52 protein-coding genes, 1 tRNA gene and 1 pseudogene (2 of these 54 only partly in view) are annotated in these 56,454 nt (G+C 68.3%); 30 read left to right on the forward strand and 24 right to left on the reverse strand.

Annotated features, from left to right (window positions below):
* A protein-coding gene (locus tag ABS772_RS14365) for a hypothetical protein (protein WP_350395520.1) crosses the window boundary here: on the reverse strand, positions 1–183 show its 5' portion. The gene continues 81 nt to the left of window position 1, outside the view; 183 of the gene's 264 nt are visible here — the first part of the coding sequence; its start codon is at positions 181–183; the stop codon falls past the left edge of the window.
* A 342-nt stretch (positions 184–525) separates the two neighbouring features.
* On the opposite strand from ABS772_RS14365, the gene ABS772_RS14370 reads away from it, so the two are divergent.
* The 12 genes from ABS772_RS14370 to ABS772_RS14425 all read left to right on the forward strand — a co-directional run bounded on the left by ABS772_RS14370 (position 526) and on the right by ABS772_RS14425 (position 14,543).
* Positions 526–1,641: a BMP family ABC transporter substrate-binding protein gene (locus ABS772_RS14370; RefSeq protein WP_350395521.1), complete on the forward strand. Its 1,116-nt coding sequence runs from the start codon at positions 526–528 to the stop codon at positions 1,639–1,641.
* Complete coding sequence (locus ABS772_RS14375; RefSeq protein WP_350395523.1) at positions 1,641–3,230, forward strand: ABC transporter ATP-binding protein; 1,590 nt, start codon at positions 1,641–1,643, stop codon at positions 3,228–3,230. The genes ABS772_RS14370 and ABS772_RS14375 overlap by 1 nt, the downstream gene beginning before the upstream one ends.
* Positions 3,227–4,279 carry an ABC transporter permease gene (locus ABS772_RS14380; protein WP_350395524.1) on the forward strand — a complete coding sequence of 351 codons (1,053 nt, stop codon included), beginning with the start codon at positions 3,227–3,229 and terminating at the stop codon, positions 4,277–4,279. The genes ABS772_RS14375 and ABS772_RS14380 overlap by 4 nt, the downstream gene beginning before the upstream one ends.
* A gap of 14 nt (positions 4,280–4,293) precedes the next feature.
* Positions 4,294–5,229, forward strand: a complete 936-nt coding sequence (locus tag ABS772_RS14385; RefSeq protein ID WP_350395525.1) for an ABC transporter permease — start codon at positions 4,294–4,296, stop codon at positions 5,227–5,229.
* Positions 5,230–5,243: 14 nt separating this feature from the next.
* Positions 5,244–6,638, forward strand: a complete 1,395-nt coding sequence (locus ABS772_RS14390; protein WP_350395526.1) for an 8-oxoguanine deaminase — start codon at positions 5,244–5,246, stop codon at positions 6,636–6,638.
* A gap of 42 nt (positions 6,639–6,680) precedes the next feature.
* Entirely contained in the window at positions 6,681–7,517 is an 837-nt protein-coding gene (locus ABS772_RS14395) for an aromatic ring-hydroxylating dioxygenase subunit alpha (RefSeq protein WP_350395527.1), read from the forward strand.
* Between the two features lie 691 nt (positions 7,518–8,208).
* A complete protein-coding gene (locus ABS772_RS14400; RefSeq protein WP_350395529.1) occupies positions 8,209–9,435 on the forward strand; it encodes a transporter substrate-binding protein in 1,227 nt (408 codons plus the stop codon).
* A gap of 15 nt (positions 9,436–9,450) precedes the next feature.
* Positions 9,451–11,061, forward strand: coding sequence for an urea ABC transporter permease subunit UrtB (gene urtB / locus ABS772_RS14405; protein ID WP_350395530.1), 1,611 nt, complete (start codon positions 9,451–9,453; stop codon positions 11,059–11,061).
* Positions 11,058–12,155, forward strand: coding sequence for an urea ABC transporter permease subunit UrtC (gene urtC / locus ABS772_RS14410; RefSeq protein WP_350395532.1), 1,098 nt, complete (start codon positions 11,058–11,060; stop codon positions 12,153–12,155). Before urtB ends, urtC begins: the two co-directional genes overlap by 4 nt.
* On the forward strand, positions 12,152–12,862 hold the full coding sequence (locus ABS772_RS14415) for an ABC transporter ATP-binding protein (RefSeq protein WP_350395533.1): 711 nt from the start codon (positions 12,152–12,154) through the stop codon (positions 12,860–12,862). Before urtC ends, ABS772_RS14415 begins: the two co-directional genes overlap by 4 nt.
* Positions 12,859–13,572 carry an urea ABC transporter ATP-binding subunit UrtE gene (urtE, locus tag ABS772_RS14420; RefSeq protein ID WP_350395534.1) on the forward strand — a complete coding sequence of 238 codons (714 nt, stop codon included), beginning with the start codon at positions 12,859–12,861 and terminating at the stop codon, positions 13,570–13,572. Before ABS772_RS14415 ends, urtE begins: the two co-directional genes overlap by 4 nt.
* 20 nt (positions 13,573–13,592) lie before the next feature.
* A complete protein-coding gene (locus tag ABS772_RS14425) occupies positions 13,593–14,543 on the forward strand; it encodes an acetamidase/formamidase family protein (protein WP_350395536.1) in 951 nt (316 codons plus the stop codon).
* A gap of 18 nt (positions 14,544–14,561) precedes the next feature.
* Here ABS772_RS14425 and ABS772_RS14430 read toward each other — a convergent pair whose 3' ends face one another.
* Complete coding sequence (locus tag ABS772_RS14430) at positions 14,562–14,909, reverse strand: transposase (protein WP_350395537.1); 348 nt, start codon at positions 14,907–14,909, stop codon at positions 14,562–14,564.
* A 227-nt stretch (positions 14,910–15,136) separates the two neighbouring features.
* Between ABS772_RS14430 and ABS772_RS14435 the strand changes: the two genes are divergently transcribed.
* Genes ABS772_RS14435 through ABS772_RS14450 form a run of 4 tightly spaced genes read left to right on the forward strand, consistent with a single transcriptional unit; the run spans position 15,137 to position 19,185 of the window.
* Positions 15,137–15,982 carry an ABC transporter ATP-binding protein gene (locus ABS772_RS14435; RefSeq protein ID WP_350395538.1) on the forward strand — a complete coding sequence of 282 codons (846 nt, stop codon included), beginning with the start codon at positions 15,137–15,139 and terminating at the stop codon, positions 15,980–15,982.
* Complete coding sequence (locus tag ABS772_RS14440) at positions 15,982–16,854, forward strand: ABC transporter permease (protein WP_350395540.1); 873 nt, start codon at positions 15,982–15,984, stop codon at positions 16,852–16,854. Before ABS772_RS14435 ends, ABS772_RS14440 begins: the two co-directional genes overlap by 1 nt.
* 42 nt (positions 16,855–16,896) lie before the next feature.
* Positions 16,897–17,859, forward strand: a complete 963-nt coding sequence (locus tag ABS772_RS14445; protein ID WP_350395541.1) for an ABC transporter substrate-binding protein — start codon at positions 16,897–16,899, stop codon at positions 17,857–17,859.
* A 21-nt stretch (positions 17,860–17,880) separates the two neighbouring features.
* On the forward strand, positions 17,881–19,185 hold the full coding sequence (locus ABS772_RS14450) for an amidase (RefSeq protein WP_350395639.1): 1,305 nt from the start codon (positions 17,881–17,883) through the stop codon (positions 19,183–19,185).
* Between the two features lie 178 nt (positions 19,186–19,363).
* Here ABS772_RS14450 and paoC read toward each other — a convergent pair whose 3' ends face one another.
* The 3 genes from paoC to paoA are packed head-to-tail and all read right to left on the reverse strand — an operon-like array spanning position 19,364 to position 23,145.
* Complete coding sequence (paoC, locus tag ABS772_RS14455) at positions 19,364–21,583, reverse strand: aldehyde oxidoreductase molybdenum-binding subunit PaoC (protein WP_350395542.1); 2,220 nt, start codon at positions 21,581–21,583, stop codon at positions 19,364–19,366.
* 3 nt (positions 21,584–21,586) lie between these two features.
* Positions 21,587–22,537: an FAD binding domain-containing protein gene (locus tag ABS772_RS14460; protein ID WP_350395543.1), complete on the reverse strand. Its 951-nt coding sequence runs from the start codon at positions 22,535–22,537 to the stop codon at positions 21,587–21,589.
* The gene (gene paoA / locus ABS772_RS14465) at positions 22,534–23,145 is read right to left on the reverse strand and encodes an aldehyde dehydrogenase iron-sulfur subunit PaoA (protein ID WP_407942990.1); all 612 of its coding nucleotides are present in this window, start codon (positions 23,143–23,145) and stop codon (positions 22,534–22,536) included. Before paoA ends, ABS772_RS14460 begins: the two co-directional genes overlap by 4 nt.
* A gap of 286 nt (positions 23,146–23,431) precedes the next feature.
* On the opposite strand from paoA, the gene ABS772_RS14470 reads away from it, so the two are divergent.
* The 3 genes from ABS772_RS14470 (at position 23,432) to ABS772_RS14480 (ending at position 25,102) form a co-directional block, all read left to right on the forward strand.
* The gene (locus ABS772_RS14470) at positions 23,432–24,034 is read left to right on the forward strand and encodes a TetR/AcrR family transcriptional regulator (protein ID WP_407942992.1); all 603 of its coding nucleotides are present in this window, start codon (positions 23,432–23,434) and stop codon (positions 24,032–24,034) included.
* Positions 24,035–24,120: 86 nt separating this feature from the next.
* The gene (locus ABS772_RS14475) at positions 24,121–24,366 is read left to right on the forward strand and encodes a hypothetical protein (protein ID WP_350395546.1); all 246 of its coding nucleotides are present in this window, start codon (positions 24,121–24,123) and stop codon (positions 24,364–24,366) included.
* A 52-nt stretch (positions 24,367–24,418) separates the two neighbouring features.
* Complete coding sequence (locus ABS772_RS14480; protein WP_350395547.1) at positions 24,419–25,102, forward strand: type 1 glutamine amidotransferase domain-containing protein; 684 nt, start codon at positions 24,419–24,421, stop codon at positions 25,100–25,102.
* 549 nt (positions 25,103–25,651) lie between these two features.
* Here the strand turns inward: ABS772_RS14480 and ABS772_RS14485 are convergent.
* Positions 25,652–26,227 (reverse strand): YdeI/OmpD-associated family protein, encoded by a 576-nt coding sequence (locus tag ABS772_RS14485; protein WP_350395548.1) that lies wholly within the window; start codon positions 26,225–26,227, stop codon positions 25,652–25,654.
* Between the two features lie 315 nt (positions 26,228–26,542).
* On the reverse strand, positions 26,543–26,887 hold the full coding sequence (locus ABS772_RS14490; protein ID WP_350395549.1) for a response regulator: 345 nt from the start codon (positions 26,885–26,887) through the stop codon (positions 26,543–26,545).
* A 160-nt stretch (positions 26,888–27,047) separates the two neighbouring features.
* Between ABS772_RS14490 and ABS772_RS14495 the strand changes: the two genes are divergently transcribed.
* Positions 27,048–27,422, forward strand: coding sequence for a VOC family protein (locus ABS772_RS14495; protein ID WP_350395550.1), 375 nt, complete (start codon positions 27,048–27,050; stop codon positions 27,420–27,422).
* Positions 27,423–27,440: 18 nt separating this feature from the next.
* Here the strand turns inward: ABS772_RS14495 and ABS772_RS14500 are convergent, their stop codons facing one another.
* Positions 27,441–31,133, reverse strand: coding sequence for a hypothetical protein (locus ABS772_RS14500; RefSeq protein WP_350395647.1), 3,693 nt, complete (start codon positions 31,131–31,133; stop codon positions 27,441–27,443).
* A gap of 162 nt (positions 31,134–31,295) precedes the next feature.
* Positions 31,296–31,661, reverse strand: a pseudogene (locus ABS772_RS14505) (peptidoglycan-binding domain-containing protein); the annotation flags it as partial.
* Positions 31,662–32,275: 614 nt separating this feature from the next.
* On the opposite strand from ABS772_RS14505, the gene ABS772_RS14510 reads away from it, so the two are divergent.
* Entirely contained in the window at positions 32,276–32,581 is a 306-nt protein-coding gene (locus ABS772_RS14510) for a LysR substrate-binding domain-containing protein (RefSeq protein WP_350395551.1), read from the forward strand.
* A gap of 120 nt (positions 32,582–32,701) precedes the next feature.
* Entirely contained in the window at positions 32,702–32,914 is a 213-nt protein-coding gene (locus ABS772_RS14515) for a DUF2188 domain-containing protein (RefSeq protein ID WP_350395553.1), read from the forward strand.
* 342 nt (positions 32,915–33,256) lie between these two features.
* Here the strand turns inward: ABS772_RS14515 and ABS772_RS14520 are convergent, their stop codons facing one another.
* Positions 33,257–33,937, reverse strand: coding sequence for an ImmA/IrrE family metallo-endopeptidase (locus tag ABS772_RS14520; RefSeq protein WP_350395554.1), 681 nt, complete (start codon positions 33,935–33,937; stop codon positions 33,257–33,259).
* A gap of 12 nt (positions 33,938–33,949) precedes the next feature.
* Positions 33,950–37,675, reverse strand: coding sequence for a vitamin B12-dependent ribonucleotide reductase (locus ABS772_RS14525; RefSeq protein WP_350395555.1), 3,726 nt, complete (start codon positions 37,673–37,675; stop codon positions 33,950–33,952).
* Positions 37,676–38,198: 523 nt separating this feature from the next.
* Between ABS772_RS14525 and ABS772_RS14530 the strand changes: the two genes are divergently transcribed.
* From ABS772_RS14530 to ABS772_RS14540, 3 genes are all read left to right on the forward strand, one after another.
* Positions 38,199–38,615, forward strand: coding sequence for an NADH:ubiquinone oxidoreductase subunit NDUFA12 (locus ABS772_RS14530; RefSeq protein WP_238255687.1), 417 nt, complete (start codon positions 38,199–38,201; stop codon positions 38,613–38,615).
* A gap of 90 nt (positions 38,616–38,705) precedes the next feature.
* Positions 38,706–39,803 carry an SMP-30/gluconolactonase/LRE family protein gene (locus ABS772_RS14535; protein ID WP_350395557.1) on the forward strand — a complete coding sequence of 366 codons (1,098 nt, stop codon included), beginning with the start codon at positions 38,706–38,708 and terminating at the stop codon, positions 39,801–39,803.
* A 117-nt stretch (positions 39,804–39,920) separates the two neighbouring features.
* Positions 39,921–40,580 (forward strand): DUF2155 domain-containing protein, encoded by a 660-nt coding sequence (locus tag ABS772_RS14540; RefSeq protein WP_238255689.1) that lies wholly within the window; start codon positions 39,921–39,923, stop codon positions 40,578–40,580.
* A 10-nt stretch (positions 40,581–40,590) separates the two neighbouring features.
* On the opposite strand, the gene ABS772_RS14545 is transcribed toward ABS772_RS14540, so the two are convergent.
* Positions 40,591–41,070: a monooxygenase family protein gene (locus tag ABS772_RS14545; protein ID WP_350395558.1), complete on the reverse strand. Its 480-nt coding sequence runs from the start codon at positions 41,068–41,070 to the stop codon at positions 40,591–40,593.
* Positions 41,071–41,117: 47 nt separating this feature from the next.
* On the opposite strand from ABS772_RS14545, the gene ABS772_RS14550 reads away from it, so the two are divergent.
* On the forward strand, positions 41,118–41,741 hold the full coding sequence (locus ABS772_RS14550; RefSeq protein WP_350395560.1) for a TetR/AcrR family transcriptional regulator: 624 nt from the start codon (positions 41,118–41,120) through the stop codon (positions 41,739–41,741).
* A 120-nt stretch (positions 41,742–41,861) separates the two neighbouring features.
* Here ABS772_RS14550 and aat read toward each other — a convergent pair whose 3' ends face one another.
* The 10 genes from aat to carB all read right to left on the reverse strand — a co-directional run bounded on the left by aat (position 41,862) and on the right by carB (position 53,167).
* On the reverse strand, positions 41,862–42,536 hold the full coding sequence (aat, locus tag ABS772_RS14555) for a leucyl/phenylalanyl-tRNA--protein transferase (RefSeq protein WP_350395561.1): 675 nt from the start codon (positions 42,534–42,536) through the stop codon (positions 41,862–41,864).
* A gap of 85 nt (positions 42,537–42,621) precedes the next feature.
* The gene (gene accC / locus ABS772_RS14560; RefSeq protein ID WP_350395563.1) at positions 42,622–43,989 is read right to left on the reverse strand and encodes an acetyl-CoA carboxylase biotin carboxylase subunit; all 1,368 of its coding nucleotides are present in this window, start codon (positions 43,987–43,989) and stop codon (positions 42,622–42,624) included.
* A gap of 10 nt (positions 43,990–43,999) precedes the next feature.
* Entirely contained in the window at positions 44,000–44,473 is a 474-nt protein-coding gene (accB, locus tag ABS772_RS14565) for an acetyl-CoA carboxylase biotin carboxyl carrier protein (RefSeq protein WP_350395564.1), read from the reverse strand.
* A 16-nt stretch (positions 44,474–44,489) separates the two neighbouring features.
* Positions 44,490–44,945: a type II 3-dehydroquinate dehydratase gene (gene aroQ, locus ABS772_RS14570; protein ID WP_350395566.1), complete on the reverse strand. Its 456-nt coding sequence runs from the start codon at positions 44,943–44,945 to the stop codon at positions 44,490–44,492.
* Between the two features lie 117 nt (positions 44,946–45,062).
* The gene (locus ABS772_RS14575) at positions 45,063–45,953 is read right to left on the reverse strand and encodes a LysR family transcriptional regulator (RefSeq protein WP_060772152.1); all 891 of its coding nucleotides are present in this window, start codon (positions 45,951–45,953) and stop codon (positions 45,063–45,065) included.
* A gap of 377 nt (positions 45,954–46,330) precedes the next feature.
* The gene (gene trxB, locus ABS772_RS14580) at positions 46,331–47,305 is read right to left on the reverse strand and encodes a thioredoxin-disulfide reductase (RefSeq protein WP_350395567.1); all 975 of its coding nucleotides are present in this window, start codon (positions 47,303–47,305) and stop codon (positions 46,331–46,333) included.
* Between the two features lie 157 nt (positions 47,306–47,462).
* Complete coding sequence (locus ABS772_RS14585; RefSeq protein ID WP_350395568.1) at positions 47,463–48,548, reverse strand: mitochondrial fission ELM1 family protein; 1,086 nt, start codon at positions 48,546–48,548, stop codon at positions 47,463–47,465.
* Between the two features lie 33 nt (positions 48,549–48,581).
* Positions 48,582–49,076 carry a hypothetical protein gene (locus ABS772_RS14590; protein WP_350395570.1) on the reverse strand — a complete coding sequence of 165 codons (495 nt, stop codon included), beginning with the start codon at positions 49,074–49,076 and terminating at the stop codon, positions 48,582–48,584.
* A 5-nt stretch (positions 49,077–49,081) separates the two neighbouring features.
* The gene (gene greA, locus ABS772_RS14595) at positions 49,082–49,558 is read right to left on the reverse strand and encodes a transcription elongation factor GreA (protein ID WP_238257356.1); all 477 of its coding nucleotides are present in this window, start codon (positions 49,556–49,558) and stop codon (positions 49,082–49,084) included.
* 135 nt (positions 49,559–49,693) lie between these two features.
* Positions 49,694–53,167, reverse strand: a complete 3,474-nt coding sequence (gene carB, locus ABS772_RS14600; RefSeq protein ID WP_350395571.1) for a carbamoyl-phosphate synthase large subunit — start codon at positions 53,165–53,167, stop codon at positions 49,694–49,696.
* Positions 53,168–53,463: 296 nt separating this feature from the next.
* Between carB and ABS772_RS14605 the strand changes: the two genes are divergently transcribed.
* Positions 53,464–53,898, forward strand: coding sequence for a pseudoazurin (locus tag ABS772_RS14605; protein ID WP_350395572.1), 435 nt, complete (start codon positions 53,464–53,466; stop codon positions 53,896–53,898).
* 54 nt (positions 53,899–53,952) lie between these two features.
* On the opposite strand, the gene ABS772_RS14610 is transcribed toward ABS772_RS14605, so the two are convergent.
* Both ABS772_RS14610 and ABS772_RS14615 read right to left on the reverse strand, forming a co-directional pair.
* A complete protein-coding gene (locus ABS772_RS14610) occupies positions 53,953–54,441 on the reverse strand; it encodes a CAP domain-containing protein (RefSeq protein WP_350395645.1) in 489 nt (162 codons plus the stop codon).
* 201 nt (positions 54,442–54,642) lie between these two features.
* Positions 54,643–54,719, reverse strand: a tRNA-Asp gene (locus ABS772_RS14615).
* Between the two features lie 530 nt (positions 54,720–55,249).
* On the opposite strand from ABS772_RS14615, the gene ABS772_RS14620 reads away from it, so the two are divergent.
* The 3 genes in view from ABS772_RS14620 to ABS772_RS14630 are tightly spaced (at most 52 nt apart) and all read left to right on the forward strand, a layout consistent with a single transcriptional unit that may run on beyond the window.
* On the forward strand, positions 55,250–55,615 hold the full coding sequence (locus ABS772_RS14620; RefSeq protein WP_096484189.1) for an NADH-quinone oxidoreductase subunit A: 366 nt from the start codon (positions 55,250–55,252) through the stop codon (positions 55,613–55,615).
* A gap of 52 nt (positions 55,616–55,667) precedes the next feature.
* Positions 55,668–56,255: a NuoB/complex I 20 kDa subunit family protein gene (locus ABS772_RS14625; RefSeq protein WP_096484188.1), complete on the forward strand. Its 588-nt coding sequence runs from the start codon at positions 55,668–55,670 to the stop codon at positions 56,253–56,255.
* Between the two features lie 11 nt (positions 56,256–56,266).
* Positions 56,267–56,454, forward strand: the start of a protein-coding gene (locus tag ABS772_RS14630; protein ID WP_238257328.1) for an NADH-quinone oxidoreductase subunit C. 472 nt of this gene lie beyond the right edge of the window; 188 of the gene's 660 nt are visible here — the first part of the coding sequence; its start codon is at positions 56,267–56,269; its stop codon lies beyond the right edge, outside the window.

Genomic DNA, 56,454 nt, shown 5'->3' on the forward strand with positions numbered 1-56,454 from the left:
ATCCATGGGTCCGAGGCTGCAGGCCATCTCGAAGGCATCGATGAAATCGCGCTGGCCCGCGACCGTGACGACCATCCGGTCGGGCGTCGCCGCGCCCCAGGTCGGAGCGAGGTCGAGGAGTCGCGCCCGGTGCTCCGCGAACGCCCGGAAGCTCGCGGGCCGGAACCGGCCGGTAAAGGTCATGACGGTCGCTCTCCGCATGAACGTCCCTTCCGACCCGCGGTCGCCTCATTCCGCGGCACTTCCGCGACCTGCTTAAGGCTTCATCAGTTTGTCGCGCAAGTCCATGTCGATCCACATTTGTCCACTTCGGCGTTGTTGCGTTCAGCGCATCGGGCCGGTCGAAATTTCGCGGCTATGCGGGACAGTTCGAAGTGGACACGCTTGTCGGTGCGGGGATCCGATCGAGGCACGATTCTTGCCGCGCTCCGCTTGCCCACGCGCCGTGCGGAAGTCCCGGCCACGGGATTTCGGTCACCGCCGCCGGCCCGGCCTCGGGCGGCGATCCGACAGGGAGCCAGAGCCATGACCGATGCCGTCCTGCCGAGCCGTCGTCATCTTCTCGGCCTCGGCGCCGCGGCCGGCGCCGGCCTGATCCTGCCGCCCGGCCTGCGCCCGACCCTGGCACAGGCGCCGCTGCCGGCGGTGCCCGAGAAGGATGCGGTGATCGCCTTCGGCCATGTCGGCCCGGTGACCGACGAGGGCTGGACCTGGAGCCACGACCAGGGAATGAAGGCCGTGCAGGCCGCCTTCCCGCGAGCCAAGACCCTCTTCGTCGAGTCGATCCCCTATTCCGCCGACGCCTCGCGCACCTTCCGGCAATTCGTCTCGAACGGCGCGAACCTCGTCTTCGCCACCTCGAACTACGGCGACTTCTTCTACGACGTCGCCAAGCGCGCCAAGAAGGTCGGCTTCCTCGAATGCGACGGCCGCACCACGGCCGACAATCTCGGCTGGTACTACTTCGCCCACTGGTACCCGACCTACGTGCTCGGCGTCGCCGCCGGTCTGATGAGCAAGACGGGCAAGCTCGGCTACGTTGCCTCCTTCCCGGTGCCCTCCTGCTTCTCCTCGACCAACGCCTTCCTGATGGGGGCCCGCACGGTGAAGCCCGAGGCGACCGTGCAGGTCATCTCGATCAATTCCTGGTTCGATCCGCAGGCCGCGACCCAGGCGGGCGTCGCGCTCGCCAACAACGGCTGCGACTTCCTCTTCGGCATCATGGACGAGGCCGGCTACCTCCAGGTGGCGCAGCAGCGCGGCATCAAGGCGGCGATGTGGAACACCGACATGCGCCGCTTCGGGCCCGACGCCTATGTCAGCTCGATCGTCATCGACACGCGCAAGTACTACGTCGATCAGGTGGGCAAGCGGATCGCCGGCACCTGGACACCGGGCACCACGCTTCTGCCGATGGGCGGCGGCGTCGACCGCGACGCCTGGGGCCGGACCGTGCCCGAGGCCGTCGCAAAACAGGCCGACGCCGTGCGTGAAAAGATCCTCGGCGGGTTCTCGCCCTTCGTCGGCGAGATCAAGGACAACAAGGGCAAGGTTCGGGTCGCGGCCGGCAAGACCATGAGCGACCTCGAACTCTACAACTGGGATTGGTCGATCGACGGCGTGGCGGGCCTCGGCGCCTGATGGGGGTGCCGCTCGCGTTTCCCCCCGGCACGGCCGCGCAGGCGCCGCCCTCATCCCCGCCCGGCACCCCCCCGCTCGTCGAGTTGCAGGGCATCACCAAGGCGTTTCCGGGCGTGCTCGCCAACGACGCCGTCGATCTGACGGTGATGCCGGGGGAGATCCATGCCCTGCTCGGCGAGAACGGAGCCGGCAAATCGACTCTGATGAACATCCTCACCGGCATCTACCAGCCCGATGCCGGCACGATCATCGTCGACGGCTATGCCCGCAGCCTGCCCACGCCGCAGGCGGCCATCCGTGCCGGGATCGGCATGGTGCACCAGCATTTCAAGCTGGTGCCGGCCTTCACGGTCGCCGAGAACATCCATCTCGGCTGGTCGCGCACGCCCTGGCGCGCCTCGGCGGCGGCGCTGGAAGCGCGCACGCGGGCGCTTGCCGAACGCTTCAATCTTGCGGTGCGGCCGGACGCCGTCGTCGGCGACCTGTCGGCCGGCGAGCAGCAGAGGGTCGAGATCCTCCGGGTGCTGGCCCGCGACGCCCGCCTCCTGATCCTCGACGAGCCGACCGCCGTGCTGACACCGGCGGAGGCGCGGGAGCTGTTTACGGCCCTGCGGGCGTACCGCGCCTCCGGCAATGCCGTGATCTTCATCAGCCACAAGCTCGACGAGGTCATCGCCATCGCCGACCGGATCAGCGTACTGCGCGGGGGTCGGAAGGCCGCGACGCGTCCCGCTGCGGGCGCGGACGAGCGCGGCCTCGCGAGCCTGATGGTCGGCCACGACATCACCCTGCGCAAGCCGCGCCCGCGCGCGGCCGGCACGCCGGTCTCGGCAGCACCCGTGCTCGAACTCGACGGCGTCTGCGCCCTCGACGATCGCGGTCTGCCCGCCCTGCGCGAGGTCACGCTCGCGCTCCACGGTGGCGAGATCCTCGGCATCGCGGGGGTCGCCGGAAACGGGCAGCGGGAGCTGAGCCAGGTCGTCACCGGCATGCGCCGGATCACGCGGGGAACGGTCCGGATCGACGGCCGGCCTGTGGCCCGGACGGATGCCGCGGCCTTCGCGGCCTCCGGCATCGGCCATATCCCGGAAGACCGCCTCCGAAGCGGGTTGGCACCGGATCTCAGCATCACCGACAATGCGGTTCTGCGCGAGTATGCCGGGCCGCGGGTCGGCGGCGGCGGCCTGTTCAGGCCATGGGCGGCGGCACGCTTCGCCCGGACGCTCGCCGCCGACGCCTCCGTCGCGGTGCCGGATTTCGCCATGCCCGTCCGCAACCTCTCGGGCGGCAACCAGCAGCGCCTCGTCGCCCGCCGGGAGATCCGCATCGCCGAGCGGGTCCTGGTCGCCGCCTATCCGAGCCGCGGGCTCGATGTCGGGGCGATCGACACCCTGCTCGCCTATCTCGCGGCGTTGCGCGATCAGGGCCGGGCGGTTCTGCTCTTCTCCGAGGAACTGGAGGAGATCCTCGAACTCGCCGACCGGGTGGCGGTGCTGTTCGCCGGACGGATCATGGGGGTGATGCCCGCCGCCGAGGCGGAGACCGAGACCCTCGGGCTGATGATGGGCGGGCGGGAGGTGCGCGCGTGACCTGGCGGCTCCAGCGCGTTCCGACGATTCCCGCGGGCGCCGCCCTGATCGGACGAGTCGGAGCGATCGTGCTGGCGCTCGCCTGCGTCGCGGCGGTGCTGGCGCTCGCCGGCCTCGCGCCCGGGCGCCTCGGCGCCGAGGTCGTCGGCTCCGCCTTCGGGTCGGCCGGCGGGCTGGAGGATCTCGGGCTGCTCGTCACGCCGCTGATCCTCACGGGGATCGCCGTGGCGCTGACCCAGCGCATCGGCCTGTGGAATATCGGCGGCGAGGGCCAGTTCAGTGCCGGCGCCCTGGCCGCCACCGCGGTCGGCCTCAATGTCGGCGGCGACGACGCCTGGATCCTGCCGCTGATGGCGCTGGCCGGTGCGGCCGGGGGCGCGGCCTGGATCCTGGTGCCGACGCTCGCCCGGGCCTTCGCGGGGGTCAGCGAACTGATCACGACGCTGCTCCTGAACTTCGTCGCGGCCCTTCTCGTTGCTTGGCTCTGCACCGGCCCTTGGCGCGATCCGTCGGGGCGCGCTCTCGCGACCACGGCCCGCATCCCCGCCGAACTCCCGCCCCTCGGCGACACCCTGCACTGGGGCTTTCCCGTCGCGGTCGCGGTCGCGATCCTCGCGGCGGGTCTGCTCGCCTTCACCCGCTTCGGCTACGAGGTGCGGATCGCCGGCGCCAATCCCGGAGCGGCGCTCTATGCCGGCATCCCGGTCCGGGCGCGCATCGTCGCCGTGATGCTGCTCTCGGGCGCCGTCGCGGGTCTGGCCGGAACCATCGAACTCGCCGGGACGGTCCACCGGCTGCAGGGCGGCATCTCGAACAATTACGGCTATCTCGGCATCATGGTCGCGGTGATCGCCCGCGGCTCCTGCCTCGGTGTGCTGGCCGGCGCGGTGCTGATGGCCGCCCTGCTCAATGCCGGCATCGTGCTGCAGACGCAGGGCGTCAACACGAGCACGGTGCTCGCCATCACGGGCCTGATCCTGCTGTTTACGGCGATCGGCGACGAGATCATGCATTACCGGCCCGTGCGCCGGACCGGCGCCACGGGCTGAGGGGAAACCATCGCGTGGATCTGCTCACCGGCATCTTGTCCACGGCGCTCCTGGCCGGTGGGGTCCTCGCCCTCGCGGCGCTGGGCGAGGTGCTCGCCGAGCGCGTCGGCGTGGTCAATCTCGGGGTCGAGGGACTGATGTCGCTGGGCGCGCTCGCGGGCGTCGCAACCGTGGCCACCGTCCCGAGCCCCACCCTCGGTCTCGTCGCGGCGCTCGCCGTCGGCTTCGCCTTCGGCTGCGTCTTCGCCGCCGCCACCGTGCTGCTGCGGGCCAACCAAGTGCTGTGCGGGCTCGCCCTCACGCTGCTCGGGTCCGGGCTCGCGGCGACCCTCGGCCGCTCCTTTGCCGGGGCGCCGGCCGCCGCGGTCTTCCCGCGGGTCACGGTGCCGGTGCTCAGCGACATTCCGGTGCTCGGGCCGGCGCTGTTCTCGCAGAACGTGCTGCTCTACGCGATCTACATCGTCCTGCCGGTCGGGCTGCACCTCCTGCTGTTCCGGACGCGGCACGGGCTGAACCTGCGGGCGGTGGGCGAGAACCCCGCCGCGGCGGACGCCGCCGGCATCCCGGTCGCGGCGATCCGGTTCTGGTACGTCGCCCTCGGATCGAGCCTCGCCGGGGGCGCGGGGGGCTATCTGACGCTCGCCTTCGTGCCGTCCTGGTCGGAGGGCGTCGTGGCCGGGCGCGGCTGGATCGCCGTGGCCCTCGTCATCTTCGCTGGCTTCCGGCCGCTTACGGCGGTGGCGGCGGCGCTGTTCTTCGGCGTCATCACGGCACTCGGCTTCGTCGGCCAGGCCCGCGGGTGGCCGGTGGCGCCGGCGATCCTCTCGATGCTGCCTTATTTCGGCACCGTGGCCTTCATCATCCTGCCGGTGGTGGCGTGGCGCCGGCTGCGCGGCTGGTTCGCGGCGCCCGCCGCGCTCGGCCTGCCCTATCACCGTGACGTGCGCTGAGGATCGTCAAGACCATGCCGACGCTGCTCCTGCGCCACATCGCCCATCTCGCCACCTTCGACGACCAGGCCCGCGAGATCGCCGACGGCGCCCTCTACCTGCGCGACCACGTCATCGAGGCCGTCGGCACCGATGCCGAACTCGGCGCGACCCCGGCCGACCGAGTGATCGACATGTCAGGCCATCTCGTGATGCCCGGCATGGTCAACACGCATCACCACATGTACCAGAACCTGACCCGGGTGATGGTTCAGGACGAACCGCTCTTCACGTGGCTGAAGACGCTCTATCCGATCTGGGCCCGCCTCGACGACGCGGCGATCGGCGTCTCCGCCCGGGTGGCGATGGCGGAACTGATCGCCTCGGGCTGCACGACGAGTTCCGACCACCTCTACATCCGGCCCAACGACGTCACGCTCGATACGACGATCGCGGCGGCGCGGGAGATCGGCCTGCGCTTTCACGCGGCACGGGGGGCGATGTCGCGCGGGGAGAGCCAGGGCGGCCTGCCCCCCGATTCCTGCGTCGAGCGCGAGGCGGACATCCTCAAGGACGCCGAGCGCCTGATCCACCTCCACCACGACCGGGCCCGTCACGCGATGACCCGGATCGTGCTGGCCCCTTGCTCGCCCTTCTCGGTGACCCCCGGCCTGATGCGCGAGGCGGCGGCGCTCGCCCGCGCCCACGGCGTCCATCTCCACACCCATCTCGCCGAGGATCTCGACGAGGAGGTCTGGTGCCGCGAGGCTTACGGTCTGCGGCCGGCCGCCTTCGCCGAATCGGTGGGCTGGACCGGCCCGGACGTATGGTTCGCCCACGCGATCTTTCTCGATTCCGGCGAGATCCGCCGGTTCGCCGAGACCGGAACCGGCATGACGCATTGCCCCTCGGCCAACATGCGATGCGGCCAGGGCATCGCCAAGATCCGGGAGATGCTCGATGCGGGCATGACCTGCGGGCTCGGCGTCGACGGCTCCGCCTCGAACGACACCTCGAACCTCTTCCTGGAAGCGCGGCTCGCGCAGCTCCTCCAGCGCGTCGCGCCGGCGCGCTACGGCTCGGAGGCGCCGGGCGGTCGCGGCGGCTTCGGCGGCACGCCGGGCGCCCTGTCGGCGCGGGAGGCGCTCGGCATGGCCACCCGCGGCGGCGCGAAGCTGCTGGGCCGGGACGATATCGGCCATATCGCCCCCGGCATGAGCGCGGATGTCATCGCGGTGAAGCTCGACCAGCTCGGCCTCTCCGGCACCCAGCGCGACCCGCTTGCCGCGATGGTGATGTGCGGGCCGTTCCGGGTCTCACACAGCTTCATCCACGGACGCCCGATCATCGCGGACGGCGCCTTCTGCGATCTCGACATCGATGTGCTCCTCGCCGAGCACGCCGCCACGATGGCGCGGATCTGGCAATGAGCCGGCTGCGCGCACTTGCTCGGCCCTGAGAGGAGCCTTGCGATGGATCTCGAACCTGCGATCAGGGACGCATGGTACGTCGTCGGGGCGACCGGGGCCTGCCGCGAGACTCCCTTGCGGACACGCCTCCTCGGCACCGACATCGTCGTCTCCGAGAGCGATCCGGTCTCCGCGCGGACCGCGTCCGGGCGGGAATTGCCGGTGCGCACGCGCTATGGCTGCATCTGGGTCAGCCTCGGCGCCCCGGAGGCCGAGCCGCCCTCGATCCCGGAGGCCGAAGAGGACGACCGGCGCCACGTGCTCTGCGGCGCCGTCGGCGTGCGCGCTTCCGGGCTGCGGATCATCGAGAATTTCCTCGACATGGCCCACTTCCCCTTCGTGCACACGGACATCCTCGGCGCCGAGCCGCACACCGAGGTGCTGCACTACACCACCGAGATCCGCCGCGACGTGGACGAGGTCTGGGCCACCAATTGCCGCTTCTTCCAGCCGCAGGCGGCGCTCTCGGCCAGGGGCGGGATCGAGACGCAGTACCAGTACCGCGTCGCCACGCCCCACGTGACCATGCTGTACAAGACCTGTCCCAGTGCGGCGAACCGGTGGGACGTGATCTGCCTGTTCGTTCAGCCCCTCGATCCCGACCGCTGCCGGGCCCATCCGGTGATGTTCCTGATCGACGACGCCTCCCGTCTCACCGATCTCGTGGCGTTTCAGCAAGTGATCTTCCTGCAGGACCGCATCATCCTGGAGAACCAGCGACCAACTCTGTTGCCGCTCGAACCCCGCGCCGAGATCCCGACCCGCGCCGACTCGTCGTCGGTGGCCTACCGGCGCTGGCTCAAGGAGAAGGGTGTCCGCTACGGCACAACGATCGGCTGATGAGGCCCTGAAGCCCGAAGGAAACGGGCGTCCGCGCAAAGTCAGCCGAGGGGCCGGACGTGGGTGGAACGGGGCTCCGGACGCCCGACGACCTGACAGATCATCGCTGCGACCGATGACCTGACCGGCTGGCTTTGGACCAGGCCGAATGAGAGGATCAGCCAGTACCGGATGCCGCATTGAGGTGACCGAGCGGTCCCCTCGCCGACGAAGGCCGGCCGATTCAGGGCGGATGATTGAGTTGGGATTGCCGTAAGGGCTGTATGGCTTGAAGTTGCGTCGGTCCTACGTGAAGTCGGGAACGCACGAGGCCGAAGACAGGATTCGCCGGAATCACCGTTCGAATTTGCGATCCGCCTTCTCCGCTCGAAATAAAACCGCCGGAGGGACGATCTCCGCCTCACGCAGCTCCAAGGCAATCGCCGGCCCGAGCTTTCGTCGCTGACGAACTGCAGCCTCACCCGGACCCGGCTGGGTCGCATCGATCGCGGCGCCGCATAACTGAAAGCAAGAGCGTCGAGATCGCATTGATCCCCGCAAATTTTGACGTCTTCGATCGATTTGCGCCCATAGCGCGGACAATTGCCGATAATATGCGCAATCGGATCGCCACTCTGCAGCGCCTTTCGTCTTTGCGTCTGCATGCCGCCGCTCGACAATTGCCCCGTCTTTCCGTGGGAGTTCGAGAACGATGGCGCATCTTACGCGGCGCGGCTTCGTCGGATCTGCGGCGCTGTTGGCAGCCCCCGCGATCGTGCGGCCCGCCTTGGCGACCGACACCGTGAAGCTCGGCTGCCTGTTCTCGTCATCGGGCACGATGGCGAACATCGAGGGCCGGCTGAACCACGTCGTCCGCATGGCCGCCGACGAGATCAACGGTCGCGGCGGCGTCAACGGACGCCGCATCGAGGTGCTGACCTCGGATCCCGCCTCCGACTGGCCGCTCTATGCGCAGATCGGCCGGCAGATGCTGCAGCAGGAGAAAGTGGCGGCCTTGTTCGGCTGCTGGACCTCCGTGTCGCGCAAGTCGGTCCTGCCCGTGGTCGAGCAGAACGAAGGACTGTTGTTCTATCCCCTGCATTTCGAGGGCGACGAGAATTCGAAGAACGTCGTCTACGTGAACTCGCCACCGGCCAGCTCGGTGCTGCCGGCGGTCGACTACCTGATGGGCCCGGACGGCGTCGGCGCCAAGCGCTTCTTCATGATCGGTTCGGACTATGTCTGGCCGCGCACGATCAACAAGCAGCTCAAGGGCTACTGGAAGAGCAAGGGGATCCCCGAGACCGCGTGGCGCGAGGAATACGTGCCCTTCGGCTTCTCGAACTTCCAGACGCTCGTGAACCAGGTGCGCAGCTTCGCCAGCCAGCCCGGCGGTCAGCCGATCGTCGTGCTGACCGTCGTCGGCTCGTCCATCCCGGACTTTCTGCGCGAATTCGCCAACCAGGGCATCGCGGCCACCGACGTGCCGATCCTCGGCCTCGACATGGTGGAGGCCGACCTCGAAGGACTCGATACGGCCAAGCTCGTCGGCCACCTCAATTGCTGGGCCTATCTTCAGGCCGCCAAGGGCGAGCGGAACCAGAAATTCCTCGCCGACTGGGCCGCCTACGTGAAGGCGAAAAACGTCCCGTTCAGCGCCGACACCGTGATCGACCCGATGGTGTCGGCCTATGACAGCGTCCATCTCTGGGCGCTGGCGGCCGCCAAGGCCGGCTCCTTCGCGGTGCCGGAGGTGCGCAAGGCCTTCGCGGGGCTCAGCTTCGCGGATCCCTCCGGCTATACGCTGACCATGACGGAGGAGAACAATTACGTCTCCCGGGGCGTCTTCATCGGTTCGGTCAACGAGAAACGCGGCTTCGACGTGCTCTGGCAATCGTCCGACGCCCCGAAACCGGTCCCGTTCAGTCCCTATGGTTGAGTTCGGGGCCTCGAGATGAACCGGCTCTGCGCCGTCCTGGCGGTGCTCGCGTCGCTGGCTGTGCCGGCTTCCGCCGCTCCTCTTGAGCGGGCGGCGCTGGCGGCCGATCTTTGCGGCGACGGGGCTGCGCAGGCGCGCGCCGCGGAGCGCGTCGTGCGCGCGGCCGCCGAAGCCGCGATCGACGAACTGACCGAAGCCGGCCGCCTCCTGACGGCGCTCGCCGAGCGGCGTCTCGCCTGCGGCAGCGAGGGGGTCCTGATCCTCGACCGTGCCGGCGCCACCGAGGGGCACGATGCGCTGACCGGCGCGACGAGGCCGATCCGGGAAGCGCGTGCGCCGGTGCTCGGCCTGCGCCAGCGCGCGCTCGTGGAGACCGCGCGCGCCGCGATCGCACTCCTGACGGCCGGGAGCGTCGCCGCACGTGCCGCCGGCCTTGCCACCCTGGAGCGGCGCGTCGGCGCGGTCCCGGACGCGGTCCTGGAGCGGGCACGGGACGCCGAGAGCGATCCCGGTCTGAGGGAATCGATCGCGGGCGCGGCCCAAGCCGCCGCCCTGTCCTCGACCGATCCCGAAAAGCGCCGCGCTGCGGTCGCGGCGGTGGCGGCCGCGCCCTCGGGCGCCGCCCTCGCACGGCTCCGGGCCTTGCGGAGCGAGCCCGCCGTCGCCGCGGATTCGGCTCTCGCCCAGGCGCTCGATGCCGGTATCGCCTCGGTGGAGCGGGCGGTGCGGATCGGGGACGGCCTCGCGATCCTCTACAACGGATTGAGCTTCGCCAGCATCCTGTTCATGGCGGCGGCCGGCCTCGCGATCATCTTCGGCCTGATGGGGGTGATCAACCTCGCGCAGGGCGAGTTCATCATGTTGGGCGCCTACGCCACCTTCGGCGTGCAGGAGGCTTTCCGGCGCTTCGCACCGGGCCTGCTCGACCTCTACCTGATCGCCGCGATCCCCGTGGCCTTCGCGGCGGCGGCGCTCGTCGGCATGGCGCTCGAGGCCCTCGTCCTGCGTCACCTCTACCGGCGTCCCCTGATGAGCCTGCTCGCCACCTGGGCGGTCAGCCTGTTCCTGGTCAACCTCGTGCGCGTCGCGGTCGGCAGCCAGAACCTGCAATTCGCGATGCCGCCCTACGTCAGCGGCGGCGTTCCGCTCTACGCCGACTTCGTCGTCACCTGGAATCGGCTCTTCGCCATCCTGTTCGCGGCGGCGACCCTCGTCCTGACCCTGATCGTCCTGCGCCGGACGCCGCTGGGCCTCGACATCCGCGCCGTGACGCAGAACCGCGACATGGCGGCCTGCCTGGGACTCCCGACCCGGCGGATCGACCGTCTCGCCTTCGGTCTCGGCTCGGGGCTCGCCGGCCTCGCGGGCGTGGCGCTCTGCCCGATCTACAGCGTGAATCCCGGCATGGGCTCCGGCTTCGTCATCGACGCCTTCATGGTGGTGGTCCTCGGCGGCGTCGGCAGCCTCGCGGGCACGCTGGTGGCCGCCCTTGGGGTCGGCGGCGCCAACGTGCTGATCGAGCCACTTTCGGGCGCGGTCGCCGCGAAGGTCATCGTTCTCGTCGGCATCATCCTGTTCCTGCAGCGCCGGCCGGAAGGCCTGTTCGCGGCGCGGCGGCGGCGATGAGCGGCGCGGTGCACACAGGTCTCGCCGCCCCTCCGCGCGCGCGGCGCGCGGTGCGGGATCCCCTGGTCCTGGTCCTCGTGGGACTTTGCCTCGCCGCCGCCCTCGGCCTCGTGCTGGGCCGGCCCGCCCCCTACCTCGTCAACGCGGTGGGCCAGCTCGCCGCCTTCGCGATCCTGGCGGTCTCCCTCGATCTGGTCTGGGGTTATCTCGGCATCCTCAGTCTCGGGCACGGGCTGTTCTTCGCGATCGGCGGCTACGTCTGCGCCATGCATCTCCTGGCGCACGGGACCAGCGTGACGGGCACCCTGCCGGATTTCGTACAGTTCATGGGCTGGAAGGGCCTGCCGTCCTACTGGGCCGGCCTGGAGCACGCACCCTACGCCCTCTTCCTCGCGCTCGGACTCGCCGGTCTCGTCGCCTTCCTGTTCGGGCTCGTCGCGTTCCGCTCTCGCGTCAACGGCGTCTATTTCTCGATCATCAGCCAAGCGCTCGTCTACGTCGCGATGCTGCTGATGTACCGCAACGACACCGGGCTCGGCGGCAACAACGGCATGACGGGTTTCCCGCTGCTGTTCGGCTGGCCGATGGGCGCGCCCGTTGTCGTCACCGGCCTCGCCGTCGCCGCGCTCCTCGCCCTCGCGGCGGTGCTGGCGGGCGCCCGATGGCTCGTCGGCAGCGCGGTCGGGCGGCGGATGCTCGCCTGCCGCGACGACGAAACCCGCCTGCGCACGCTCGGCTACTCGACGACGCGACTGAAGCTCCAGGTCTGGTGCTTCTCGGCGATGATCGCGGCGCTCGCCGGAATCCTCTACGTGCCGCAGGTCGGCATCATCAACCCGCGGGTACTCGCGCCCGATCTCTCGATTGAGATCGCGGTCTGGGTCGCCATCGGCGGCCTGGGCCGGCTCGGCGGCGCCGTGATCGGCGCCATCCTCGTCAACGCCCTGAAATTCTGGCTCAGCGCCGCGATGCCGGAGGCTTGGCCCTTCATTCTCTCGGGGCTCGTCCTCCTCGTCGTGCTGGTCCTGCCGAACGGGCTCCTCGACCTCGCGGGCCTCCGCGTCCGGCCGACTTGGGCACGGGGGACCCGATGAGTGCGCTCGTCGTCGATGCGCTCACCGTCGCCTTCGGCCGCTTCCGGGCGCTCGACGCGCTCTCTCTCGCCGTCGATCCCGGCGAGGTCCGCGCCGTGATCGGCCCGAACGGGGCCGGCAAGACCACGCTGCTCGACGTGATCTCCGGCATCACCAAGCCGGCTTCCGGCCGTGTGATGCTCGGCGACCGCCTCGATCTGACGAGATGCTCCGAGGCCGAGATCGCCCGGGCCGGGGTGCGGCGCAAGTTTCAGAAGCCCAGCGTCTTCCCCGTGCTGACGGTGCGCGAGAACCTCGCGATCGGCTGCGGGCCGGACATGGTGCCGGCGGCCCGGGAGGAGCGGGTCACGGCCGTGCTCGGCGAGGTCGGCCTCGCCTTCCGCGCCGCGGTGCCGGCGGGCGCGCTCTCGCACGGCGAGAAGCAGTGGCTGGAGATCGGCATGGTGCTGGCCGCGGAGCCCAGGCTCCTGCTCCTCGACGAGCCGGTGGCCGGGCTCTCCGATGCCGAGACCACGCGCACCGCCGAGCTGATCGGGAACCTGCGCCGGCCCGACCGGGCGATTCTGGTGATCGAGCACGACATGGGCTTCGTGGAAGCCATCGCCGACAAGGTGACGGTGCTGCACGAGGGGCGGACCCTCTACGAGGGCGGGATGCAGGGCGCCCGCAAGGATGCTCGCGTGATCGAGGTCTTCCTCGGCCGATGACGCGCGCGACCGCACCCGCCTCCGTCACCGTCGAGGGGCTCGACCAGCATTACGGGAGCGCGCAGGTGCTGCGCGGTGTCGATTTCGCGATCGAGCCCGGGGCTTGCCTCGCCGTGCTCGGCCGCAACGGCGCCGGCAAGACCACGCTGATGCGCTGCCTCACCGGCCTGATCCCGTCGAGCCGCGGCTCGGTCCGCCTCGAGGGGATCGACCTCACGCGCCTGCCCGCCGACCGGCGGGCGCGAGCGGGGCTCGCCTACGTCCCGCAGGGGCGCGAGATCTTCCCCGACCTCACGGTCGCCGAGAACCTGCGGGTGGCCGCCCGCGCGCACGGGCTGGACCGGACCGACGCGGTGGACGAGGCCGTTGCCCTCTTCCCGGCACTCCGCGGCCTCTGGGGACGGCCGGGCGGCAACCTCTCGGGCGGGCAGCAGCAGCAGCTCGCCATCGCCCGCGCTCTCGCGACTCGCCCACGGGCGCTCCTCCTCGACGAGCCGACCGAGGGCATCCAGCCCTCGATCGTCGCGGCGATCGAAGAGGTGATCGCCGGGCTGAAGGGCCGGATCACCGTCCTGCTGGTCGAGCAGTATCTCGATTTCGCGCTGTCGGTCGCCGATGCCGTGATCGTCCTGTCCCGCGGCAGCGTCGTCGAGCGCGGCGAGCGCGGAGCGGTGAGCCACGCGGATCTCTCGCGCCACATCGCCGTCTAGCTTCCCCTCAGGAGACCCACGTGTCCACGCATCACGAGATCCCCGCCACGCCCGAGACGATGGTGCTCGGCTATTTCGACGCCGCGCTCCCACCCGTCCTCACCGTCGAGTCCGGCGACACCGTCACCCTGCACTCGCACCCGGCGGGGGGCCGCGAGTCGCTTCACCCGGATCCGTCCCGCGTGCCGGCCGACCTCACGGCGGCGCTCGACACGCTGAAGCCCGGTCCCGGCCCGCATTTCGTGACCGGGCCGATCCACGTGCGCGGCGCCGAGCCGGGCGACGTGCTGCAGGTCGACATCCTCGACCTCAAGTTCCGTCTCGACTGGGGCTTCGTAGCAATCCTGCCTCTGCTCGGCACCCTGCCGGACGAGTTCACCGACTACGAGACCGTCCACGCCGACATCGACGTGGCGCGCGGCATCTGCCGTCTGCCCTGGGGCACGGAGCTGCCCCTCGACCCGTTCTTCGGCATCCTCGGCACCGCTCCGCCCGCCATCTGGGGCCGCGTCGGCAGCCCCGTCCCGCGCGCCTTCGGCGGCAACATGGACAACAAGGAGATGCGGGTCGGCACCAGCCTCTATCTCCCTGTGTTCAATCCGGGCGCCGGTTTCTACGCGGGCGACGGGCACGGGGTGCAGGGCGACGGCGAGGTCTGCATCACCGCGCTGGAGACCGGCCTGACCGGCACCTTCCGGCTCACCGTGCGCAAGGATCTGCCGGGCGCCTGGCCCTTCGCCGAAACCCCGACCGACCTGATGTCGATCGGCCTGCACGAGAGCCTCGACGAGGCGATGCGCCAAGCCGTGCGCGAGATGGTGCGTCTCGTCTGCGCGCGCACGAACCTCACCCGCAACCAGGCCTACATGCTCTGCTCGCTCGCGGGGAACCTGCGCATCACCCAGACGGTGGACGGCAACAAGGGCGTGCATATGCTCATGCCCAAGGCGGCGCTTGCCGCGAAGGGGTGAGGCAGCGGGCGGCGGCCCTCAGTTCGCCGTGCGCACGAAGGCGAAGCGCCCGACGCAAGCCTCCGCGCCCCGGTGGCGCGGAGCCGGACGCGCCGTCGCTGGGCGCGTCTTGTCGGCGGCGACCGGCCGCGCCAGCAGCGCCGCGCGCAGGCGCTCCACCTCGGCGCGCAAGGCCGCGTTCTCGCGCTCCGCACGGTCGAGACGGGCCACGCCCGCGGGCTTGAGCCCGCCGAGCCGCCGCCGCCAGCGATAGAAGGTGCCGAGCGAGACGTGGGCGCTCGCGCAGATCTCCGCGATCGGCACGCCGCCCTCGGCCTCGCACAGCAGGAAGGCGATCTCCTCGTCCGTGTGCAGGGATCGACGCATACAGGATCTCCCGGTTCGGCCGTCGCGAGAGCCGCGCAATCGAAGGCGAGCAAGAACCGGACCGGCCAATCCGGCAATTTTGACGTTTCGCGGCCGAAGCGCCCGCCGGGCGGGCCGATGGGCGCAGATTTGCGCAGGGTCCGGCCGGCCTGCAGCCCATTTCGCCTTGGAATTCCACACCGCGGGCCGGACAATACCGGACGAGCGATGCTGCCTGAGGAGTTCCGATGGACCACGCGCCGATCCCCGACAGCCCTGCCGGCTGGCCGGACGGCCCGGTGCAGCTCGCACTGCGCGGCATCCGCAAGAGCTTCCAGGCCAAGGCCGGCCCGGTCCCGGTTCTCGACGGCCTCAGCTTCGACATCCACGAGCGCGACTTCGTCAGCATCATCGGCCCGTCGGGCTGCGGCAAGACGACCGTCTTCAACGTGATCGCCGGGCTGCTCGAACCGGATGCCGGCACGATGCTGTTCCGCGGCCAGCCCGTGTCGGGCCTGCGCGGCCGGGTCGGCTACATGATGCAGAAGGACCTGCTCTTCCCCTGGCGCACGGTGCTGCAGAACGTCATGCTGGGCCTTGAGATGAAGGGCACGGACCCGCGCGAGGCCACCGACACCGCCCGGCGCTATCTCGCCCAGTTCGGCCTCGGCGGCTTCGAGAACGCCTATCCGAAGACCCTCTCGGGCGGCATGCGCCAGCGGGCGGCGCTGATCCGGACGCTCATCATGGATCCGGACATCCTGCTCCTCGACGAGCCGTTCTCGGCGCTTGACTACCAGACCCGCCTCTACCTCGAAGGCGTGCTGCTCGATGCGGTGGAGCGCTTCGGCAAGACGGTGGTGCTCGTCACCCACGACATCGACGAGGCGGTGGCGCTGTCGAAGCGCGTCGTCGTGCTCGGCGGGCGGCCCTCGCAGGTGAAGAACGTGCATGCGATCGCGCTCGGCGATCGCTCGCCGATCGGCGCACGCAGCGACCCGCGCTTCTCCGACTACTTCCATACCCTGTGTGGCGAGCTGGACATCCAGACGCGCCCGGGGGCTGCCTCCACCGCCCGCGCCGAGGCCGCCTGATGACGACGCACGCCCTGAAATCCGCCGCGCCCGCAGAGGCCGGGCGCCCCGCCGCGACACGCCGCGGACCCGGCCGCCTCGCCCGCGCGGTCGACACCACCCTCGGCCGCGGCCTGATCCAGGCCGCCGCGGTAGCCCTGTTCTTCACCGCGTGGGAGATCGCAGTCGATGCCGGCTGGCTCACCGAGTTCCTGGTCGGCGCGCCGTCGGGCATCTGGCGCGTCTTCCGGGCGAGCCTGATGGACGGCAGCCTCGCGGTTGACACTTGGTACACGCTGATCGAGGCCATCCTCGGCTTCGTCATCGGCACCGCTCTCGGCTCGCTCGCCGGCCTCGGGCTCTGGTACTCGATCCTGGTCGCCCGGGTGGTCGAGCCCTTCATCGTGGCGATCAACTCGGTGCCCAAGATCGCCCTCGCGCCGATCGTGATCCTGTGGTTCGGCACCGGTTTCGTGTCGAAGGTGGCGCTCGCGGTCTCGCTCACCGCTCTGGTGGCGCTGATCGCCGCCTACCAGGCCGCGCGCGATGCCGACCCGGACCTCCAGGCTCTGATGGCCTCGATGGGAGCCTCCAAGAACCGGATCTTCCGCTCGGTCATCGTGCCGTCCACGCTGCCGGCGATCATCGGGATGTTCCGGATCAATATCGGCTTCGCGCTGGTGGGCGCGGTGGTGGGCGAGTTCATCTCGTCCCAGCGCGGCCTGGGGCACCTGATCTACAACGCCTCGTCCCTCTACGACCTGAACACGGTCTGGGTCGGGCTGTTCGTGCTGATGTTCGTCGGCTTCGTCCTCTACCACGTCATCGACGTCGTCGAGCGCCGCATCCTGCCCTGGCGCCAGGTCTCGACGGCCGGCGGCATCCAGGTCTGACGCTCTCCTTTCCCTCGTCCCGCCCGCCCAGGACTTGCCCCGATGAAGCCGCTGCGTCCCGCACTGCTCGCCGCCCTCCTCGCCTGCGCGACCCCACTTCCGGCGCTTGCCGCCGAACTGAAGGCCACGGTCTCCCAGGCCTTCCAATCGATGCTGTACCTGCCGCTCTACGTCGCCATCGACGAGGGCCTGTTCGAGAAGGCCGGCATCGACGTCACGAAGGAGACGGCGGGTGCGCCGAGCGTCGCGCTCTCCGCCGTGATCTCGAAGAGCGCGCAGTTCTCGATCCACGGGCCGGAATGGACCGCGGTGGCGGCGTCGAAGGGCGCGCCCGTCAACGTGGTGGCCAACGTCGTCAACGGCGCCGCGGTCTGGATCGCGGCGGCGCCGGACTTCCCCTGGACCGACGTGAAGAGCCTGAAGGGCCAGACCATCGTCACCGGTCTGATGCCGACCACCAGTACCTCGCTGTTCCTGAAGCTTCTGAAGGAGAACGGGATGAGCAAGGACGACGTGACGCTCACGCAGGTCGCGCTCGGCACCGAGCCGGGACCGTTCCTGGCTGGGCAGGCCAAGGTCGCGGTGATGTACGAGCCTGGCCTCGATCAGGTCGTCGCCAAGGGCATGAAAGTGGTGCTCGGCTTTCCCGAGAAGTACGGTCCCTACGCCTTCTCGGCGGTGAGCGCCCGCAAGGACGTCGACCCGGCGGTCGCCCAGGCCTTCGTCAACGGCATGCAGGCAGCGATCCGGCTGATGCATGCCGAGCCCGCACGGGCCGTGGCGGTCGCCAAGAGGGAGTTTCCGAACCTCGACCCCGCCGTGGTCGAGGCGGCGGTGAAGCGCATGATGAGCGAGAAGGTCTATCCCGAGAGCGTGGACATCACCAAGGCGGCGATGACGTTGGGCCTAGATACGCAGATTGCGCTCGGCAACCTCGCGGCCCAGCCCGATTACGCCACCTTCGTGCGGCGCGACTTCATCACCAAGGCGGTCGCGGGCAATTGAGGAGCTGACGCCAGCGTGGCGATGCACGAACTCGGCCTATGCGAAGCGGTCCTGGCGATCCGCGCGGGCCGCCTCGACCCAGAGGCCTACGCCGCCGCCCTCCACGCACGGGCGCGGCAGCTCGATCCCGTCCTGCGCGCCTTCACGGTCCTGGCCGAGCCCGGCGCTCCGGCGGACGGGCCGCTCGGAGGCATCCCGGTCGCCGTCAAGGACATCGTGGCGACCCGCGACCTCCCGACCGCGAACGGCTCGCCGATCGACGCGCATCACGTGCCGGACGCCGATGCCTGGGTCGTGGCGCGCCTGCGCGACCTTGGCGCCTCGGTCCTGGGCAAGACCGTCACGACGGAATTTGCCTGGCGCCATCCCGGCCCGACCCATAATCCCTGGAGGCTCGGGCACACGCCCGGCGGCTCGTCGAGCGGCTCGGCCGCAGCGGTCGCGGCGGGGCTCGCGCCTTTGGCGCTCGGCAGCCAGACCTTCGGCTCGGTGATCCGCCCGGCCGCCTTCTGCGGCGTGGTCGGGCTCAAACCCAGCTACGGCGCGATCCCACGAACCGGCGTCCACCCGCTGGCCGGCTCCCTGGACCATGTCGGTCTGTTCACCCGCTCGGTCGCGGACGCGACCTTCGCCCTGTCGCTGCTCGCGGGCGCGAGCGACGCGGATCCGCATGGATTTCCCCTGCCGCCGTTCCGGATCGACCCGGAGCAGGGCGTGGAACCACTCGACGCCCCGCGCCTCGCCCTGGTCCGGATCGGCCCCTGGGATCAGGCCGAACCGGAGGCGCTCGCCTGCCTGGAGGCCGCCGCGGAACGCTTCCGGGCTGCCGGCGCCCGCGTCGAGGATCTGAGCCTGCCCACCCCCTTCGGGCGGGCGGCGGAAGCGGCACGCACGATCCTGGCCTGCGAGGCTTCCGACATCTACGCGCCGCTCGTTGCGAGTCAGCCGGACAAGCTCAGCGCGCCGCTGCGGGATCTCGTGCAGGAGGGCGCGGGCATCCCGGCCGTCCGCTACATCGCGGCCTGGAAGCTCCAGGCGACGTTGCGTGCCGGCTTCGGCGCGGCGCTCGCCGGCTTCGACGCGCTGCTCACGCTCCCGGCGCTCGGTGCCGCCCCGAAGGGTCTCGCCGATACGGGCGACCCGTCCTTCTGCGTGCCCTTCACCTATCTCGGCGTGCCCTGCATCACCCTGCCGGCGGGCGATGTCGAAGGCCTGCCGCTCGGCATCCAGCTCGTCGCGCCCTACCGCAACGACGTGCGGCTGCTCCGGATTGGGCGCTGGTGCGAGACGGCTCTCGACCATCCACGGCGCTTCCCCTCTCTTTGACCACCCCTCGGTTCGACATCGTGCCCGCGAAGTCGAGGCGCCATCGGTTTCTGCAGGCCCCATGCCGGAGCATCTTCGCGCGAGGTGGGCGCCGGCTTGGGCGAAGGAATTGCAGAAAATCAGAAGCTTGGAGCGTTTCCCATGACCCGGAGATCATGGAAAACGCTCAAGGGATTGCTCAGGCCGCGTCCGGCATTCGGTCCAGCAGCTTGTCCAGCGTGATCGGGTAGTCGCGCACGCGGATGCCGGTGGCGTTGTAGATCGCGTTGGCGACCGCCGCGCCGACGCCGCAGATGCCGAGTTCGCCCACGCCCTTGGCCTTCATCGGCGAGGATTGCGGATCGACCTCGTCGAGGAAGATCACCTCCTGGTGCGGGATGTCGGCGTGGACCGGCACCTCGTAACCGGCGAGGTCGTGGTTGGCGAAAAAGCCGCGCTTGGTATCGACCGCGAGATCCTCCATCAGCGCCGCGCCGACGCCCATGGTCATCCCGCCGATGACCTGGCTGCGGGCGGATTTCGGGTTGAGGATGCGCCCAGCCGCGCAGACCGCCAGCATGCGGCGCACCCGCACCTCGGCGGTATCGACGTCGACCCCGACCTCGACGAAGTGGCCGGCGAAGGTCGATTGCTGCTGCTTCTTGGAGAGGTCGCCGTACTCGATGAGGTCCTCGCCGGTGAGTTCGCCGCCGACCATGGCATCGGCGAGCGGCACCGCCCGGTTGCCGGCGCGCACCTGCCCGTCCTCGAACACCGCGTCCGCCGAATTGACCCCGAGCCTCTGCGCGACTGCCTCGCGCAGCTTCACGCAGGCCGCATAGACGCCGGCCGTGGCGTTGTTGGCACCCCACTGGCCACCCGAGCCGGCGGAGGCCGGGAAGTCGGAGTCTCCGAGTTTCACCACGACGCGGTCGAGGGGCACGCCCATCATCTCCGCGGCGGTTTGGGCGATGATGGTGTAACTGCCCGTGCCGATGTCGGTCATGTCGGTCTCGACCGTCACGAGCCCATCCCGGCCGAGCCGCACGCGCGCGCCGGACTTGGTCAGGAGGTTGTTGCGGAAGCCCGCCGCCATCCCCATCCCGACGAGCCATTGGCCGTCGCGCACCTGCCCGGGCTTCGGGTTGCGCTGGGCCCAGCCGAACCGCTCCGCGCCGAGCCTCATACAGCCGACGAGGTCGCGCTGCGAGAACGGGCGCTCGGGTTTGCCGGGATCGACCTGAGTGTCATTGCGGATGCGGAACTCGACCGGGTCCAGACCCAGCCGCTCGGCCATCTCGTCCATCGCCATCTCCAGCGCCATCAGGCCCGGCGCCTCGCCCGGGGCCCGCATCGCGTTGCCCTCGGGCAGGTCGAGATGGGCGAGCCGCATGGCGGTGAGCCGGTTCGCGCCCGCGTAGAGCAGCTTGGTCTGGTCGACCGCCGTCTCCGGCTTGCCGTCCTGCAGGTTGCCCGACGTGCTCTCGTGGGCGATGGCCGTGATGTGCCCGTCCTTCGTCGCGCCGATACGCACCCGCTGGATGGTGGCGGGTCGGTGCGTGGTGTTGTTGATGATGATCGGGCGGGTCAGCGCCACCTTCACCGGGCGCTTGGCGGCCTTGGAGCCGAGCGCGGCCAGCACCGCGTCGGCGCGGATGAACAGCTTACCCCCGAAGCCGCCGCCGATGTAGGGCGAGTCGATGCGCACGTTCTCCGGTTTCAGACCGAGGATCTTCGCGACGCTGTTCTTACCCCAGGCGATCATCTGGTTCGAAGTCCAGAGCGTGAGCTTCTCGCCCTCCCAGGCCGCCACCGTCGCATGCGGCTCCATCATGGCATGGCTCTCGTCGGGCGTGGTGTAGGTCTCGTCGAGCCGGGCCGGGGCCTGGGCGAAGGCGCCCTCGAAGTCGCCGTGCCGGTCCTCGGCGCCGCCGCCGCTGCCCTCGCCGCTGCCGCCCTCCACGGGCTTGGCGGTCTTGGCCTCCGCCGTCAGGTCGAACTTGCCAGCCACAGGCGCATAGTCGACCTTCACCAGGAAGGCCGCGGCCCGGGCCTTCTCGAAGGTCTCGGCCACCACGACGGCGATGGCTTGGTGGTAGTGCTGGATCTCGTCGCCGCCGAACAGGTTCGCCACGTTCATCATGCCCAGCCCGAGCTTCGGCATGTCGAGGGTGGTAACGATGGCGATGACGCCGGGAACCCGCCTGGCCGCCGCGGTGTCGATGCGGCGCACGCGGCCCTTGGCGATGGTGGCGCCGAGCACGTAGCCGTAGGCCTGGTTCGGCGCCACGTCGTGACGCTCGTAGGCGTAGGGCGCCGTGCCGGTGGTCTTGTACTTGCCGTCGATGCGGTCGGTGGGCTTGCCCACGACCGCGAGCCGGTCGATGGGGTTCTGGCCCGCGGGGGTGTCGAACTTCATGGCTCAGGCCCTCGCTTCGTTGAGCGCCGCGGTCAGGGTCCGCTCGGCGAGCTTCAGCTTGTAGGCGTTGTCGTGGGTCGGCTTGGCGCCGGCGAAGACCTTATCGGTCACGGCTCTAGCGCCCCGGGGCATTTCCGCCTCGGCGGCCTCGACCCGCCAAGGCTTGTGGGCCACCCCGCCGAAGGCGACGCGTCCCTGGCCGTCCTTGCCGATCACGGCCGCCACGGAGACCAGGGCGTAGGCGTAGGAGGCCCGGTCACGGACCTTGCGGTAGATGTGCGTGCCGGCCACGGGCTTGGGCAGCGTCACCGCCGTGATGAGCTCGCCGGGCCTGAGGTTCGTGTCGATGTCCGGCCTGTCGCCGGGCAGGCGGTGGAAATCGGCGATGGCGATCTTCCGCTCGGTGCCCTTGGCGTCGACCGTCTCGACGGTGGCATCGAGCACGCGCATGGCCACCGCCATGTCGCCCGGATGTGTCGCGATGCAGGCTTCACTCGACCCGACGACCGCCAGCTGCCGGCTGACGCCGTCGAGCGCCGCGCAGCCGCTGCCGGGCTGGCGCTTGTTGCAGGGCTGGGCGGTGTCGTAGAAATACGGGCAACGCGTCCGCTGCAGCAGGTTGCCGGCGGTGGTGGCCTTGTTGCGCAGCTGGCCCGAGGCGCCGGCCAGTAGGGCCCGGCTCAGCACGCCGTAATCCTTCCGGACCCGAGGATCGGCCGCGAGGTCGGTGTTGCGCACCAGCGCGCCGATGCGCAGACCGCCCTCCGGCGTCGGCTCGACAGCGTCGAGCTTGAGCCCATTCACGTCGACGAGGTGGGCCGGCGTCTCGATCTGCAGCTTCATGAGGTCGAGCAGGTTGGTGCCGCCGGCGATGAACTTGGCGTTGGGCGTGCGGGCGACGGCGGCAGCGGCCTCTGCGGGGGAGCTCGGACGCTCGTAGGTGAACGACTTCATGCCTTCCTCCCGGCGACTTCGGTCATCGCCTCGACGATGTTGGAGTAGGCGCCGCAGCGGCAGATGTTGCCGCTCATGCGCTCGCGGATCTCCGCCTCGGTCACGTGCATGGGCGCGTTCAGGTCGGCGGTGACGTGGCTGGGGATGCCGGCCTTGATCTCGGCGAGCACCGCGACGCCCGAGCAGATCTGACCCGGCGTGCAGTAGCCGCACTGGTAGCCGTCATGCTTGATGAAGGCGGCCTGCATCGGATGCAGGTTCTCGGGCTGCCCGAGCCCCTCGATGGTGGTGATCTCCGAGCCCTGGTGCATGACGGCCAGCGTCAGGCAGGCGTTGATGCGCCGCCCGTCCACGATCATGGTGCAGGCACCGCACTGGCCGTGGTCACAGCCCTTCTTGGATCCGGTTAGGTGCAGGTGCTCGCGCGCGGCGTCGAGCAAGCTGGTGCGGGTGTCGAGTTCGAGTTCGCGGCGCTGGCCGTTGACGGTCAGCGACACCTTCGCCGTCACGGCCTCGTCGGTGCCGGCGTTCTCGGCGTTGGCCTGCCTCGGGAACGTGGTCAGGGCCGCGGCGGCGGTCACGCCGGCGACGAGTTCGCGTCGGCTCATGTCGAGGTCTCCAGGTCGTCCCATTGCGGTCTCCGAACCTGTTGCGGGGGGATGGCCGGCGCATGACCGTCCGTCGAAAGGGTTTGCACCGGAAACCCCGGCAGCTTGGATAGGCTCCAAGGTGCCGCGTCGATGCCGCAGGATTGGCCGAGCGGCAGGTGCCAGTTCCGGCCCGTCGAAGCGTCGTCGTAGGCCAGGCCTTTCGACGGCAGTGGACCCAGCACGAGCCCAAAAATTCCTGACCGAGTCTCTAGACGACCGGTCTAATTGAGGTTAGATGATGGTCATGGCACATGCGGGCGGCAACACCGACACTCGGCAAGGCATCCTCGACACCGCCCACCGGATCGTGGGCGCGAAGGGATTCTTCGGCGTTGGCCTCAACGAGATCCTGGCCGCGGCCGGAGTCCCGAAAGGGTCGTTCTACCACTACTTCGGTTCGAAGGAGGCCTTCGGCGAGGCGCTCCTGGCCGACTACTTCGAGGAGTACCTCGCAGACATCGACGCCACCCTCGCCGAGCCCGGCCTCAGCCATGCCGAGCGCCTGATGAACTACTGGCGCAAATGGCAGGCGACGCAGGGCAGCATCGACTACCAGCGCAAGTGCCTTGCGGTGAAGCTCGCCGCGGAGGTTTCTGATCTGTCCGAGCCCATGCGGCTGTCTCTCAAGGCCGGCACCGCCGGGATCATCGACCGTGTGACCGGGGCCATCGAGGCGGGCGTCGCCGAGGGGTCGCTGACCGTCGAAGGCGAGCCACGGGCCACGGCCGAGACGCTCTATCACCTGTGGCTCGGCGCGAGCCTCATGGCGAAGATCGAGCGCACCGACGCGCCGTTCGACGCCGCGATGAGGACGACGCGGCGTATTCTGAACTCGCAACGAGCCTGACCGAACCAGCCCATCGCGAACTCGGCCTGCTTAGACGTGCTCCGTAGACGACCAGTCTACTCAGATTTTGATAAGAGGAGGAGTCCTTGACCCTGCGAACTGCCCATCCCGTCAACCCCTACCTGCAACTCGCCGAATTCGGGGCCGCCCTGTTCAATGGCGCCGCCTCCGCCGAAGAGCGCATCACCCTGGAGATCATCGGTGACGTCCGCATGGTCAGCCCGGAGGCCATCCGCTCCGCGGACGCGTCACCCGGAGGGACCGAGGCCGTCCCGGCGCGCAAGGCGAGCGCCGAGCGTTCCACCGACAGGGTGGCGGCCCGGCACAACTGACGCTCACAAAACCTTTCGAACGGCCACCTCATACCAACCCCGGAGAACGACGATGAAGATCCTGATGGTGCTCACCTCCCACAACCAACTCGGCGACACCGGTCGCGAGACCGGCTTCTGGCTCGAGGAGCTCGCCGCCCCGTACTACGTATTCAAGGACGCGGGCGCGGAGGTCGTGCTGGCCTCACCAAGGGGCGGCCGTCCGCCGCTCGACCCCAAGAGCAACGAGCCGGGCTTCCAGACGGATCAGACCCGCCGCTTCGATGCCGACGCCGAGGCCAATGCGGCCTTGTCGTCCACGGTCCGGCTCGACGGGGTCACGCATGACGGCTTCGACGCCGTCTTCTACCCTGGCGGGCACGGGCCCCTGTGGGACCTCGCCGAGGACCCTGCCTCGGTCAGGCTGATTGAGACCACGCTCCGGGCCGGCAAGCCTGTCACCCTCGTCTGCCACGCCCCCGGCGTGCTGCGCCACGCCAAGACGCCGGATGGCATGCCGCTGGTCGAGGGTAAGGACGTGACCGGCTTCACGAACACCGAAGAGGAGGCGGTCGGCCTCACCGACGTGGTCCCCTTCCTCGTCGAGGACGAGCTCAAGCGGAACGGCGGCAGGTTCACCAAGGCCGACGATTGGGCCCCGTACGTGGTCGTTGATGGCCTGCTGATCACCGGCCAGAATCCGGCCTCGTCCGGCCCCGCCGCCGAACGTCTCCTCGAACGGCTCGCGAACGGCTGAGGGCTCGGCGCGGGAATTGGGCGGCCGGCAGAAGCCGCGCGGTCGCAGCCGGCCACCTCTCAGAGATGCCGGATGCACGGCCGGAACGAGCGGGGCACCGAGCGCATCGGACCGCCCCGCCTCCGAGCGGCGCCCTGCTCGGGACCATGGCACGTGGCGACGAAGGTGTGACCGTGGCGAGGTCCAGGAAGCCATGCAGTCGCTTCATCCAAACTGGCTGTCGCCCTCCGCGCCCATCTCCACGCCTCGGACGCGCTGACGCAGGGGGAGAGCCTCCTGTTGGACGAGCTTCCCGCTCGCCTGTCGGATACGATTGTAGCCGCGTGAGGCACCGCGTGCCCGCGCGTGTGCGGGCAGCCGGAAGTGAGGTGTCTCGATGGCCGAACGTCTTGAAATGACCGTGCCTCGCTCTCCGGACCAAGCACCGGAGGCCGCCACGCTGCCGCAACCGCGAGCGCTGAGGGGTCGACAGCAGGGCCGGCGGAACCTGCCGAGTTCCCTCGAACCTCGACGATGTGGGTCGGCGGCTGGGGACGTACCCCTGACGCCTCAGTGGAAACGCTCGCCGCGCTCCAACTTCTCCAGGATCGCCGCCATCCTCCTGGCTCGGGTCTCCGGGCGCTTGGCGGTCTGGAGACGATGGTAGATCGAGTACAGGTTCCTGCGGTCCAGGGTGGCGAAGTACGTCTTGGCGGCGGGCCGCGTCTCCAGCGCCACCAGGAAGTCCTCCGGGAGCACCATCGCGGCGGACCCGGCATAGGCCGCCTCCCACCGGCCGTCCGCCCTGGCGGCCTCCACCTGCGCCGAGCCGGCCGCCGTCATCCTCCCCTCGACCTCGAGCCTCGACACATGCTCACGGTTCTTCGCCGACCAGGTCGACCCCGGCTTCCTGGGGGTGAGCCGCTGCAGAAACGAAATGTCGTCGAACGCCCGTTTCTGTCCGTCGATCCAGCCGAAGCGGATCGCCTCGACGACGCAGTCGGCCCACGTCACGGATGGCCGCCCCGACCCGACTTTGAAGATGCGTACCCAGAGATGGCCACCTGACCGATGGTGCTCCTCCAGCCAGGCGCCGAGTTCGCTGGCATCCCTGAACGACAATATCCCGCGCCCGAGTTCGTCCACGCCGCCCCCCTCTCGCGGTATCGGCCCAGGTCCGATTCCCTAGCAGATCAACGTCGCCAGATTCACCACCTGCTACGTTCGGGGCCGGTTCGATCGGCGCGCTCATCCATGGACCCGTTCGGGCGTCCCGGCTGCCTCGGGCGGTGGGACGCTGGGCTGCAGAGAGGGCCAGGGCCTCACGCACCTCGGGCCCGAACATCCCGGTGTCGTAGACGGGCTTACCCCGATGCCTCCCCTCGGAGCGAGGAGGCGCTCGTCGACCTTCCAAGGGGGGCTTGCGGCGTCGCGACAGTCCGGTCGCCGTGGCCCCGTCGGTCAGCGCGCGTGGACGATGGCCTCGACGACGTCCCCGGTTCCGTAGGGCTTCGGCACGAAAAGGCCGTGGTCCGGGACCTCCTCGTCGGTGAGACGGTGGCGCCCGGAAGTCAGGACGAGCCGGATGTCGGGCCAGGAGGCGTAGACGCGGGCGGCCAGCGTTTTGCCGCACATGGACCCGGGCATGTCGATGTCGGTGAACAGTACGCCGATATCCGAGCGCCGTTCCAGGATGTCCCACGCTTCGTCGGCGTTGCGGGCCTCGACGATCGTCAGGCCAGCATCCTCCAGCATCTCGACGGCGTACACGCGCACGAGTTCGTCGTCCTCGACGACGAGGACCACCGAGCCTCATTCGGAACAGGCCTCGATGACCGGAAGGCCGGAGCCTGGGAGCCCGCTGAGGGTTATGTCAGCTTAGCGGGACCGAGATTGTGTAAACGGCAACGGCTCGCATCAGTGCGCGACTACGGCTATCTCGTGCTTCGCCTTTCGGAGAATAGATATGTTCACTCATATCATGATCGGGAGCAACGATCTGGAGCGGGCTAGGGGCTTCTACGATGCCACATTCACCGCTTTAGGAGGCAATCCGGGCAAGATGGACGCCCGAGGCAGGTTGATCTACTCCCACGAGGGCGGGCGGCTGATGATCACGAAGCCCATAGACGGCAATCCAGCGACCGCAGCCAACGGCGGGACGATCGGTATCGCCGCAGCCAGCCGCGACCATGTTCTTGCTTGGCATGAAGCCGGTACCGCGCATGGTGGCGCCGCGATCGAGAGTCCGCCGACAGAGCGTCCGAACGGATCCTTTGTCGCTTACCTTCGCGATCCTGACGGAAACAAGCTTACCGCACGGACCCGGCCGCTGAAGTGACGAGGCCGCCCGGGTTGGCTACAGCTTGACATCCGGCAGAGCCTTCGCGGCGGCGCCAGAGTTGCGTTCCTGCTGCACCAATTCTCGCCCGGCCTTGACGGCCTCTGCGTGGGCCTTGTGGTTGACGAGCCAAGTGGTCAATCGTGCCGCCTCGTCGTCCGGGATGTGTTCTCCGGCGAAGCCGAGGCTTGTGGAGGGCTGGAATTCCGCCTTCACGGTGGTCCCGCAGCGTTCGTGCTGACCCTCGGGGGCGACGAACGTCCATTGCACGGTCCAGATGCGGCGCGTGGTACGCAGGCGCGCTGCCGTCTCCGCATCGCGCGCAAGCTCATCCGGAGCGACGAACTTCGGGCCGACTGGCTCGCCCCGGACAAGTCTGGCATCGAGCCACGGATGGTTGATGGCTGACACGACGGTTCCACAGCTGGGTAAGTCCGCCGTCTTTCCCCAGCTCATCACCTCAGGCCGCAGCGGAGTACCGTACTTCTCTTCGAGCTTCGTCTGGATCGCTGAGAGTGTCGCTCTGGACTTGTCGAAGTAGAGATCGCGGCGGGCGCCGAGGAGCTTTCCGCCGAGTGCCTCGGGAGCGTACAGGGCGCTGATGAGTTCCAACCCATCGTCGCGGACGTAGAGCCGCGTCAACGAGGCGAGCGGCGAGCTTCCCTCGGCCGCCCCCACGTATTCGAGGACGTGGGCAATCTTCATCTGGTCTGCCAGCGCCGCCTCAGCTTCCGCCATAGCCATCCCGATCTTCAGGCCCACAATGTCGGGCTCTGTATCGCGGATTTCCGGCAGGGGCGTCGTCGGTTCTGTCTTCAAAGTGGCGAGCAGCGGCCGCGGTGTTACAGCGGTTTTGCTTCCCCACCACCGTACCTCCGTGGCGGAGGTGTCGAAGGCGATCCGGGGCAATCCGGTTCCAGCATCCGTGGCGACCAATCGGGTGATGTCGAGATCGACGTACATCTGGTACTGGTCGCCGATTCCAGTCGCCGGCAAATTCGGCAGCCTGAGGTATGCCAACGGCACGCCGTTCGAACCTGGTTGGTTGCTCATCTCGATGATGCCGCCTTTGAAGATCCTCTGGCCCTTTGGATCGGTGCGGAAGTCCAGGGTCCCGTAATAGCTCTCGTCCAGACTGCGCCGGCTGACCCCGATCTTCTCCAAGATCTCGGCATGGTTTCGAGCAGGGGTACCGAACGACGAGGAGCCGTCGTGGCTGTGCCAGAAGAAGGTCACCTTGCGCGGAAGGGCGGCGATGCGGAGCGCGGTCCAGCGGCGAAACGCGGGCGTGAAGCGTGCGACATCTTGGTCGGACAGCGCTCGAAGCCCCTTCGGGAAGAAGGTCCCCCATACGTTGCGCAGACCGTTGTCTCCCGTTCCGTGCTCGCCACCATTGCCGTACGGATCGTGCTCGGCCTTCCATCGCCGCGCCAGCAGCCAGCGCAACGCTTGTTCGTCAGGCTCGCGTCCCGACTGTGCAAGCACGTAGAGCACCATCGTTTCGTCGTTGAGCGCCACCCGATCGGGCGTGATGGCGAGACGGATGGCTTCAGGGCGGGCGAGGGCCGGAACGTCCCCCTGCGCGGCCACGATCGCGCCTGCCGCCGCGCGGGCGACGGCCCGATCCGCCTGGCGGGGATGGAGGAGGACGATCTCTTCGATCTGTACCGACAGATCCGCCTTCGGGCCCATCGTGCTCGCGACAGGCGTGGCCTTCGGCGATCCGATCCGGAACAGGGCTTGAAAGCTCCGGGACGGTTCCGCCTTGATCAGGATCTGCGCCGACGCCGGATCGATCGGAAAGCGGGCCAACGCTTCGGGATTCGCTACTCCGAGGCCGAGCAACCCATCGCGGGGCTGCGGCTTGTTGCCGTCCCGAGCATAGGCAAGGCTGTAGCTGTCAATCGCGAAGGCCGTCCGCCCGTCATGCTGACCGAGCTTCACGGAACCCATCAGGTATATCGGCTCGTCGGATTTGGGCGTGTCTGCCGTCGCGGACTGGAGAAGATTGTCCAGTACCACCCCACGCTCGAACTCGCTGGCGTTGACGTATGCGGGCGAAGTCTTCGCGCTGCGCTCGAGAAAATCCGGCCCGGCGCCTGATCGGTCTGCGAGCCCGAGCGCTCCCCATAGAGTGAGGCGCCGCAGCTTTCCGAGCGTGAGGTTGGGCAGGGGATCTACGACGACTTGCGGCGCCTGAACACGCATACCGTCGAGCGGAACGTCCCACAGCAGGCGCGTCAGATCCTCGTCCTCGTAGAAGGCGAGCCGATGCACGCGGGCGTCCAGACCCCGCGATTGGATATTCAACCCCTCCCCGAAGATGTAGCCGAAATCCTTCTCTACTTCCGGATGAGCCGGGGCTAGGCTGAGAAGGTCGAGATCCACCACTTGGTACAAGCGGACCCACCTGCCGGGCTGGGTGTTTCGGATGCGATCGTTGATCGCCCGTGCACGGCGCTCCTCCACACCAATCGCATCGGGATAGGAATTGAGGTCGGTTCGAACGTCGAATAGTTCGCCGAGGGTGGGCCAGATCAGGCGGCCGTCCGAGCGGTTGAACGTGTACCCGTCGATGGGGAAGGCCCTGCGGGCAAGATCGTAGGTCCGCGGCAGGACGGGCGAGATGATGCGCAGGCGGATTGGCAGCTGCGGTCGTTGCGCGATCAACGATGGCAAGTATTTCGTCTTGAAGGTTTCGATGGTGTCACGCCGCCGGAAGACATCCTTGTTGAGTGCGTCGATGAAGTTGTGATCGATGCGGCGCGCGAAGAGCTGTGCGTGCTGGGCGGGGGAGAGCAGCCGCGCACTGATGGTGAAGACGTTCTGGAGGTTGTTGGCGATTCCGGGGGACCGTGCAAGGGCGAGATGAAGCAGCGCGCGCCGGAGGGCTTGGCTGTCCTCCGGGACATCACTGCCCTGGCGACCGAGGCGGGCGACGAGCATGTCGCTCTCGGCTCGAACCCCAAGCCTCGTCCAGCTCTCGATCGCATTGCGGGCTTCGGGCAGCCGCGCAACCTCGGGTTCTGTCAGAGCCGGTCGCTTCACAGGCAGCGTCGCGATGCGCGTCCCGAGTTCGGCGCCTGGCGTCGTGGGCGGCAGATGGATGGCGACGCTTTCGATCCGGCCGCTTGCCTGCAACGAGGAGTCGCCCGCCCGCTCGCTCGCCGCGACGTTGCTCACGGTCAGGCGGAGCGCGGCGTACACGGTCCTGTTCTGGCCGAGCAGGGCGGCCAGCCGAACCGCCACCGGTTCCTCCATCGGCAAGTGGGTGATGTCGTCCCAATCATCGACACCGACCCTGATCGACGGTCCGCCGGTCCAATTCAGAACCATCGGATCAGTATAGCCCGAGCCATCGCTACCGAAGTTCAACGGGAAAGCTCCTCGCTTCCTGTCGTAGCGTCCGAGGACCGATGTCCGGATCCGCAGGATTTTCAGGGGGGCACCTGTTGCCTGGGCGGCGAGGAAGGCTTTGAACTCGTCAAGAGCAGCCTCCTGCTCAAATTCGGTCCCGTTAGCCACACGGTGCTGGCGCTCGAGATTATCCGGCGTCGGCCAGACGGAGTTCTGACTGTGGGCGAGCGTTGCGAGAAGACGCTTGAGGTTCTCCCGATCCTCCATGATCGAAGGGGACGCCTTGATGTAGCGTCTCAGCATCGCCCGTGAGAACTCATTGCGCGGTCCACCGCCCCGCACACCGTCGATCAAGATATCCTCTTCGACACTGGCTCTAGGGGCATTGGGACTGCCCGCGAGGGCCAAGGTTGGCGCCGGCCCGCCGGCTCGAGCTGGAAGAGCGCTATTAGGGTTCACGCCCCAGGGAGCACCGGTGCTTCGCGCTGCCTCGGCCGATCGGCGCAGTTGCCCGAGCTGGCGCGGAGAGAAATATCCAGTCTGCGGCTCGTTCAGGGATGCCTGGAAGCGCCGTATCGCGGCACGCGTCCCCGGCCCTAAGTTGCCATCCCGCGCACCGTCGTAGAAACCGAGGCGAGCCAAATCTTCTTGCACGAAGCTTCGGTCCTGCGGCGATAGGCGTCTCTCTGCCGGCGCAAGATCCGCTGCACCAACCTCGTGACGTGGCCTCATACCACCCGACGAAAGCTGTCGGCTTTCTTGGATGCCTCGCATGAGCAGACCCAGGAAGTCCTGAGCAGGAGCAGATTGGCTTACACAGAGAAGAGGGAGGAGCAGACATGCGATCGGCCAGGAGCGGCCTCGACGTTTCATGCTGATCATGTCGCGACGTCTCTCGCTCGAACTGGCCAGATCCCGCCAACGCTACCAAGATGACCTTTCATAACCAAGGCGTACTGACGTTGCGGGCGCATACTCAATAATGATGCAGGGCCAGCTCGCATGGCTTACGCCGAATGCGCAACTTGCTCGTTTGAGTTTTGGTGCAAGTCGTCGGGGAATAAATGATCGCCTTATGTCGGAGGGGACTTGTTGGCTGGGTTGGCCTGACGGCCTTGTATCCAAAACGAGTGCGTCCCAGGCTTGCCTTGGTCCAGCTGCGGATGCTCGCAGCGGCGAGGTAATCTGTTCACTTCTGCAGTCCAAAAATGCCTTACGCACTTGGCCGGCAACTCCGTCGGACGCGCGCCGTACCACTCGGCCAGCCTATTCGACTTCGCTCGCGATAGCGTGGACGTCGCTGTTCGGTACGGGCCGGGTCCCTATTCCGATTTCGACGCTCACAGACTTCTGGTCGAGCGCGTTACTTCCGCTTGTAGTCCCCAGCTCGCCATTTGATCCGTGGGTGACCTGGAAATCGCACGCTGCTGCATTTCGAGTGGCCCCGCCTGACCAACGAGACGCCCACTTGGCCTGCTTGATTGCGGCATGCCGGCGTGACCGGCGTCGATGGCAGTGGGAGCATTCGGTTCAGCGACGAGGGGCATGTCATCCAGGCCGCGATCGCCGGCCAGGGGATAGCGCTCCTCTCTGACGTGCTAACCGCCGACGAGTTGGCGAGCGGCGCCCTGGTCCAACCTTTCGGACCAATCCTCGACGCGCACTCTTACGGGGTCGTTCGCCCACGTCACTTCGTTCGGAAAGCAGATGTCGAGAAGTTGGTCAGCTGGCCTGTCTCCGCTGCTTCAAGCTCCGTACCGATCGGCACCAAGCCAAATGTCGCCTTTCGGACAACAGCCTAATGACGGCTCACCAATCGATTTCAATCCTTGGCAAGTAACCTGCCGCGCGGTCTCGCCCGGGAGGACTGCAACTCAGCTCGGATGTTGCGCGTTAATACACGTCAACGGGGAAATTTCGAAATGTCCAAGCCTGGCAATATCTATGTCGAGCCGCGCGAGCAGGGCGACTTCGCCGTCCGCCGTGAGGGCTCGAAGCGGGCGAGCGACGTGCTTCCGACGCAGAAGGATGCGATCGCGCGGGCCCGCGAACTGGAGCCCGACAAGAAGCCGAACGTGGCGCGGGTGCGGAACACGAAGGCGGGCGGGCCCGACCAGTTCCGGAAGACGCGCTAGCCGGACGTCGCCGGGAACACTCCGCCTTGCCGGCCATGACCTCGCCGAGCGCGGTGTCGTTGGAACTGTCCCGTCACCGGCGCCGGGGTTGATGGCGCCTTCGTGAGCCGTGGGTGGTTCAGTCCTTCTCCGGTTCAGCGAACCGTAGCTCGCCCCCGAGGCGCCCTCACGGTTCAGGAGCAGCCCGTCGTGCTCCCGCAGGTGTCGCATTTCAGGCAGGTGCCGTTGCGGACCAGCGTGAAGTTAGCGCATTCTGGGCAGGCTTCGGCATTGAAGTCGCCGTTCAGCTATCAAAACATTCCAGTCTTTGTAATGCACTTCTAAGCTATTGATAAAAATACTTCAATAGGATACATTAAAACAATCATCGCATTTATGGTAATTAAGTATAGCTGAAACTCGACCGCTCCCACATTTTGAGCAAAGGCGACTCAAGTCATATTTGGGGCCAAAATGATGACTTGTTGAACGTGCGACCAGTCCGTATCGCCTCCTGATTGCCTCTTCTGGAACGCCACAATAATAATCACAGTAGTCAATCAAATCGCGTACGCTTTGAAAATTCCTAACAGCCCCATCTGGGAGCAAAAATATGTCGGCAAAGTTATTTGCTTGGTCCTCAACAAAGTATTCTCGCTCAATAAACCTTGGGGCATGCTCCGAATAGGGGGAGAATCCAAAACTGTCATCCTTGTGCAGGCATATATGTCCAGTTTCATGTGCAAGGACGAATCTTGGTAGAGGCAGCTTTTCTTTGCTATCAGACCATATGTCCTCCCGAACATACAAATCGATGGACGACGATTTTCGGCACAAATCAACTTTTGCCGGTTCGCGCATCTTAGAGACTGGCAGGATATGCCTTACAAGTCGTCCTTTGCAGCTATCTCGCAGTGGCCCGTCTATATAATCATTCAAGCAAAAATCGATAGAGTCTCGCAAGTTGCCAAACTCGCGAGCTCTCTCTGCCTCACGGTTGATTTCGGAGTATGACCGGCGCTTGGTTGTGTGAGCCTGTGCCATACCCCGATGCCTTCACGAGCAGCCAGTTGTACTGCCACAAGTGTCGCACTTCATGCATGTGCCATTTCTTACCAAGGTAAAGTTGGCACATTCGGGACATGCCTCTCCTACATACCCTTTCAGCTTAGCCTCACTTCTCCTGTACTCTTGTGACAAGAGTGCTTCGGATTGCGGCGCAGTGAATGGCAGACTGATAGCTCTATCATCCTCGCGAGGCTTCAGGGCGGTGGCCCCCCGCACCGCGTGGACCGTGCCGCCGGCCGGGGCCGTCTGGCCCGTGGCCGCCGCGGCCACCCCCATCGTGGCGCCGCCCGGGCCGCCCTGGATCAGGGTGAGTCGGTCGGCCGAGCCGCGCAGCAGGCCGCGGGAGACGATGGCCGAGGCCGCCGGAGCGGACTTGCCCGCTTCGCGGGTGGTGTCGCCCTCGCCGCCGCCGAGCACCGTGCCGCCGATCTCCGACGGGTTGACGTGGGCGAGATCGGTGCGGCCGAGATAGGACACGGCCAGTTCGCGGAAGACGTAGTCGAGCAGCGAGGTCGCGTTCTTGATCGCGTCGTTGCCCTGCACGAAGCCCGCCGGCTCGAAGCGGGTGAAGGTGAAGGCCTCGACGTATTCCTCCAGCGGCACGCCGTACTGGAGGCCGAGCGAGATCGCGATGGCGAAGTTGTTCATCAGGCTCCGGAAGGTCGCGCCTTCCTTGTGCATGTCGATGAAGATCTCGCCGAGGCGCCCGTCCTCGTACTCGCCGGTGCGCAGATAGACCTTGTGCCCGCCGACGACCGCCTTCTGGGTGTAGCCCTTGCGGCGGTCCGGCATCTTTTCCCGCGAGCGGATGCGCTCGACCCGCTCGATCACCCGCTCGACGATCTTTTCCGCCGCCGCCGCCGCCTTGGCCGCCGCCGGGGCCTGGATGATCGCCTCGAGCGCGTCCTCCGCCTCGTCCTCGTCGTCCGCGATCAGGGCGGCGTTGAGGGGCTGCGACAGCTTGGAGCCGTCGCGGTAGAGGGCGTTGGCCTTCAGCGCGAGGCGCCAGGACAGCAGGTAGGCCGCCTTGCAATCCTCCACCGTCGCGTCGTTCGGCATGTTGATGGTCTTGGAGATCGCCCCCGAGATGAAGGGCTGCGCCGCCGCCATCATGCGGATGTGGCTCTCGACCGAGAGGTAGCGCTTGCCCGTGCGGCCGCAGGGGTTGGCGCAGTCGAACACCGCGTAGTGCTCGCGCTTGAGGAAGGGCGCGCCCTCCAGCGTCATCGCCCCGCAGACATGGGTGTTGGCGGCCTCGATCTCCTTCTTCGAGAAGCCGAGGAACGGCAGCAGCTCGAAGGTCGGGTCGGCGAGCTTCTCCGCCGGCACCTTGAGGGTGTCCTTCAGGAAGTCGTCGCCGAGCGTCCAGCGGTTGAACACGAACTTGATGTCGAAGGCCGATTTCAGACCCGCTTCGACCGCCGCGATCTTGTCATCCGAAAAACCCTTGGCGCGCAGCGAGCCGGGGTTGATCGCCGGGGCCTGGCCCATCGAGCCATGGCCGACGGCGTAGGCCTCGATCTCGGCGATCTCGGCCTCGCGGTAGCCGAGCGCCCGAAGGGCGTCGGGGGCGGCTTGGTTGATGATCTTGAAGTAGCCGCCGCCGGCGAGCTTCTTGAACTTCACCAGGGCGAAGTCGGGCTCGATGCCGGTGGTGTCGCAATCCATCACGAGGCCGATCGTGCCGGTCGGCGCGATCACGGTGGCCTGCGCGTTGCGGTAGCCGTGCCGCTCGCCGAGCGCGAGCGCCCGGTCCCAGGCCGCGACGGCGTGGGCGCCGATGTCGTCCTGCGGGATGTTGGCGTGGTCGAGCGGCACGGGGGCGACGTTGAGGCCCTCGTAGCCCGTCGCCTCGCCGTGGGCGGCGCGGCGATGGTTGCGGATCACCCGCAGCATGTGGTCGGCGTTCTCAGGGTAGGCCTCGAAGGTGCCGAGTTCGGCCGCCATCTCGGCGGAGGTGGCGTAGGCCACGCCCGTCATGATCGCGGTGAGCGCGCCGGCGAGCGCCCGGCCCTTATCGGAGTCGTAGGGCAGGCCCATGGTCATCAGCAGGCCGCCGATATTGGCGTAGCCGAGGCCGAGCGTGCGGTACTTGTAGGAAAGCTCGGCGATCTCCTTCGAGGGGAACTGCGCCATCATCACCGAGATTTCGAGCACCACGGTCCAGAGCCGGTTGAGGTGCTCGAACGCCTGCGTGTCGAAGTGCTTGGTCTCGCGATCGTACATCGTCAGCAGGTTGGCGCTGGCGAGGTTGCAGGCCGTGTCGTCGAGGAACATGTACTCGGAGCACGGGTTCGAGGCCCGGATCCGCCCGCCGGTCGGGCAGGTGTGCCAGTCGTTCATCGTGGTGTTGAAGTGCAGGCCCGGATCGGCCGAGGCCCAGGCCGCCTCACCGATCTTCTCCCACAGCTCGCGCGCCTTGACGGTCTTGGAGACCCTGCCGGTGGTGCGCGAGGTCAGGCTCCAGTCGCCGTCCGCCTCGACGGCGCGCAGGAACGTATCCGTCAGCGAAACCGAGTTGTTGGAGTTCTGGCCGGCCACCGTGAGGTAGGCCTCCGAGTCCCAGTCGGTGTCGTAGACGGGGAACTCGATCTTGGTGAAACCCTGGCGCGCGAACTGGACGACGCGCTTGATGTAGGCGTCGGGCACCATCGCCTTGCGGGCGGCCTTGATCTCGCGCTTGAGAGCGGGGTTGCGCTCGGGGTCGAAGCAGGCGTCGCCCTCCGCCTCGCACTGGGTGCAGGCCTTCATCACCGCGGTCAGGTGCTTCGAGACGACCTTGGAGCCGGTCACCAGCGCGGCGACCTTCTGCTCCTCCTTCACCTTCCAGTCGATGAAGGCCTCGATATCGGGGTGGTCGATATCGACGATCACCATCTTGGCGGCGCGCCGCGTCGTGCCGCCGGACTTGATCGCGCCGGCCGCCCGGTCGCCGATCTTGAGGAAGGACATCAGGCCGGACGACTTGCCGCCGCCGCCGAGCCGCTCGTTCTCCGCGCGCAGCATCGAGAAGTTGGAGCCGGTGCCGGAGCCGTACTTGAACAGGCGGGCCTCACGCACCCACAGGTCCATGATGCCGCCCTCGTTGACGAGGTCGTCCTGCACCGACTGGATGAAGCAGGCATGCGGCTGCGGGTGCTCGTAGGCGGTGGCCGACTTCGTCAGCACGCCGGTCTTCGGGTCGCAGTAGAAGTGGCCCTGGCTCGGCCCGTCGATGCCGTAGGCCCAGTGCAGGCCGGTGTTGAACCATTGCGGCGAGTTCGGCGCGACCATCTGGCGGGCGAGCATGAAGCGCAGCTCGTCCATGAAGGCCGCGGCATCCTCCTCGGAGGAGAAATAGCCGCCCTTCCAGCCCCAGTAGGTCCAGCAGCCGGCGAGCCGGTCGAACACCTGGGTGGAGGAGATCTCGGAGACGAAGCGCTCGTCCTCGGGAAGCTCGGCGAGCGCCGCCTCGTCCGGCACGGAGCGCCAGAGGAAGGAGGGGACGCTGTTCTCCTCGATCTTCTTCAGGCGCGCGGGGACGCCGGCCTTGCGGAAGTATTTCTGGGCCAGCACGTCGGCGGCGACCTGGCTCCAGCTCTCGGGCACCGAGATGCCGGCGAGCCGGAAGACGACCGAGCCGTCCGGGTTGCGGATTTCGCTCACCGCCTCGCGGAAGGCGATGGACGCGTAGGGAGACTGGCCTGCCGTGGTGTAGCGCCGCTCGAACCGCATGAATCCCTCTCCCTCGGGGCCGAAGGGCCCCGTGCCGCGGTGCGAGCCGCGATGCCTGGATGAAAAGCCGGAACTTGCCCCGGCCGGTCCGTAGGCCCCCTGATTCCATCAGGTGGGGGCCTGTCCGTCATGCGGAAACAGGGTCTTTCGAGAACCCCGCCGAGCCGTCCGAAGCGATGCCCGAACCTTACGTCCGGGTGGCCATCTGCGTCAATAACTAGTGCCGGCTACCCGTGTTCCGCGCTAGATGTTGTGTTCTTCGCCATAAACCTGTGGATATCCGGAACGTCGTGCTAAGTGGCCTTTCGGCCTGATCGAATCCGCCGGGAAATTTTTTCGATTCACAGGCTGCACGGGGCTCGGGATCGTCGTTGGCCGGGTTCGATAGGGTTAACGGCCGCACGAGACCGGGCGGGCGTGCCGAAAATGCGACAGCGCCGCAGGGCGCTGGACTCGCGCGCGCGTCACGACCATAACGGCGCGGCGACGGCGCCCGCGGACCCCGTCGCCCGCCGGAGGAACCATGGCCCTCAAGGACACGCTGCTGCGCATCTTCACGTGGTGGAACGGGCAGACGATGTCGCTCGCGCTCTACACGGCGCGCAGCGGGCATTTCGTCGGTTCCGACGAGCTCGGCAACAAGTACTACAAGGCGCAGGGCCCGCTCATCGACCGCTCGGTCGGCTCGGAGCGGCGCTGGGTGGTCTATAATGGCTACGCCGACGCCTCGCGCGTGCCGCCGGGCTGGCGGGCTTGGCTGTGCCACAACGGCGACGTCCCTCCGAGCGAGGAGGACTACACGCCGCGTGAGTGGCAGAAGCCCCACGAGGAGAACCTCACCGGCACGGCGGCCGCCTACCGGCCGAAGGGCTCGCAGCTCTCCTGGGGCGCACGCCCCGCCGCCACCGGCGACTACGTGCCGTGGACGCCGGGCGAGTAGACGGTTTCTCGTTTCCTTCGCCGGCTTGCCGGTGAACGGATCGGCGCGTCGGGCCTTGTCCCTCCATCGAAGGATGGAATGGGACGATCCATGCGAGCGACGATGGTGGCCCTGCTGCTGTGCCTCTCCGCGACGGCGGCGCGGGCGCAGGAGGCCGATGCCCAGGCGCAGGCCGAGCTGACGCCGGTCCTGAAATCGGAAAACCTCGTCTTCAACGGCATCACCCGCTCCAGGGACGGGCGGCTGTTCTCCCCCTTCCAGCGCCAGCAGAAGGACAAGGGGATCGAGCTCGGCGAGTGGGTGGACGGCAAGCCCGTGCCCTACCCGGATGCCGCCTGGAACAGCTGGAAGACCGGCGAGGACGCCTCCAAGGCTTTCGTCGGCGCCAACGCGATCCGCATCGGCCCGGACGGCGACCTCTGGGTGGTGGACAAGGGCGCGGCGGAGCTCGGCGGAGCGCCCCTGCCCGGCGGGCCGAAGCTCGTGCAGATCGATCTCGCGGGCAACACGGTCCGCAAGGTCTTCCCCCTGGAGAAGGGGACCACGGACAAGAGCTTCATCGACGATTTCCGCTTCAACGGCCGCAAGGTCTACCTGACCGATGCCGGCCAGCCCGGGATCATCGTGCTCGACCTCGACGACGGCTCGCTCCGGCGCGTGCTCGAAGGGCATCCCTCCACGGTGTCGCAGCGCCCGCTCACCGGTGAGAACAAGGTGCTGCTCGACCCGAAGGACAAGCCGATCGCGATCCACGCCGACCAGCTCGAAGTCTCGCCGGACGGCAAGTGGTTCTACTATCAGGCCTGCCCCGGCCCGCTCTACCGCATCGAGACCAGGTGGCTCGACGATGCCGGGGTCAGCGACGCCGAGCGGGGCAAGCATGTGGCGCTGTTCGCCGCCACGGTCTCCACCGGCGGCACCGCGATCGATGCCGAGGGCAACATCTACGCCTCCGACACCGACAACCTGCGCATCCTGAAATTCGCCCCCGACGGCACGCAGAGCACGCTGGTGCAGGACCCGCGGCTCGTCTGGGGTGACGCGATGTGGATCGACGAGGAGGGCGGCCTGTGGATTCCGGCCGCGCAGATGAACCGCAGCAAGGCGATGAACGGCGGCACGTCGAAAATCGTCTTCCCGACCACGATCTTCCGCATGTCGATCGGCGCCAAGCCGGTGCGGAACTAGGGAATCGGCCAAGTCTCCATTTTTCCACCGCCGCCCTTTTTCGACCACCCTTACGGTGTTGGAACGGCCGGATCGTTTGCCGGCCGTGGCGGCCGGAGCCAGACTCAAGAGGGCGCCTTGAGCCGCATCCCCGCAACCGTTCTGCGCCGGACCGCGCTCGGCACGCTGGCGCTGATCCTGTCCGCGCTGCCGGCCTCCGCCGACAAGATCAAGAACCCAACGGCGGTGTTCTCCGGCCTCGACAAGATCACCGGCCGGATCGTGACCTTCGAGGTCTCCATCGACGAGACGGTGCAGTTCGGCGCCCTGCAGCTCACGCCGCGGGTCTGCTACTCGCGCCCGCCCACCGAGACGCCGAAGACCACGGCCTTCCTCGAGGTCGACGAGGTGACGCTCGACAGCAAGTACCGGCGCATCTTCACGGGCTGGATGTTCGCGTCGAGCCCGGGGCTCCACGCCATCGAGCACCCGATCTACGACGTGTGGCTGACCGATTGTAAGGGCGGCACCGACGTGATCGCCGAGGCGAAGGAGCAGGAGGACGTCCCCGCGCTCGCCTCCCGCCAGGAGAAGCCGAAGAAGAAGGGCGCGGACCCGACCAAGACGGCTCAACAGGTCAACCAGAACGGTCAGGTCGACGTCGAGGGCCCGCGCGGCGTGCCGGTGCAGCCCAAGCAGAAGCCCTCGCGAAAGTTCTTCCCGAACAACGAGGGCCCGGCGCCGGCCCCGCCGCCCCCGCGCGAGCCGCAATCGATCTTCGACGCGATCTTCCGGTAGAGCATCGTCCCTACGAGGCCAGCCGCTGCCGCGAGGTCATGAACGGCCCCTGCGGCTGGCGGGCGGCGGCGAAGGTGCCGAGCCCGACCGGGTGGGGCATGCCGACATAGATCGCCTCCATGCCGCCGGAGAGACGGTAGGCTTCGTGCCAGAAGCCGTTTCCGGCGGAATCGCGGCCGAAATCCCGCCACCACGTCTTGTGCGGATCCGAGCGGGTGAAGCTCTCCAGGCTCTCCAGATCGCGCCAATACTGCCGCATGCCGATATGGTTGAAGCCGTAGACGAGGTTCTCGTGCGCGAGCAGCCCGTCGGGCATCTCCCGCTGCACCTGCGACAGGCCGCGCCCGATGCCGAGCAGCGCCTTCAGGCCCCGCAGCCGGCCGACCCGGAAGCCGAGATAGACCACCACGAGGCCGGGATAGGCCGAGAGATCGACCGAGTCCCGCCGGGGTCGGCCGCTCCCGGTCGCTTGCTCATCCGCGGTCTGCATGGCATCCACTCCATGTTTACAATGTAATCATAGGCGCGTTGCTTACAGTGTCAACATCGCGGGGGGAACCGAATCCGGCCAAGGGCGGCTACCATCACGGCGAGCTGCGCGAGGCTCTGGTCGCGGCCGGGCTGTCGATCCTGGAGGAGGGGGGTGAGGCGGCCTCGCTCGGCCTGCGCGAGACCGCGCGCCGGGCGGGCGTGTCGGCGATGGCGCCCTACCGCCACTTTCCCGACAAGGATGCCCTGCTCGCCGCGGTGGCCGTCGTCGGCTTCGAGCGGCTGCGCGCGGCTTTGGCGGCGGCCGACCGCGGAGGGGCGGGGTCGGGACGGGAGGCCCTCTACGCGCAGGGGGCGGCCTATGTCGCCTTCGCCTCCGCGCAGCCCGGCCTGTTCCGCTTGATGTTCGGCGGCGCGCGGTCCGGCGGCGGAGCCCGGCCCCCGGCGCTGTGCGACGCCTCCGCCGCGGCCTACGCGGTGCTGTCGGAGCGGGTCGCCACGCTGGTGCCGGCCGCCGAAGCGGCCGACGAAGCCCTGCGGTCCTGGGCCCTGGTCCACGGCATCGCGTCGCTCGTCATCGACGGCTTGCTCGGCGACGCGGTGCGCACGGACCCGCGGGCGGCCGCAGCCCTCGCCGATCGCCTGGTGCGGCTCGAACCGATTCCCAGCTGAAGAAATCGGGATTCCAAAGGGATCATCCCTTTGGCGGGGCGCCGGGGCAGAGCCCCGGCCTCCCTTCAACCAGGGCTCCGCCCTGGACCCGCGAAAGGACCCTTCCTTTCGAAACCTGAACTATGCCTCGGTGATGCCGATCCCGAGGGCGGCGAGGGCCTCGGCGCCGCGAAACACCCGGTCCGGCGGGCCCCACTCGGCCTGTTCGGCGATCGCGACGGCGAGCTGGCGCTTGTAGATGTGGCGCGGCACCTCCTCGACGCCGAACTGGCTCAGGTGATCGGTGAGGAACTGCGTGTCGGCGAGCCGGTAGCCGCCCGCCCGGAGCCGCGCGACGAGATGGACCAGGGCGACCTTCGAGGCGTCGCGCGCCTCGTGGAACATGCTCTCGCCGAAGAAGGCCGCCCCGAGCGAGACGCCGTAGAGGCCGCCCGCGAGACGCCCCTCGTGGTAGACCTCGATCGTGTGGCAGTGGCCGAGATCGAACAGCGCGCCGTAAAGGTCGCGGATGCGGGCGTTGATCCAGGTGCGGGCCGTGTCGCGGCGGGGGGCGGCGCAGCCGTCGATCACCGCGTCGAAATCCCGGTCGCTCACCACCTCGAACAGATCCGAGCGCACTGTGCGGGCGAGGCGCCGGGGCACGTGGAATCGGTCGAGGGGCAGCACGCCGCGGGCACGGGGCTCGACCCAGTAGATCGTCGGATCGTCCGCATCCTCGGCCATCGGGAAGATCCCGGCGGCGTAGGCCTTGAGCAGGATGTCGGGCGTGATGTCCACGGGATGCCTGTCGTGCATCGAAGCGTTGTCGCGCGCTCCGGGCGCCGACACCAGCCGTCAGGAGGAAGCAGGCGTGACGGGACACGCCTGCCGTCCCATCCTCTCAGCGCCGCGGCTCGACGCCGGCCAGTTCCTCGCGGGCGAGGAAGCTTTCGAGCCAGTGGATGTCGTAGAGACCGTTCTGGACGTCGGTGTTGCGCACCAGCGTCCGGAACAGCGGCAGCGTCGTGTCGATGCCGTCGACCACGAACTCGTCGAGCGCCCGGCGCAGGCGCATCAGGCACTCGTTGCGGGTGCGCCCGTGCACGATCAGCTTGCCGATCAGGGAGTCGTAGTGCGGCGGGATGCGGTAGCCTTGGAAGGCGGCCGAATCGACCCGCACACCGAGACCGCCCGGCGGGTGGAAATAGGTGATCAGGCCCGGCGAGGGGCGGAAGGTCGAGGGATGCTCGGCGTTGATCCGGCACTCGATGGCGTGGCCCTCGACCTTGATGTCCTCCTGCGCCACCGACAGGCCGCCGCCGGCCGCGACCCGGATCTGCTCGTTCACGAGATCGATCCCGGTGATCATCTCTGTCACCGGGTGCTCCACTTGGATTCGAGTGTTCATCTCGATGAAGTAGAACCGCCCGTCCTCGTAGAGGAACTCGATGGTGCCGGCGCCGATATAGCCGAGTTCGCGCATGGCGTTGGCGCAGATGCCGCCGATCTCGGCCCGCATCTCGGCGTTGAGCGCGGGCGAGCCGCCTTCCTCCCAGACCTTCTGGTGCCGGCGCTGGAGCGAGCAGTCGCGCTCGGCCAGGTGCACGGCGCCGCCGCGGCCGTCGCCGAGGATCTGCACCTCGATGTGGCGGGGCTTGGTCAGGTACTTCTCGAGATAGACCGCGTCGTCGCCGAAGGCGGCCTTGGCCTCGGTGCGGGCCATGTCGAGGGCCTGTTCCAGGTCGGCTTCCGAGCGGGCGACCTTCATGCCGCGCCCGCCGCCACCGGAGGCCGCCTTCACCAGCACGGGATAGCCGATCTCGGCGGCGACCCGCTTGGCCTCGTCCGGATCGCTGACCCCGCCCTCGGAGCCCGGCACGCAGGGGATGCCGAGGCGCTTGGCGGTGCGCTTGGCCTCGATCTTGTCGCCCATCACCCGGATATGCTCGGCCTTGGGGCCGATGAAGCCGATATTGTGGTGGGCCAGCACCTCGGCGAAGCGGGCGTTCTCGGAGAGGAAGCCGTAGCCGGGATGGACCGCGTCCGCCCCGGTGATCTCGCAGGCGGCGATGATCGAGGGGATGTTGAGGTAGCTGTCGCGGGCGGCCGGCGGGCCGATGCAGACGCTCTCGTCGGCGAGCCGCACATGCATGGCGTCGGCATCCGCCGTCGAGTGGACGGCGACGGTGGCGATACCGAGCTCCTTGGCCGCCCGCAGGATGCGGAGCGCGATCTCGCCGCGGTTGGCAATCAGGATCTTGTCGAACATCGCGGGGCGGCTACTCGAGAACGAGGAGGGCTTCGCCGTACTCGACCGGCATCCCGTCCTCGACGAAGATCGCGGTCACCGTACCGGCGCGGGGCGCGACGATTTCGTTGAAGGTCTTCATGGCCTCGACCAGCAGCAGCTTGTCGCCGGCCTGGACCTTGGTGCCGACCTCGATGAACGGCTTCGCCTCCGGCGAGGGCCGCAGGTAGGCGGTGCCGACCATGGGGGAGGGGACCGCTCCGGGATGGCCCGCGCCGGATTTGGCGGGCGCGGGCGCCAGGGCGGCCGCCGGCGCGGCGGCCGGAGCCGCCGCGACCACCGCCGGGGCGGCCGGCGCGACCTGAACCGAGACCGCCTCGATCTTGCGGGCGACGCGGATGCGCAGGTCACCCTTCTCGACCTCGATCTCGCTCAGATCGGTCTCGGCGACCATCCGGGCGAGCTCGCGCACCAGTTCGGGATCGAAGGGTTCGTTCTTGGCCATCGGCTCTTGGTTCACGTCAGGAGGCGGCAGGGAGCTGTCCGCGCAGGAGATGGGCGAGGGCATCGAGCCCGACAATGTAGCTGTGGGGCCCGAAGCCCGAAATCACACCGGCGCAGACCGGGGCGATCCGCGACACGTGCCGGAATTCCTCGCGGGCGTGGACGTTCGAGAGGTGGATCTCCACCGCCGTCACCCCCGCTCCCTTGATCGCGTCGCGCAGCGCGATCGAGGTGTGCGTGTAGGCGGCGGCGTTGATGAGCACCCCGGCGCCGGCGGCGCCGGCCTCCTGCACGAAGGTCACGAGTTCACCCTCGTGATTCGTCTGACGGAAGGTCAGGGCGATATCGAGGCGGGCCGCGTGATCCTGCAGGCTCCGCTCGATCTCGGCGAGCGTCGCGGCGCCGTAGATGCCCGGCTCGCGCCTGCCCAGCAGGTTCAGGTTCGGCCCGTTGAGGCAGTGGATCGCGATCATGCCGTCCGGATGGCGTCGGCCGGAGGTTTCGCGAACCGCCCGGCAGGAGGGGCGGTCTTAGACGAGTGTCTTGGGGCGCGACAAGGGCAGTGTTGGGCCGGCGATCCGGCCACGCTTTCAATAGGTCCAGCGCTGCGCCTTGTTCACGAGGAAATCGCGGAACGCCTGGACGCGGGCGACCGAACGCATCTCCTCGGCATAGACGAGGTAGCTTTCCATGGTCGGCATCTCGCTCTCGCGCAGCACCTGGACGAGGCTCTCGTTCCCGTCGACGGCGTAATCCGGCAGGATGCCGACGCCGACGCCCGCCTCCATCGCCTTGTGGAGGGCGGTGATGTTGTTGACCGTGAAGTGGACCGGACGGCGCTCGTCGCCCTCGCGGCCGATGCTGGCGAGGTAGTGGGTGGCGAGCAGGTAGGACGGCTCGTTGCCGCCGAAGGAGACGAGGCGGTGCTCGTCGAGGTCGGCGATGGTCTTCGGCTCGCCGAAGCGCTTGACGTAATCGGGGCTCGCGAAGGCGTGATAATGCACCGTGAACAGCCGCCGCTGGATCAGGTCCGGCTGGGCGGGCCGCCGCATGCGGATCGCGATGTCGGCCTCGCGCATGGCGAGGTCCAGCTCCTCGTTGGTGAGGACCAGCTCGATCCGCACGTCCGGATAGAGGTCGAGGAATTCGGAGACGCGCTGCGACAGCCAGGAGGTGCCCAGGCCCACCGTCGTCGTCACCCGCAGGTCGCCGGAGGGGCGCTCGCTCGTCTCGACGAGGCGGGCGCGGGTGTTCTCCAGCCTGAGCTTCATGTCGCGCGCGGCGCGGAACAGCAGGTCGCCCTGCTCGGTGAGGATCAGGCCGCGGGCATGCCGGTGGAACAGCGGCGCCTTCAGCTCCCGCTCCAGGGCGCTAATCTGCCGGCTGACCGCCGACTGGCTGAGGCCGATGTCGTCGCCCGCCCGCGTGAAGCTCCCGGCTTCCGCGACGTTGAGGAAAATCCGGATCTTGTCCCAATCCAAGGCCGTCACTCCCGCCCGTCGAGGTCGGCCCGTCGCGGTCAGCCCGTCACGGGGGACTACGACCTTCGGGCGTTGCACGACGCCAGTCTGTTGCTCCGCCGTGCCCGGCGAAAGGCTCCATCGCGAAACCCGCCGGCTCCCGCAGCATTCCAATTATGACGACAACCTTGCAATTTGGTTGCGTCTTTTTCGCCATCAACAGGGGAATCCGGGTCGAACACCATCCCGAATGCTTCGACACCGCCTGTTCCCGTCCGGTCTCCGCGTCCGACACGATGGCGAAGCGGGCGTTCTTTTGAACAGTACTTGAAACGCCCGCAGAACACCCGCTCCCCGCCGACCGATGAGACCGACGGGAGACTGTCGATGCGGGGCGCCTACTCGGCCGCGGCCTTGGCCGGGCTCTCGCCGACATCGAGGTTGGCCAGGAACTTCTCCGCTTCCAGCGCGGCCATGCAGCCCATGCCGGCCGCGGTGATCGCCTGCCGGTAGACGTCGTCGGTGACGTCGCCCGCCGCGAAGACGCCGGGGATCTCGGTCGCGGTGGTGCCCGGCGTCACCGTGATGTAGCCGCCGTGCCGCATCGGCAGCTGGCCCTCGAAGATCGCGGTGGCGGGCTGGTGGCCGATGGCGACGAACAGGCCGTCGGTGGCGTGCTCGACGATTGCGCCGGACCGCAGGTCCTTGAGGCGCAGATGCGTGACCGAGGGCGGGGCGTCGGAGCCGCAGATCTCCTCCACCGCGTGGTGCCACTTCACCGTGACGTTGGCGTGCTTGAACAGGCGCTCCTGCAGGATGCGCTCGGCCCGGAACTCGCCGCGGCGGTGGATGACGGTGACCGACTTGGCGAGGTTGGCGAGATACAGCGCCTCCTCGACCGCGGTGTTGCCGCCGCCGACCACGGTCACGTCCTTGCCGCGGAAGAAGAAGCCGTCGCAGGTGGCGCAGGCCGAGACGCCGAAGCCCTGGAACTTCGCCTCCGACGGCAGGCCGAGCCACTTCGCCTGGGCGCCGGTGGCGATGATCAGCGCGTCGCAGGTATAGGTCTCGCCGGAATCGGCCTCGAGCCGGAACGGGCGGACGTTGAGATCGACCTTGGTGATGTATTCGGACACGATCTTCGTGCCGACATGCTCGGCCTGGAGCCGCATCTGCTCCATCAGCCACGGGCCCTGGATGGCTTCCGCGAAGCCCGGATAATTCTCGACATCGGTCGTGATCATCAACTGGCCGCCGGGCTGGAAGCCCGAGATCAGCAGCGGCTCGACCATGGCGCGGGCGGCGTAGATCGCGGCGGTGTAGCCGGCCGGCCCCGAGCCGATGATCACGAGCCTCGCATGGGTGTGCGCCATCTGTGCCGTCTCCTGTCAGGGGCGGGCACGGTCTCCGAAGGGCCGGCCGTCCACTCGTCCTGTGTTCCGTCGCGCCCGATCTTGCACGATGCGGGCATAAGATTTCCTTCCGAAGACCGGGGCGCGTGCGAACGTCCCGTTCTTCCCGCTCGCCGTCTCAGAACGGCCCGCGTGACGGCGCGGCCGGCGTCGCGGAAGGCGCGCCGGGTGCGGCCTCCGGGCGCTCCGCGGCGAGGCGCCGCCGGTGCTGTCCGTACGCCTCGGCGAGCGCGGCGGCGATCTCCGGCGTCGCGTCGATCGGCGCGTAGCGCAGGGCCTCCAGGCGCCCGATGAAGGGTTTCAGCGCGCCGGCCATGGCAAGGCCGGCGAACATCCGCCGGTGCCGGATATAGGTGCGCGGCAGGTCGAACAGCAGGAGGGGCACGCCGGTGCTCGCCGCCTCGCCGACCATGTTGGCGGAATCGGAGGTGACGACGATGTGGTCGGCGATCGCCAGCATGCCGACATAGGGGTTCTCGCCGCTGCCGTCCCAGAAGAAGCCGCCCTTGTCCTTCACCAGGTTTTCCAGGGCCGTGCGCAGGTCCGGCGGCGTGCGCCGGGAGACCGTCAGCATCAGCGAGCAGCCGCCCTCGGCGAGCTTGGTGAGGTCGCGCACCAGCCGCTGCATGTCCGCCCTGCGGTAGCGCAGATGCCGGCTGTCGCCGCCGATCAGCACGGCGATGCGCGGCCAGGGCAGGCGCGCGAGACGCGGGTCGGGCGTCGTGCGGGCGGCGTCGAGCCGGGCGCGGGAGACGGGATGCGGCGCGGTCAGGGTGGTGAAGACGTTGGGCCCGCGCAGGTCGTCGTAATCGGGCACCCAGATGAAGTCGGCCGTGTCGTGGCCGGTGCGCGGATCCTTGAGGAAGGCGGTGAAGGTCCTCTGGTTCGAGGCGCGGCGCACGGCGCGCAGATAGGGCACGGCGCGCCGCCCCGACGCGATCAGGAGGTCGGGGAGCGGGCCCTGAAGCAGGCCGCCGGCCCGGCCGGGCGCATCCCGCGGATCGATCGGTCCCCAGGGCGCCATCCAGGTCAGGGGGCGCCCGTCCGGAATGCGCCGTGTCTCGTAGGCGAGGCCGAGCGTCTCGGCGATGCCGATGCACTGGTTCTCGTCGCCGGCCTTCCCGTCGGTGAGGATCCAGGCGCGGGCCCGCGCGAGTTCCGGCGGTCCGCTGCCGTCCGCCTTCACCGGCCCTTGTTCGTTCACGCGACGCAAACTTCCGGTCCTCTGAACCCCGGCCTACTGGGCCGGAAGTCTCCGCCGCAGCCACTGCGCGTAGTGCTCGGCCAAAGCTGCCACCCGCCGCCGCTCGGAGGCCGGATCGTACCACGCGCCGCCGGAGCTCGCGGGCAGGGCCGAGAGCTGCGGGTGGCGCGCGAGGATCTCGCCCCCGCGCCCGACCAGCAGGGCCTCGCCGTCGAGGTAGTCGGTCGAGCCGCCACCGCCGAGGCTGCCGCCGCGGCCGAAACCCTCGCCGCCGGCATAGGGGGTGAGCGAGAGGCCGCTCACGCGCACCACCAGAGTCGGGCCGCCGCGCACCATGCGGTCGGCAAAGCTGCGCCGCAGCGCCTCGGTCAGGTCCGCCCGCAGCGCGTCCGTCTGCGGGCCCCGGGCATAGGCCTGCAACGGCCGCACATCGACGGCGATGCTGCCGAACCGGTCGAACTCCTGCGCCGGGGCGGGAGCGATCCCGGCGAGGAGGCCGAGCAGGGCCGCGAGACCGGCGGCGCGCAAAGGGATCAGGCTCCCCACTCGACGGCGACGACCTCGTAGGACTTGCCGCCGCCCGGCGTCGTGACCTCCACCGTGTCGCCGACGGCCTTGCCGATCAGGGCCCGGGCGATGGGCGAGGAGATCGAGACGCGGCCCTCGCGCACATCCGCCTCCGGCTCGCCGACGAGCTGGTAGGTCTTCTCTTCCTCGGTGTCCTCGTCCAACAGCTTCACGCGGGCGCCGAACTTGATCTTGGAGCCGGACAGCTTCGAGGTGTCGATGATCTCGGCGCGCGCGATCATGCTCTCGAGTTCGAGCACCCGGCCCTCGTTGTGGGACTGGGCCTCCTTGGCGGCGTGATACTCGGCGTTCTCGGACAGGTCGCCGAGCGCGCGGGCCTCGGAGATCGCCTGGATGATCCGGGGACGTTCCACCTGCTGGCGCTGCTTCAGCTCCTCCTCGAGGGCTGCGTAGCCGCGTGCCGTGATGGGAAGCTTGTCGATGCTCATGGTCTCGCGCCACAATGAAGAGGCCCGGCCGGAGCGAACGCTCCTTCCGGGCCGGGATAACGGCTCTCGATGTGTGGCCCCGGGCCGCCCGCCTCCGCGCGGCGGGCCACCCGGCACACGAACGTTGATTTAGGCCGCGAAGTATTCCTGCAAGGCACGCACCTGGAGATCGCCTTCGAGATAGGCCTTGATCCCCTCGGCCGCCGCCATCGCACCGGCGAGAGTGGTGTAGTACGGCACTTTATGCAAGAGGGCCGCCCGCCGGAGCGAGCGCGAGTCGGACAGGGCGCCAGCCCCCTCCGTCGTGTTGATCACGAGCGCGATATCGCCGTTCTTGATCGAGTCGACGATGTGGGGCCGGCCCTCCAGCACCTTGTTGATGCGCTGGGTCGGGATGCCCTCATCCGCCAGGTAGCGCTGCGTGCCGCCGGTCGCGAGGATGGTGAAGCCGAGGTCGGAGAGCAGCCGGATGGTCGGCAGCACCCGCGGCTTGTCGTCGTCGCGCACGGAGACGAACACCGTGCCGGTGCGCGGCACCGCGGTCCCCGAGCCGAGCTGGCTCTTGGCGAAGGCCACGCCGAAGCCGGCATCCAGCCCGATCACCTCGCCGGTGGAGCGCATCTCCGGCCCGAGCAGCACGTCCACGCCGGGGAAGCGGGCGAAGGGGAACACCGCCTCCTTCACCGCGATGTGGTCGAGTTGCTTCGGCTTGAGGCCGAAGGCGTCGAGCCGCTCGCCGGCCATGATCCGCGCGGCGATCTTGGCGATCGGCTCGCCGATCACCTTGGCGACGAAGGGCACCGTGCGCGAGGCGCGCGGGTTCACCTCCAGCACGTAGATCGTGCCGTCCTTGATCGCGTACTGCACGTTCATCAGGCCGCCGACCTTAAGGGCCAGCGCCATCGCCTTGGTCTGGCGCTCCAGCTCGTCGAGGATCTCGGGCGCGAGCGAGCGGGGCGGCAGCGAGCAGGCGGAATCGCCCGAATGGATGCCCGCCTCCTCGATGTGCTCCATGATGCCGGCGATGAACACGGTCTCGCCGTCGCAGACCGCGTCGACATCGACCTCGGTCGCGTCCGAGAGGTAGCGGTCGAACAGGAGCGGGTTCTTGCCCAGCACCGTGTTGATCTGCCCCGTCTTGTCGTTGGGGTAGCGCGCCTTGACGTCGGAAGGGATCAAGCTCGGCAGCGTGCCGAGCAGGTACTCGGCGAACTGCGCCTCGTCGCGGATGATCGCCATGGCGCGGCCGCCCAGCACGTAGCTCGGGCGCACGACGAAGGGCAGGCCGAGCTCGGCCGCCACCAGCCGGCTCTGCTCCACCGAGAAGGCGATGCCGTTCTTGGGCTGCTTGAGGCCGAGCTTGTCCAGCAGCCGCTTGAACTGGTCGCGGTCCTCGGCGAGGTCGATGGCGTCGGGCGAGGTGCCGAGGATCGGCACCCCGGCGCCCTCCAGCGCGCGGGCGAGCTTGAGCGGCGTCTGGCCGCCGAACTGCACGATCACGCCGTGGAGCGTGCCCGCCTGCCGCTCGGTCTCGACGATCTCCAGCACGTCCTCGGCCGTCAGCGGCTCGAAGTAGAGGCGGTCGGAGGTGTCGTAGTCGGTCGAGACCGTCTCCGGGTTGCAGTTGACCATGATGGTCTCGTAGCCGGCTTCCGTCAGCGCGAAGCAGGCGTGGCAGCAGCAATAGTCGAACTCGATGCCCTGGCCGATCCGGTTGGGGCCGCCGCCGAGGATGATGACCTTCTTCTTGTCCGACGGATACGCCTCGTCGGCGGTTTGGCCGGCGAACGGCGCGACGTAGGTCGAGTACATGTAGGCGGTCGGCGCCTTGAACTCGGCGGCGCAGGTATCGATCCGCTTGAAGACCGGGCGCACGCCGAGAGCCCGGCGGGTGGCGCGCACGGCCTCTTCCTCGGTGTTGACGAGCACGGCGAGCCGCGCGTCGGAGAAGCCGGCCGCCTTGAGCTGGCGGAAGGCGCCCGCGGTCGTCGGCAGGCCGTGCGCCTTCACCCGGTTCTCCAGATCGACGATGGCCTGGAGCTGCTCCAGGAACCACGGGTCGATCTTGCAGGAGGCGTGGATCTCCTCGTGGCTGATCCCGAGGCGCATCGCCTGGGCGACCTTGAGCAGGCGGTCCGGGGTCGGGGTGCCGAGGGCGGCCTTGATCGCGTTGTGGTCGTCGCCCTTGCCGAGCCCCTCGATCTCGATCTCGTCGAGGCCGGTGAGGCCGGTTTCAAGCGAGCGCAGCGCCTTCTGCAGGGATTCCGCGAAGCAGCGGCCGATCGCCATGGCCTCGCCCACCGACTTCATGGCGGTGGTCAGCGTCGGCTCGGCGCCGGGGAACTTTTCGAAGGCGAAGCGCGGGATCTTGGTGACGACGTAGTCGATCGTCGGCTCGAACGAGGCCGGGGTCGCGCCGCCGGTGATGTCGTTGGCGATCTCGTCCAGCGTGTAGCCGACGGCGAGCTTGGCCGCGACCTTGGCGATCGGGAAGCCGGTGGCCTTCGAGGCCAGCGCCGAGGAGCGCGAGACCCGCGGGTTCATCTCGATCACGATCATCCGGCCCGTGGCCGGGTCGATGGCGAACTGCACGTTCGAGCCGCCGGTCTCGACGCCGATCTCGCGCAGAACGGCGAGGGAGGCGTCGCGCATCACCTGATATTCCTTGTCGGTGAGCGTCAGCGCCGGCGCGACGGTGATCGAGTCGCCCGTGTGGACGCCCATCGGATCGACGTTCTCGATGGAGCAGACGATGATGCAGTTGTCCGCACGATCACGGACGACCTCCATCTCGTACTCCTTCCAGCCGAGCACGCTCTCCTCGATCAGCACCTCGTTGGTCGGCGAGGCGTCGATGCCGCGCTCGACGATTTCGAGGAACTCCTCGCGGTTGTAGGCGATGCCGCCGCCGGTGCCGCCCATGGTGAAGGAGGGGCGGATGATCGCCGGCAGGCCGACTTCGGCGAGCGCGATCAGCGCCTGGCCGAGCGCGTGCTCGATGTAGCGCCGCCGCCGGTCGCCCTCGCCCCCGCTCCACTGCCGCTCGAACTCGGCGAGCGCCGTCTCGCGGGCGGCCGGGTCCGATTGCGCGCCCTCGATGCGCGCCTTCTCGGCGAGGTAGCGGTCGCGGTCGGCCTTCTTGGCGGCGGAGGCGTTGGCGAGCGCGGATTTCGGCGTCTCAAGGCCGATCTTGGTCATCGCGTCGCGGAAGAGGTTGCGGTCCTCCGCCTTGTCGATGGCCTCTGCCGTCGCGCCGATCATCTGCACGCCGAACTTTTCCAGCACGCCCATGCGCTTCAGCGACAGCGCGCAGTTGAGCGCGGTCTGTCCGCCCATGGTCGGCAGGAGGGCGTCGGGCCGCTCCTTCTCGATGATCTTGGCGACGACCTCCGGGGTGATCGGCTCGACATAGGTAGCGTCGGCCATGTCCGGATCGGTCATGATCGTCGCCGGGTTCGAGTTCACCAGGACGATCCGGTAGCCCTCTTCGCGCAGGGCCTTGCAGGCCTGGGTGCCGGAATAATCGAATTCGCAGGCCTGCCCGATGATGATGGGCCCCGCACCGATGATGAGAATGGAAGAGATGTCGGTGCGTTTCGGCATTGAGCGCCTTGAAGCGAGTTCGCGCGCGCTCGCCCTCGCGCGCCGCCGGTTCGCGGGCGGTGCCAAGGGGGCGCAGGCGCTGGGATGATCGTCAAGCCCCGCGTTTACACGCAGCCGCGCGGGTTTGAAAGGGCCGCCCGGCCCATCCTCCCGCCGGCGGGATCGACAGCGTATCTCGAAGTGTAATTATTCAATTTTGCAAGTAAATATCGGTTTGATGGATCGATCGAGAGTCTATATCCAACGAAAATCGACAAAAACGGTCGATGATCTTCAGAATTATTCCGAGGAAGCGAATGATGATCTTCAGGGCCTTGGTCGTCGCCGCCGCTCTCGCCGTCGCCCTGCCGGCGGCGGCCGACGAAGTTTCGGTCAAGATGCTGAACAGCGGGCCGGGCGGGATGATGGTGTTCGACCCCGCCTTGGTGCGGCTGAAGCCCGGCGACAGCATCAAGTTCGTGCCCACCGACAAGGGGCACAACGTCGAGACCATCAAGGGCATGGCGCCGGAGGGCGCGGACTACGTGAAGTCGGCCGTGGGGCAGGAGACCGTGGTCAAGTTCGACAAGGAGGGCGTCTACGGCTTCAAATGCTCGCCGCACTACATGATGGGCATGGTCGCCCTCGTCGTGGTCGGCGACAAGCGCGACAACCTCGAAGCAGCCAAGAGCATCCAGCACAACAAGCTGACGCAGAAGCGCATGGAGCCGCTGCTCGCCCAGGTCCAGTAAGACGAGGTCCGGTGCCGTCGGCGGCCCAGCCCCTCGCGGCTCGGGCCGTCGGCCTCAATCGCCCGCCATCACCAGCGCCCAGAACCGCTTGTAGCGCGTCGCCGGCGCATCGACCCGGGCGATGCCGACCCGGCGCAGCTGCGGCATCAGCATGTTGCGATTGTGCTCGGGCGAGGCCTTCCAGCGGGCGAGCACCTGCTCGAAGGTCTCCGAGCCCGCACTCAGGTTCTCGGAGGCGTAGCGCCTGCCGAAGCCGGCCCCCGCCATGCGGCTGTCGAAGCTGCCGGCGATCTCGTGGCTGAGCCGTCCGGCCCGCGCATTGGCCTGCGCCTGGAACGAGGCCGCGGTGATCAGGCTGGGATCGAGCGAGACCGGACCGAGCCCGTGCTGCGCCCGATAGCGGGAGATCGCGGCCGCGGCCGCCTGCTCGTCGAGGATGACCGGCAGCGTCGGCATCCCCGCGTCGAGGACGGGAGATCCGCCGCAGCCGGCGAGCGTCAGGGCGATCAGCATCGCGGCGGCGGAGAGGCGCAGGTTCGGCATCGGAAGCGGTGAGACAGCCACGGGAAGGCGCCCGATTCCGCGGCAGCTGCGGCGAAACCGCGGCGGGCCAATCCCAGCGCCGATCGAAGCCGGCATCTGTGGCATCGCCGCCACGCGACGAGCGAGGCCGACAAAGCCATCGGTTCGGCCGTATCGTCGATGCGGATCGGGGAAGAGGTTTTCGGATCGACAGGGGATCCGTGGCGCGGGCGACGGGGCTCGAACCCGCGACCTCCGGCGTGACAGGCCGGCACTCTAACCGACTGAGCTACGCCCGCGTTCTGCGTCGCCGGCCGGCTGGGCTCGTGTCGGCGACGAGGCGGGGTTTAGGTGGGGCGCCCCAGGCTGTCAAGCCGCTGAATCGCGGAATGCGACGGTTGGGCGACGGTTCGTGAAACCGCTGTCGGAACGCCGCACGCGACTCTCCGCATCGCTGTGCGTCGGGAAGGATCGATCCCTGGAAACGATCCAGTCTGCCCAAGGCGGCGCTTGCGGCAGCCATCTCTGGTATGCCAAATACCAAAGACAAGACCAGGGGGGGAGGGGCGGGATGAAACGGCAAGGCTCAAGCATGGCCGGACATGCGCCGATCCGTCCCGTGGCCATGTGCATGGATCCCCCCATCTGTCAGCGAAAGAGGTGATTGTGCGACGCGCAATGCCCTTGTTTCGACGGGGGGGCTCGTCTAAGCCTCGCCCGCGCTCAGTCTGGCATTGGAGGAATTCCACCCGAGGGATTCTCTTTGCCGGAGGCCGTCGCGAGGGCCGTCGTTCATGATCCTCACGCGCAACCACATGAGAGGTGCGGCATGACCGGCCTGTTGGCAGATTACCTGCCGCTCATCATCTTCATCGGCGTGTCGCTGTTCATCGCAGTGGCGCTGCTGGTCGCCCCGTTCATCGTGGCGTATTCGAGCCCCGATCCGGAAAAGCTTTCCGCCTACGAGTGTGGTTTCAACGCGTTCGATGACGCGCGCATGAAGTTCGACGTGCGCTTCTACCTCGTGGCGATCCTGTTCATCATCTTCGACCTCGAAGTCGCCTTTCTCTTCCCCTGGGCGATCACCTTCGGGGAGCTCGGCTGGTTCGGGTTCTGGTCGATGATGGTCTTCCTCGGTGTCCTCACCGTCGGCTTCGTCTACGAGTGGCGCAAGGGCGCCCTCGAATGGGACTAGCGGCGCGGCCCCGTTCGCGTCGTTTCCCTTCCGCTCTCGCTCAGAGGCAGAGATGGCCCTGACTCCGACCTTCTCCCGCGCGCCCGACATCGCGCCGGCGCCCAAAGGGATCATCGATCCCGCGACCGGCCGCCCGATCGGCGCGAACGACCCGACCTTCCTGTCGATCAACAGCGAGTTGGCCGATCGCGGATTCCTCGTCACGTCCGCCGACGAGCTCATCAACTGGGCCCGCACCGGCTCGCTGATGTGGATGACCTTCGGCCTCGCCTGCTGCGCCGTCGAGATGATGCAGATGTCGATGCCGCGCTACGATTGCGAGCGCTTCGGCTTCGCGCCCCGCGGCTCGCCGCGCCAGTCCGACGTGATGATCGTCGCCGGCACGCTGACCAACAAGATGGCCCCGGCGCTGCGCAAGGTCTACGACCAGATGCCGGAGCCGCGCTACGTCATCTCCATGGGCTCCTGCGCCAACGGCGGCGGCTACTATCACTATTCCTACTCGGTCGTGCGCGGCTGCGACCGGGTGGTGCCGGTGGACATCTACGTGCCGGGCTGCCCGCCGAGCGCCGAGGCGCTGCTCTACGGCGTGCTGCTGCTGCAGCGGAAGATCCGCCGCACCGGCACGATCGAGCGGTGAGGGAGGGCACGATGGAGGCCATCACCACCAACGGCATCACGCTCCGCCGCACCGTCGCGGCCGACCAAAGCGAGGCCGCCCTGCGCGCCATGGGCGAGCGCATCGCCGGGGCGCTCGGCCCGGCGGTCACGGACTGGACCATCGCCTTCGGCGAGCTGACGGTGATCGTTCAGGGCAGCGACATCGTCTACGCGCTGAC

The organism is Methylorubrum podarium (genome assembly GCF_040270385.1).
Lineage (GTDB): Bacteria > Pseudomonadota > Alphaproteobacteria > Rhizobiales > Beijerinckiaceae > Methylobacterium > Methylobacterium podarium.

Excerpts from the sequence above, each read along its gene's own strand:
- ABS772_RS14370 (WP_350395521.1), top strand. The coding sequence starts at position 526 with ATGACCGATGCCGTCCTGCCGAGCCGTCGTCATCTTCTCGGCCTCGGC.
- ABS772_RS14375 (WP_350395523.1), top strand. The coding sequence starts at position 1,641 with ATGGGGGTGCCGCTCGCGTTTCCCCCCGGCACGGCCGCGCAGGCGCCG.
- ABS772_RS14390 (WP_350395526.1), top strand. The coding sequence starts at position 5,244 with ATGCCGACGCTGCTCCTGCGCCACATCGCCCATCTCGCCACCTTCGAC.
- ABS772_RS14395 (WP_350395527.1), top strand. The coding sequence starts at position 6,681 with ATGGATCTCGAACCTGCGATCAGGGACGCATGGTACGTCGTCGGGGCG.
- ABS772_RS14400 (WP_350395529.1), top strand. The coding sequence starts at position 8,209 with ATGGCGCATCTTACGCGGCGCGGCTTCGTCGGATCTGCGGCGCTGTTG.
- urtB (WP_350395530.1), top strand. The coding sequence starts at position 9,451 with ATGAACCGGCTCTGCGCCGTCCTGGCGGTGCTCGCGTCGCTGGCTGTG.
- urtC (WP_350395532.1), top strand. The coding sequence starts at position 11,058 with ATGAGCGGCGCGGTGCACACAGGTCTCGCCGCCCCTCCGCGCGCGCGG.
- ABS772_RS14415 (WP_350395533.1), top strand. The coding sequence starts at position 12,152 with ATGAGTGCGCTCGTCGTCGATGCGCTCACCGTCGCCTTCGGCCGCTTC.
- urtE (WP_350395534.1), top strand. The coding sequence starts at position 12,859 with ATGACGCGCGCGACCGCACCCGCCTCCGTCACCGTCGAGGGGCTCGAC.
- ABS772_RS14430 (WP_350395537.1), bottom strand. The coding sequence starts at position 14,909 with ATGCGTCGATCCCTGCACACGGACGAGGAGATCGCCTTCCTGCTGTGC.
- ABS772_RS14435 (WP_350395538.1), top strand. The coding sequence starts at position 15,137 with ATGGACCACGCGCCGATCCCCGACAGCCCTGCCGGCTGGCCGGACGGC.
- ABS772_RS14440 (WP_350395540.1), top strand. The coding sequence starts at position 15,982 with ATGACGACGCACGCCCTGAAATCCGCCGCGCCCGCAGAGGCCGGGCGC.
- ABS772_RS14445 (WP_350395541.1), top strand. The coding sequence starts at position 16,897 with ATGAAGCCGCTGCGTCCCGCACTGCTCGCCGCCCTCCTCGCCTGCGCG.
- ABS772_RS14450 (WP_350395639.1), top strand. The coding sequence starts at position 17,881 with ATGCACGAACTCGGCCTATGCGAAGCGGTCCTGGCGATCCGCGCGGGC.
- paoC (WP_350395542.1), bottom strand. The coding sequence starts at position 21,583 with ATGAAGTTCGACACCCCCGCGGGCCAGAACCCCATCGACCGGCTCGCG.
- ABS772_RS14460 (WP_350395543.1), bottom strand. The coding sequence starts at position 22,537 with ATGAAGTCGTTCACCTACGAGCGTCCGAGCTCCCCCGCAGAGGCCGCT.
- paoA (WP_407942990.1), bottom strand. The coding sequence starts at position 23,145 with ATGAGCCGACGCGAACTCGTCGCCGGCGTGACCGCCGCCGCGGCCCTG.
- ABS772_RS14470 (WP_407942992.1), top strand. The coding sequence starts at position 23,432 with ATGGCACATGCGGGCGGCAACACCGACACTCGGCAAGGCATCCTCGAC.
- ABS772_RS14480 (WP_350395547.1), top strand. The coding sequence starts at position 24,419 with ATGAAGATCCTGATGGTGCTCACCTCCCACAACCAACTCGGCGACACC.
- ABS772_RS14495 (WP_350395550.1), top strand. The coding sequence starts at position 27,048 with ATGTTCACTCATATCATGATCGGGAGCAACGATCTGGAGCGGGCTAGG.
- ABS772_RS14515 (WP_350395553.1), top strand. The coding sequence starts at position 32,702 with ATGTCCAAGCCTGGCAATATCTATGTCGAGCCGCGCGAGCAGGGCGAC.
- ABS772_RS14520 (WP_350395554.1), bottom strand. The coding sequence starts at position 33,937 with ATGGCACAGGCTCACACAACCAAGCGCCGGTCATACTCCGAAATCAAC.
- ABS772_RS14525 (WP_350395555.1), bottom strand. The coding sequence starts at position 37,675 with ATGCGGTTCGAGCGGCGCTACACCACGGCAGGCCAGTCTCCCTACGCG.
- ABS772_RS14530 (WP_238255687.1), top strand. The coding sequence starts at position 38,199 with ATGGCCCTCAAGGACACGCTGCTGCGCATCTTCACGTGGTGGAACGGG.
- ABS772_RS14535 (WP_350395557.1), top strand. The coding sequence starts at position 38,706 with ATGCGAGCGACGATGGTGGCCCTGCTGCTGTGCCTCTCCGCGACGGCG.
- ABS772_RS14545 (WP_350395558.1), bottom strand. The coding sequence starts at position 41,070 with ATGCAGACCGCGGATGAGCAAGCGACCGGGAGCGGCCGACCCCGGCGG.
- aat (WP_350395561.1), bottom strand. The coding sequence starts at position 42,536 with ATGCACGACAGGCATCCCGTGGACATCACGCCCGACATCCTGCTCAAG.
- accC (WP_350395563.1), bottom strand. The coding sequence starts at position 43,989 with ATGTTCGACAAGATCCTGATTGCCAACCGCGGCGAGATCGCGCTCCGC.
- accB (WP_350395564.1), bottom strand. The coding sequence starts at position 44,473 with ATGGCCAAGAACGAACCCTTCGATCCCGAACTGGTGCGCGAGCTCGCC.
- aroQ (WP_350395566.1), bottom strand. The coding sequence starts at position 44,945 with ATGATCGCGATCCACTGCCTCAACGGGCCGAACCTGAACCTGCTGGGC.
- trxB (WP_350395567.1), bottom strand. The coding sequence starts at position 47,305 with ATGGCGCACACCCATGCGAGGCTCGTGATCATCGGCTCGGGGCCGGCC.
- carB (WP_350395571.1), bottom strand. The coding sequence starts at position 53,167 with ATGCCGAAACGCACCGACATCTCTTCCATTCTCATCATCGGTGCGGGG.
- ABS772_RS14605 (WP_350395572.1), top strand. The coding sequence starts at position 53,464 with ATGATGATCTTCAGGGCCTTGGTCGTCGCCGCCGCTCTCGCCGTCGCC.
- ABS772_RS14610 (WP_350395645.1), bottom strand. The coding sequence starts at position 54,441 with ATGCCGAACCTGCGCCTCTCCGCCGCCGCGATGCTGATCGCCCTGACG.
- ABS772_RS14620 (WP_096484189.1), top strand. The coding sequence starts at position 55,250 with ATGACCGGCCTGTTGGCAGATTACCTGCCGCTCATCATCTTCATCGGC.
- ABS772_RS14625 (WP_096484188.1), top strand. The coding sequence starts at position 55,668 with ATGGCCCTGACTCCGACCTTCTCCCGCGCGCCCGACATCGCGCCGGCG.